Origin of the sequence: Streptomyces albofaciens JCM 4342 (assembly GCF_008634025.1) — a bacterium.
GTDB classification, from domain to species: Bacteria; Actinomycetota; Actinomycetes; order Streptomycetales; family Streptomycetaceae; genus Streptomyces; species Streptomyces albofaciens.
Genome location: NZ_PDCM01000001.1, coordinates 1,059,070 through 1,116,740, shown reverse-complemented (window position 1 = coordinate 1,116,740; position 57,671 = coordinate 1,059,070). Strand labels below are relative to the sequence as shown.

Sequence of the window (57,671 nt, the reverse complement as noted above, 5' to 3'; positions counted from 1 at the left end):
CAGCTGTTGTTGACGCCGTTCTCGGACAGCAGCGGCAGCTTGTCGATGATGTGCGACAGCGCCTGGTCGCCCTGCGACTCGGTCGAGTTCTCGACACACTGCTGGTTCTGGTCCGAGGACAGGATGTCCTGTACGCCGATGTTGATCAGCGCCACGATGTTCTGCACGTTCTGGATCGGGATGCCGAGGCAGGGCTTGTTGAGCGTGCCCTGGATCAGGCTCAGCTGCGGGGACATGTCGCCCTCGGTTTCGGAGTTGCCAAACGCCTGCCCCGCGCCGTTGCCGTTGGCGGTCGATGTGCCGCGTCCGTCGCCGACCGCCATGGCCTGCGGAGCCGCCATGGCCGAGACACCGACGATGGACGCAGCTACGGCCGTGGTGGCCAGGAACTTCTTGATCACGATTCACCCTTCTCGAAGCGGAGTGTCCGTTTCCGGAGCGTCCTGGACAACTCGCGTCCGCAAGTTCAGTTTCGCCGGTTCACCCGAATGCCACGAAACCGTAGACACATATCACCGCACTGCCGGGCGGCCGGCCGGACACCGGTCGAGCGGAAGTTGCGGAAACCGGTCGCGGGCGTTCGGTGTCGCGTGAATGAACGAAACCGCCACCGCCGCACTCGCCGCGCCTTTTCCCGGATCTGCTGTCATAATCCCGCCGCACCGCCACCGCACAGAGAAAGGCCCCGCGCGCCGCGGGGCCTTTCGAGGTCTCAGCGGACCGGCGGCACGCGGTGCCGCCCGTCCCGCCGGAGTCGGTTCACTGCTCGACGTTGCCGATCGCCAGGCCGACCTTGGTGACGTTCTTCTTGTACTTGAACTTGTATGTGTCGTTGTCGCTGTACGTGTACGCCTTGTTGTCGTTGTACTCGTTGTGCTCCTTGTGCACGCGGTCACAGTGGAACTTGCCGTACTTGGCAGCGCAGTTGCTGCCGGAGGTGTGGCGCGGCGCGTCGTCCCAGGACGCTGCGGAGGCCATGCCCGAGAGCGGAACGATGGCAAGGGCGGCGATGGCGACCGAGCCGGCGGTACGACCGATGAACTTGCGCATGCTTTCTCTCCTCGTGCGCAGAAATGTGACACCGGATGTCTACCGCGACCGCTTCCGATCGAACACGCACTGCCATGTGATATATCTGTTCGGGTCCGAAGTGCGACCATTTGCAGCACCAGCGTTTCCCCCGTGGAAATGCTTGCGCTATCCACGGCCGCGCGCATTCGCGGGGTGCGCCGAATGCGGCCGTCCCGCCCGGCTCCGGGCCGGTGCCGACGGCGTCCGGGCGGCCCGGACGGCCTGCCGGAGCGACCCGGCGCCGCGGGCCCGGACAGCCCCGCCCGGCACACTGGGCGGTAACGGGGATTCGCCCCGGGAGCCCGGCCCGGCCGGGCGCACACGTGGAGGAGCGATGTCCCAAGGCAAACGGCGCCTGACGATCACCACGGTCGTCGACGCCGAGGAGTGCGCGGTGCTCCGGGTGGCCGGGGAACTGGATGTGCACGCCGAGCGGCAGTTCCTGGACGAGTCCGGGGCGGTGATCGCCGCCGGGCACCGGTTCCTGGTGCTGGACCTGACCGCGCTGCGGTTCTGCGACTCCCGCGGCCTGAACTGCCTGCTCGCCCTGGAGTGGCTGTGCCGGCGGCTGAACGGGCGGCTGCTGCTCGCCTCCCTGGGCGTCCGCGTCCTGCACGTCCTCCTGGTCACCCGGGCCGTGGACGCGCTGGCCTGCTTCCCCACCGTCGGCCACGCGCTGGCCGCCGTACCGGCCGGGATCCGTCCGGCCTGGCCGCCCGGCAGCGGGATGTCCTCCGAAGGGGCCGCGGGCGACGGGGACGGCCGGTACGCCGGGGCCGACGAGGGCGTCAAGCCGGGGGACGAGGACGCGCACCGCCCGTACGATCGGGAGCAGCCGTAGCGCGAGGCCGGGGCGGGAGCCGGCCGGGACCGGATCCGCGCGGTCCGCTTGCGGACACCTGCCGACGGCGGGACGGTGGCGGGCGGGCGCCGCGGAACGACCGCGCGGCGGGCGGGCCGGTCCACGGCGCCGGCGCCCATGTGCTGTGCCCGGAGCCGGACTTGAACCGGCACGGCCCGAAGGCCAGCGAGGTTTAAGCTCGCCGTGTCTGCATTCCACCATCCGGGCCTGGGATCCCCCATGCCACCTCAAAGGGGGCAGCACGAGCCTAGCCCGCGGTACCGTCTGAACAGGGGGCCGTCTTCCCGAGGTTGTCTTATTTTCTTGGCAACTGAGGGTTCATCAGCGGCTGGTACGGGCCTTCGGCACATGCCTGCGGCCCACCCTCGCCGTTCCGGCGCCCGCCCCGGGCCGGGCCCGGATTGACGGAAACTCGATGCCGTGCGTGCGCCCCCGCGAGCGCCCTCCCCGCCCCCTGCTCCTCGGGGTCGCCGTCATACCCAGGGATGACCGAAGGGCCGTACGGATACCCCGCAGGGCTCCCCCAGGACCGGCTCACGGGCTGACGTTGTCGTACCGAAGCCTCCCCCACGATGGAAAGGGCCGCGTTCCACCGGCCCCGACAGTTCCGACGTGCGACAGGAGTCCCTTCCCGTGACCAGCCCCCACACCGGCGTTCCCACCGCCACCCGCACCACGGTGGCCGCCCGCGCCACGGATCTCACCAAGGTCTACGGACAGGGCGAGACCCAGGTGGTCGCGCTGGACCAGGTCTCGGTCGAGTTCCGGCAGGCCGAGTTCACCGCGATCATGGGCCCGTCCGGCTCCGGGAAGTCCACGCTCATGCACTGCATGGCCGGGCTCGACGCGATCTCCCGCGGCTCGGCCCTGATAGGCGACACCGAGCTGAACGGCCTGAAGGACAAGCACCTGACCCGGCTGCGCCGCGACAAGATCGGCTTCATCTTCCAGGCGTTCAACCTGCTGCCAACCCTGACCGCGCTGGAGAACATCACGCTGCCGATGGACATCGCGGGCCGCAAGCCCGACCGGCAGTGGCTGGACCGGGTCGTGCAGACGGTGGGCCTGTCCGGGCGGCTCAAGCACCGGCCGAGCCAGCTCTCAGGCGGCCAGCAGCAGCGCGTCGCGGTGGCCCGCGCGCTGGCCTCCCGCCCCGAGATCATCTTCGCCGACGAGCCCACCGGCAACCTCGACTCCCGCTCCGGCGCCGAGGTGCTGGGCTTCCTGCGCAACTCCGTACGGGAACTGGGCCAGACCGTGGTGATGGTGACCCACGACCCGGTGGCGGCGGCCTACGCGAACCGCGTCGTCTTCCTCGCCGACGGGCGGATCGTCGACGACATGACCGACCCCACCGCCGACCGGGTGCTGGAGCGCATGAAGGGCTTCGACGCCAGGGGCCGGGTCAGCTGACCCGCGCCCGCAGCCCGTCCACCGCCCTTCTCCCACAGGACTGACGATGTTCCGTACCGCCGTGCGCAACGTGCTCGCGCACAAGGCCCGGCTGCTGATGACCGTCCTCGCCGTCATGCTCGGCGTGGCCTTCGTCTCCGGCACCCTGGTCTTCACCTCCACCCTCTCCGACGCCCAGCAGAAGAGCTCGCAGAAGGGCTTCTCCGGTGTCGACGTGGCCGTCCAGCCGCACCGCTCGGACGCCGCCGACGCCACGCCGGGACCGGCGCCCAAGCTGAGCCGGGCGCTGCTCGACAAGGCGGGCAAGGTCCCGGGCGCCGCCGGCGCCACCGGCACCGTCGAGGGCTTCACCGCCATCGCCGACAAGAGCGGCAAGCTCGTCGGCAGCGGCTTCAGCTCCCGGGGCCGCAACTACTTCCCGGGCCCGGACGGCAAGGACGACCGCTTCCCGATGACGTCGGGGACCGCGCCCCAGGGCGCCGGCCAGGTCGCCCTGGACTCCGGGACCGCCGAGAAGACCGGCTACAAGGTCGGCGACACCGTACGGCTGTCCGTCGACGGGCCGGTCCGCGAGGCGAAGGTCTCCGGCATCTTCACCACCGAGGACGGCGCGGTCGCCGCGGGCGGCAGCCTCGCGCTGTTCGACACCGCCACCGCGCAGCGGCTGTTCGCCATGCCCGGCGGGTTCAGCGAGATCGACGTCAAGGCCGCGCCCGGCACGTCCCAGGAGGCCCTGAAGGCCGCGGTCGACAAGATCCTCCCGGACACCGCCGAGGCCGTCACCGGCAAGAAGCTCGCCGACGACCAGGCCGAGATGATCGCCAGGAGCATGGACAGCATGAAGACCGGCCTGCTGGTCTTCGCGGGCATCGCGCTCTTCGTCGGCATCTTCATCATCGCCAACACCTTCACCATGCTGGTCGCCCAGCGCACCAAGGAGCTGGCCCTGATGCGGGCGGTCGGCGCGAGCCGCCGCCAGGTCACCCGCTCGGTGCTCATCGAGGCGTTCGTGGTCGGCGCGGTCGCCGCCGTCACGGGCCTGCTGGCCGGTATCGGCATCGGCGCCGGGCTGCGCGCGCTGACCGGCGCGCTCGGCACCGTCCCGGACGGCCCGCTGGTCGTGGCCCCGTCCACGGTCGTCGCCTCGCTGCTGGTCGGCATCGTGGTGACGGTGCTCGCCGCCTGGCTGCCGGGCCGCCGCGCCGCGAAGATCCCGCCGGTCGCCGCGATGAACAGCGTGCACGCCGCGGCGACCACCAAGTCCCTGGTCGTACGGAACGCCATCGGCGCGGTGCTGGCCGCCGCGGGCACCGCCTGCGTGCTGGGTGCCACCGCCGTGGGCGCCGACGAGGGCAAGGCGCTGATGGGCCTGGGCGCCGGGCTGCTGCTGATCGGTGTCTTCGTGCTGACGCCGCTGCTGTCCCGCCCGCTGATCGCGGCCGCCGCGCCCGTCCTGCGCGCCTTCGGCATCTCGGGCAAGCTGGCCCGGCAGAACGCGGTGCGCAACCCGCGCCGCACGGCCGCCACGGCCTCCGCCCTGATGATCGGGCTCACCCTGGTCACCGGCCTGACCGTGATCGCGGGCAGCGTCCAGAAGGGCGTCGACAAGATGGCGACCGACGCCCTGAAGGCGGACTACGTCGTCGGCATGGCCAACCGCGGCCCGCTCTCCCCCGACGTGGCGAAGAAGCTGGCGGCCGACCCGAAGGTCACCGCTTCCAGTCCGCTGCGCAACTCCCCCGCCCGGATCGGCGGCGAGACGGAGTACCTGACCGGGGTCGACGGCAAGGCGATCGGTGAGCTGACGAACCTGAAGTTCACCGCGGGCTCCTTCGACGGGCTCGGCGAGGCGAAGGCGAACCGCGCGGTCGTCGACAGCGGCACGGCGAACCGGCACGGCTGGCAGGTCGGCTCGACCTTCGCGGCGACGTTCGAGGACGGCGAGAAGGGCCGCCTCACCGTCTCCGGCGTCTACGAGGGCAACGACATGCTCCAGGGGATCATGCTGGACACCTCCGTGCTGGCCCCGCACCAGAAGCACCCCACCGACATGCAGGTGATGGTCAAGACCAAGGACGGCGCCACCGAGGCCACCAAGGACGCCCTGGTCGAAACCCTCGGCAAGAACCCGGCGATCTCCGTCCAGGACAAGAAGGACGTGTCCGAGGGCATCGCGCAGATGGTCAACCTGATGCTGAACATGCTCTACGGGCTGCTCGCCATGGCCGTGGTCGTCGCGGTGCTCGGCGTGGTCAACACCCTGGCCATGTCGGTCTTCGAGCGGCAGCAGGAGATCGGCATGCTGCGGGCGATCGGCCTGGACCGGGTCGGCATCAAGCGGATGGTGCGGCTGGAGTCGCTGGTGATCGCGCTGTTCGGCGGGGTCCTCGGCATCGGCCTGGGCGTCTTCTTCGGCTGGGCGGCCGGTGAGCTGATCGGCGCCTCGATGGACACCTACGAGCTGGTGCTGCCGTGGGGCCGGATGGGCATCTTCCTGGCGCTCGCCGCGGTGGTCGGCATGCTGGCCGCGCTGTGGCCGGCCCGGCGGGCCGCGAAGCTGAACATGCTGGCGGCGATCAAGGCCGAATAGCCGGCACGACGGAGCCCCGGTGTCCGGCCGCCGCGCGCGGTCCGGACACCGGGGCTCCGTCGTGTTCCCGTTCGGTCAGCCGCGCCACTCGCGGGCGCGCAGCGGCAGCCCCGAGGTGCCGGACTCCGGCGTGCGGACGGCCAGGACCTGGTTGACGCCTATCCGGTTGCGCTCGAAGGACAGCGCGGAGGCGGCCATGTACAGCCGCCACACCCGGGCCCGGCCCGGCGTCGTCAGCCGTACCGCCTCCTTCCAGTGCGCCTCCAGGTTGGCCACCCAGGCGCGCAGCGTCAGCGCGTAGTGCTCGCGGATCGCCTCCACGTCCCGTACCTCGAACCCGGCGTCCTCCAGCTGCCCGACGGTGCGGCCGACCGGGGCCAGCTCGCCGTCCGGGAAGACGTACCGGTCGATGAACTCGTCGACGTGGTAGGAGTCCTCGTCCGCCAGCGGGCGGCGCGCGATCTGGTGGTTGAGCAGCCGTCCGCCGGGCTTGAGCAGCGCGTACAGGTCGGCGGCGTACTCGGCGTAGCGGGCGCGGCCGACGTGCTCGGCCATGCCGATCGAGGAGATCGCGTCGAACGGCTCGTCGTGGACCTCGCGGTAGTCCTGGACACGGATCTCGATACGGTCCGCGAGACCGGCCTCGGCGACGCGCTTGCGGCCGTAGGCGGCCTGTTCCTCGGAGAGGGTGATGCCGACGACCCGTACGCCGTACTCACGGGCCGCGTGCAGCGCCATCGAGCCCCAGCCGCAGCCCACGTCGAGCAGCCGCTGTCCCTCCTCCAGGCGCAGCTTGCGGCAGATCAGGTCCAGCTTGTCGCGCTGGGCCTCTTCCAGGGTGGCGTCCGGGCCCTCCCAGTACGCGCACGAGTAGACCATCGACGGGCCGAGCACCAGCTCGTAGAAGTCGTTGCCCACGTCGTAGTGGTGGCTGATGGCTTCCTTGTCGCGGCGCAGGGTGTGCAGCGGGCCGTGGCTCTTGGGGGCCTCTTCGGCGGGCGGCTTGGGCGGTACGGGGAGGCCCGCCAGGGCCACCAGTTCGCGGGCAGCGGCGCGGATCTCCGGCTTGGCCAGAGCGCGCAGGACGGCGGCACGCTGTGGCTTCTCGGCGGCCGTACCGCGTTCCCAGATCAGCCCCGACAACAGGTCCAGGGCCTTGTACAGATCGCCCTCCACGTCGATGTCACCGGCCACCCAAGCGCGCGCGAGGCCCAACTCGCCCGGTTTGAACAGGAGACGGCGAAGGGCGCGGCGGTTGCGTATCACCAGCACGGGTGCTCCCGGCGGGCCGTACTCGCTGCGGTCCCAGGCGCGGATGCGGACCGGGAGCGGGGCTCCCAGCACCTCCTCGGCGAGCTTGGAGAGCCGTCCAGCGGCGTCGGCCATGTCGCACACCTCCGTGTTGACGGGACGGGTGAAGAAGTTTCACCCACCACGTAAACGCCGTTCGGGAGTCCCGGTAGTCCCGCTCGTTCGTAAGGGAACAGCAAAACGACCACGGTGCGCCACAACGAATACGCCGAAGGGGCGGCCGCACCACGGATGGCAGCCGCCCCTTCGGCGGTGGTGTACGGGGGACGCGCGCCGGGCGGCGTCACCCCAACGGGAAGGTCAGGAAGCCTTGGCCTTCGCCTTGTCGCTGTTGTCGTCGGCCTTCGCCTTGTCGTCGGCCGCGGCGGCGGGCGCCGGGGCCGGCTTGGCGGCCTCGTAGAACTCCTCGCGGGGGTTCTCCATGGCGCCGAGCGAGGTGATCTCGCGCTTGAGGAACATGCCGAGGGTCCAGTCGGCGAAGACGCGGATCTTGCGGTTGAAGGTCGGCATCGCCATGCCGTGGTACGCGCGGTGCATGTACCAGGCCAGCCGGCCCTTCAGCTTGATCTTGGTCTTGCCCAGGACGATCATCGCGACGCCCTTGTGCAGACCCAGGCCCGCGACCGCGCCCTTGTTGGCGTGGCTGTACTCCTTCTGCGGGAAGCCCCGCATACCGGAGATCACGTTGTCGCCGAGGACCTTGGCCTGGCGCAGCGCGTGCTGGGCGTTCGGCGGGCACCAGGCGTTCTCGTTGCCCGCCTTGCGGCCGACCAGGTCCGGGACCTGGGCGTTGTCGCCGGCCGCCCAGATGTAGTCGGTGCCCTGCACCTGGAGGGTGGCCTGGGTGTCCACGTGGCCGCGCGGGCCCAGCGGCAGACCGAAGCGGGAGAGCGCCGGGTTCGGCTTGACGCCGGCGGTCCACACGATGGTGTTGGCGTCGACCTCCAGGTCGTTGCTCAGCACCACGTGGCCGTCGACGCAGGACTTGGTGCTGGTGCCGAGGTAGATCTCGACCCCGCGGCTCTCCAGGTGCTCCTTGCCGTACGCGCCGAGCTTCGGGCCGACCTCGGGCAGGATCTTGTCCGCGACGTCGACCAGAATGAAGCGCATGTCTTCGCGCTTGACGTTCTTGTAGTACTTCGCGGCGTCGCGGGCCATGTCCTCGACCTCGCCGACGGTCTCCGCGCCGGCGAAGCCGCCGCCGACGAAGACGAAGGTCAGCGCCTTGCGGCGGACCTCCTCGTCGGTCGTGGAGTCGGCCTTGTCGAGCTGCTCCAGCACGTGGTTGCGCAGGCCGATGGCCTCCTCGATGCCCTTCATGCCGATGCCGTTCTCGGCGAGGCCGGGGATCGGGAAGGTGCGGGAGACCGCGCCCATGGCGATGACCAGGTAGTCGAAGGGCAGCTCGTACGCCTCGCCGACCAGCGGCGCGATCGTGGCGACCTTGCGGTCCTGGTCGATCGTGGTGACGCGGCCGGTGAGGACCTCCGCCTTCGGGAGCACGCGTCGCAGCGGCACCACGACGTGGCGGGGAGAGATGCTGCCGGCAGCAGCTTCAGGGAGGAAGGGCTGGTACGTCATGTACGAGCGCGGGTCGACGACCGTGACCGTCGCCTCGCCGTACCGCATCTTCTTGAGGATGCGGCGTGCCGCGTACAAACCTACGTACCCACCGCCTACAACGAGGATCCTGGGACGCTCCGTGGTGCTCATGCAATCGAGTATCCACCCCCACTCGGAGCACCCCTCGTGAGCCCCTTCACAAGGTTGCGGGGGGCATCTGCTACACTCCGCGCCTTCGTGATCGACGCCATAGCTCCACGGGGGAACCACCGTACCCTCCGAAGCGTTGGACACCCCCGTTGATCAGGGATTGCGACCTCGGGAACGGGTGGACCAGCCGCCCCGTAAGGATCTCTTTAACACCGCTGAAACCGCACATTTTTGCGGCGTCAGGGGCCTACGGCCTCAGAAGTAGGGCCTGGTGCCCGGTTTGTGCGACCGGTGGGCGGTTTTTTCATGTGAAGAGTTTCACGAAGTTTTTCGCGGAAGGGGGCCTTCAGCGGCCCCGAAGGGGCGGATGGCCCCTGGACGAGGGGCAGTCGAGCACCCTGAATCCGCGGAGCGAAGCCCGTGTACACGGACATGCGTACGCTGCCGCCATGACGGAGAACACCGTGACCGTACGGGACGCCCGCGCGCACCTCGCGGACCACATCAACCGGGCCGAGGAAGGCATTCCGACGGTCATCACGCGTAACGGCGCTCCAGTGGCGGCCGTGGTTCCGATCGCGGACTTCGAAGCGCTGGAGGAAGCGGCCGACATGATGCTGGCGCGCGAAGCGGAAGCAGTCCTGGCCGAAGGCGGCCCCACGGTGACGATGGCGGAACTGCTGGCGGATCTCTTCACCGAGCGCGACCAAGACGCCGCATGAAATACGCGTTCCGCTTCACCGCGGCGGCGCAGCGGCGGCTGCGGGCCATCGACCGGCCTGCCGCGATGCGCATCCTGGCCGCGCTGACCGCGCTCGGCGACGACCCGTACCGGGAAGACGTCGACGTCAAGAAGCTCATCGGTCCGTCCGGTCTCTACCGGCTCCGAGTCGGCAACTACCGGGTCGCCTACCAGGTCGAGGACGGCGAACTCACCATCCTCGTCGTCGAAGTCGGCGACCGGCGCGACGTCTGCCGGAACATCTGACGGCCCGGCCGCCCGGCCGTCGAGCCGGGCGGCCGTCGCTCAGCGCCTACGCGCAGCTCCAGGCGATCCCGTCCAGGATGTCGTGCTCCGAGACCACGACCTCCGCCGCCCCGGTCCGTTCCATGACCGACAGGAGGACGAGGGCGCCCGCGGCGATGACGTCCACGCGGCCCGGGTGCATGGCCGGGATCCGGGCGCGCTCCTCGTGGGTGGTGGTGAGGAGGCGGTGGGTGATCTCGCGGACCCGGTCCAGGGGGATGCGGGAGTGGTGGATGGCGGCGGAGTCGTACTCGCTCAGGCCGAGGGCGATGGCGGCGACGGTGGTGACCGAGCCGGCCAGGCCGACCAGGGTGCGGGCCTCGGGGAGGGGGACGGTTTCCGCCGCCTGGTCCAGGGCCCGGGCGATGTCCGCCTCGATGGCGTTGATCTGCTCCTCGCCGGGCGGGTCGGCGATGATCCGGCCGTCCCGTACGAGGTGGCGTTCGGTCATCCGGACGCAGCCGATGTCCACGGAGCGGGCGGCGCGCACGGCGTCCGAGCCGAGGACGAACTCCGTCGAGCCGCCGCCGATGTCGACGACCAGGTAGGGGACGTCGAGGTCGGTGCGGCCGGTGAGTTCCTTCGTCGCGCCGGTGAAGGAGAACTCGGCCTCCTGGTCGCCGGTGATCACCTCGGGCTCGACACCGAGGATGTCCACCACGCCGCGTACGAAGTCGTCGCGGTTCTCCGCGTCGCGGGAGGCGGAGGTGGCGACGAAGCGGACGGCTTCGGCGCCCAGGTCCTCGATGACGCCGGCGTACTCGCGGCAGGCCGCGAAGGTGCGCTCCAGGGCCTCGGGGGCCAGGCGGCCGGTGCGGTCCACGCCCTGGCCCAGGCGCACGATCGTCATCCGGCGGTCCAGGTCCTTCAGCTCGCCGGTCGCCGGGTCGAGGTCGGCGACGAGCAGGCGGATGGAGTTGGTGCCGCAGTCGACGGCGGCCACGCGCTTCATTCGCCTTCTCCTTCACCGGGCTCCTGGCAGGGGTTCACGCACGGGCCCTTGCGCCACCACTGCGGCAGCATCGCCAGCGCCTCGTCGCCGAGCGGGTTCACGCCGGGGCCCGCCGCCAGCGAGTGGCCGACCAGGACGTGCAGGCACTTGACCCGGTCCGGCATGCCGCCCGCGCTCGGGAATCCCTTGAGCTCCTCGATGGCGTCACGGCGCCGGATGTAGTCCTCGTGGGCGGCGCGGTACTTCGCGGCCAGCTCCGGGTCCCGGCCCAGCCGCTCGGTCATCTCCTTCATCACGCCGTTGGCCTCCAGCGTGCCGATCGCGGAGGCCGCGCGCGGGCAGGTGAGGTAGTAGAGCGTGGGGAAGGGGGTGCCGTCCTCCAGGCGCGGGGCGGTCTCGACGACGTCCGGCTGCCCGCAGGGGCAGCGGTGCGCGATGGCGCGCAGGCCGCGCGGCGGGCGGCCGAGCTGTTCCTTGAAGGCCGCGATGTCCGCCTCGGTCGGTTCGGTGCGCTCGGTCTGCGGCGGGGGCATGCGGTGTTCAGACACGGACATGATGCTTTCGGTTGTGTGGTGGTGCCGGGCAGGAGGGCGGGGCAGCTCAGGTGCCCGGGCCAGGCTACTTGTCGGCGGCGTCCAGGCCGTTCCAGATGTTGTCGTACCAGGGACGTTCCGCGGCGCCCCGGCCCGTGCGCCGCTTTCCGTCGCCGGAGCCGTCCTGGACGATGTAGCCGGTCTCCCCCGGCATGACGTAGTGGAGGTGCAGCCGGGCCTGCTGCCGTACGTATTCGGGGTCCTGCCAGCGGGCCTTCTCGTCGCGCAGCTCGTCGGCGCGCTGCGCGGCCCGCTCGGCCTGGCGGCGCTGGTCGGCGATCTCGGCGCGCTGCGAGATGTACTGCCGGGTGGGGTAGGCCAGGGCGACGACCAGCGAGCACAGGACCAGGGCGAGCAGTGCCGCGCGGCCGGTCAGGCGGCCGCGGCGGCGCGGGCGGGCGCGCTGGACGCGGGCGGCGGCCTGCTCGCCGAGCGCCTTGAGCCGGGTCGCGGTGGAGAACCGTTCCGCGGACACGTCGCCCTCCCTGGGTGAGCGGCCCGGGCCGGTGCGGCCCGGAGCACGTACGTCCCCGGCAACGGTACGGGACCGCCGCCGGGGACGTACGTCATTGACTGCCGCCGGGGCCGCGCGGCCCCGGAAGGATCAGCCGGATCAGCCCTTGCCGTGCTGGTCAGTCCGCGAGGCGGAACCGCGGGAAGGCGGTGCGGCCCGCGTACACGGCCGCGTCGTCGAGGATCTCCTCGATGCGCAGCAGCTGGTTGTACTTGGCGACGCGCTCGGAGCGGGCCGGGGCGCCGGTCTTGATCTGGCCGCAGTTGGTGGCGACGGCCAGGTCGGCGATGGTGACGTCCTCGGTCTCGCCGGAGCGGTGCGACATCATGCACTTGAAGCCGTTGCGCTGGGCCAGCTCGACGGCGTCCAGGGTCTCGGTCAGCGAGCCGATCTGGTTGACCTTGACCAGCAGGGCGTTGGCGGAGCCCTCCTCGATGCCGCGGGCCAGGCGCTCCGGGTTGGTGACGAACAGGTCGTCGCCGACCAGCTGCACCTTGGTGCCCAGGCGGTCGGTGATGACCTTCCAGCCGTCCCAGTCGTCCTCGAACAGCGGGTCCTCGATGGAGACCAGCGGGTAGGCGTCGACCAGCTCCGCGTAGTACGCGGTCATCTCCTCGGCGGTGCGCCGCTGGCCCTCGAACTCGTAGACGCCGTCCTTGTAGAACTCGGAGGCGGCGACGTCCAGCGCGAGCGCGATGTCCTGGCCGGGGGTGTAGCCGGCCTCCTTGATGGCCTCCAGGATGAGGTCCAGGGCCTCGCGGTTGGAGCCGAGGTTCGGGGCGAAGCCGCCCTCGTCGCCCAGGCCGGTGGCCAGGCCCTTGCCCTTGAGCACCTTCTTGAGGGTGTGGTAGACCTCGGCGCCCCAGCGCAGCGCCTCGGAGAAGGACTCCGCGCCGATCGGGGCGATCATGAACTCCTGGATGTCCACGTTGGAGTCGGCGTGCGAGCCGCCGTTCAGGATGTTCATCATCGGGACGGGCAGGACGTGCGCGTTCGGGCCGCCGAGGTAGCGGAACAGCGGCAGGTCGCTGGCCTCGGAGGCGGCGTGCGCGACGGCCAGCGAGACGCCGAGGATGGCGTTGGCGCCGAGCGAGCCCTTGTTGTCGGTGGCGTCCAGGTCGAACATGGCCTGGTCGATCAGGCGCTGCTCGGTGGCGTCGTAGCCGACCAGCTCCGGGCCGATCTGCTCGATGACCGCGAGGACGGCCTTCTCCACGCCCTTGCCCTGGTAGCGGTTCGGGTCCCCGTCCCGCAGCTCGATGGCCTCGAAGGCGCCGGTCGAGGCGCCGGACGGAACGGCGGCACGGCCGGTGCTGCCGTCGTCGAGGCCGACCTCGACCTCGACCGTGGGATTGCCTCGCGAGTCGAGGATCTCGCGAGCTACGACGACGTCGATGGACGGCACGTTGTCTCCTTCATGGGTGTCTGGAGTTCTGCAGCACGAGCCTAACGGCCTCCCGGGGTTCCGCTCGCCGCCAGCCCGGTCCGTGGGACGAATACACCCGCAAAGCCCCTGTTCACGGGACGTATGGGCGCAATGTTCGCTGTACGGGGAAGTGGGCCGGGTGGGGCCCGGACGGGCGGCCCGGGCGGCCCGCCGGGCCCCGGAGCGGCGGCGGGAGGGAACGGAGAAGCCCCGCCGCGGCGCGTGCGGGGGTTCACACGCCGTGGCGGGGCGGTCTCACGGGATGAGCGGATTCCCGGTGCGAGCGGCCCGGCCCCGGGTGGGTGCCGTGCCGTACGCACCGCCGTACGTACGGGGCGACACGGTCACCCGGAGGCCGTCAGGTTTCAGCGGGCTCAGACGGCCAGCTTCTGACCCGGGAAGATCAGGTTGGGGTTACCGCCGATGACGGACTTGTTGTTCTCGTAGACCGACTTCCAGTTGGTGCCGTGGGAAGCAGCGATCTTGGCGAGGGTGTCACCGGACTTGACGGTGTAGTTGCCCTTCGGGTTCGACTTCGGCGCCGACTTGTGGGACGGGGCCGGGGTCTTGCGCGCCAGCTCCTCGCCCTGCTTCCGGGCCTCGGACCGCGAGGAGTGCTGCGGCGCCGAGTAGGAGCGCTTCGACTTGTAGGACTTGTGGGAGCCCTGCGAGGAGCCGCCCTCGGCCGTGGCGTTCGAGTTGCCCTTGCCCAGGTGGCCGCCGGCGCAGGTCCAGGCGCCCGGGCCCTGGATGGCGAGCAGGCGCTCGGCCACGGCGATCTGCTGGCTCTTGGTGGCCTGGTCGGCGCGCGGGGCGTACTTGGTGCCGCCGGCGGCCTTCCAGCTGGAGTTGGTGAACTGCAGGCCACCGTAGTAGCCGTTGCCGGTGTTGATCGACCAGTTGCCGCCGGACTCGCACTGGGCGACGGCGTCCCAGTTGTTCGCGGCGGAGGCAGAGGTGGCGCCCATCAGCGGGACGGCCACAGCAGCACCGGCAACGCCGGCCAGCGTGGCGACGCGGACGGCCTTGGAGGGACGGCGGTGCTTGCCCTTGGTGTTCAGCATGGTTCGTTTCCTCACCGACGCCTACGAGGTGAGCTGTCGGGTTCGGGCTGTGAGTGGCCCGGCCGCGTGAGCTTCCACGCGGCTTCACCCCAAGCCGGCTGTCCCGCTTCCGCGGGCGGGGCCGGCGACTTACCTTGGGTCCCCCGCTCCTGCCTTCGGCGCTGTCGCGACGTATGACCTCCGGCCACCGGCAGGATTCGGCGTGTGGCTGAAGGGCCCGCTTTGGCGAGCGATGAAGACGGTAAACAGGAACGGCCCGCCGGTTCAAACCCCTACATCTGAGGCCAGTTGGCCCTCAGACATCACAGGATCATCACATTTCCGCAGGTCGTCGCAGGTTTGGAAACAACGGACAGGGCGGACGGCGGGCTGCCGAACGAGATCCATGTCTCACTTTCACCAAACCGGTCAATTACTTACGAACCACTCTGATCGGCAGCCAGATCGAGGCGCTGACCAGGGTGGATGAGGTCGGGATCGCCCCCGATGACACCTTTGTTGGCCTTGTACAGCGCCGGCCAGCCTCCGGAGACCCCGCGGTCCTCGGCGATGGCTGACAGGTTGTCACCCGGCCGCACGGTGTAGTCGCCGGGCGACGCCGGGTCCGTGCGGTGCGCGTCGCCGCCGCGCGACGGGTGCCCCCCGCCGGACCGGCCCGCGTCGTCCGTGCCGCCCGCGCCCCCGGCGCCCGTGGCGGGCCCCTCGTCCTCGCTGGGCCTGCCGCGGTGCTTGCCGCCCGCGGACGGCGGCGTGGTGGGCTTCGTGGCCTTGTCGCCGCCGGGGGTGGCCGGGTCGCCCGTACGGCCCGTACCGGACGGGTCCGGCGTACGGGACGCGTCGCCGCCGCCGGACGGGTCGGTCGGCGACGGCTTCGGGTCCGGGGTCCGCGTGCCGCCGGGCTCGGGGGTCCGGGACGGCTCGCCGGAGCCGGAGGAAGGCGTCGGCTCGGCGGGAGTGGAGGGAGTGGGCCTGGAGGAGGGGGCCGACGAGGAGGGCTCCGGCGACGGGGTGGTACCCGGGTCCACGTCCGGTCCGCTGCCGCCCCGCTTGAGTCCCGCGTTCACCGCGCAGCTCGGCCAGGTGTCCGGCCCCTGCGCGGCGAGGATCGACTCGGCGACGGCTATCTGCTGCGAGCGGCTGGCCAGGTCGGGGCGCGAGGCGTACGCGGCGCCGCCGTTCCGGTCCCACATGTCCTGGGTCAGCTGGAGCCCGCCGTAGAACCCGTTGCCGGAGTTGGCGCTCCACACGCCGCCGCTCTCGCACTGCGCGACCCGGTCCCAGGTGGCGGTGTCGGCCGCCTGCGCGTCGGCGGCGGCGAGCAGGGGCATGGCGAGGGCGCCGCCGGCGACTCCCGCCGTGACGAAGATGGCCGGAGCCTGACGGGGGCGACGGTGTCGGCCTGTCCCGGAGCGCATGCGGTTGCCTTTCGAGCGGCGGTTGAGTTGTCGTCGAGAGGCCGGGACCGTGGGCCGTACGGCCCGCCCCGGCCTTTCAAACGGTTGAAAGTAGCGGTGCCGCCCGCTCGTCACAAGCCGGTGTAGCGGAGATCACGCGCAGGTCACGGCCTGACGTGGCGTCACTTCCGTACGCCGCGTCAGCTCGCTTCCGTGCGGGTTCCCACGCCGCGTCAGCCCACTTCCGCACGTGCGGGATGTCACTTCCGTACGGGTGTGAACTCCACGGGCAGGGCCCGCAGACCGCGCATGATGAGCCCGCCGCGCCAGCGCAGATCGTCCGGATCCGCGCCGAGCCGGAGGTCCGGCAGCCGGGTCAGCAGCGTGGCGATCGCGGTCTGGCCTTCGAGGCGGGCCAGCGGCGCGCCCAGGCAGTAGTGGATGCCGTGGCCGTAACCGAGGTGCTGGTTGTCGCGGCGGGACAGGTCCAGTACGTCCGGTTCCGCGAAGCGCCGCGGGTCGCGGTCGGCGGCGGCGAGCACGACCAGGACCGGGTCGCCCTCGGCGATGCGCCGGCCGCCCAGGGTCAGGTCCCGGGTGGCGAAGCGCCAGGTGGCCAGCTCGACCGGGCCGTCGTAGCGCAGCAGCTCCTCCACCCCGGCGGCGAGCAGCTCCGTGTCGCCCGCGGCGGCGGCCTTCTGGAGCAGTTCGCGCTGATCGGGGTGGCGCAGCAGTTGGTACACACCGTTGCCGATGAGGTTGACGGTGGTCTCGAAGCCCGCGAACAGGAGGATGAAGGCCATCGCGGCGGCCTCGTTCTCCGTCAGGTGCTCACCGTGGTCGGAGGCGCGGATGAGACCGGAGATGAGGTCGTCGGCCCCTTTCTCCCCCAGGGCCTCGCGCTTGCGGTGGATCAGCTCGGCGAGGTAGCCGCGCATCTTCTTCACCGACCGGGCGACACCGCCGCGCGGCCCGCCGCCGTGCCGGATCATCATCCCGGCCCAGTCCCGGAAGTCGTCCTGGTCCTCGCGCGGGACGCCCAGCAGGTCGCAGATGGCGTAGATGGGGAGCGGGAAGGCGAACTCGTGGATGAGGTCGGCCGCGCCGCGCTCCGCGAAGGAGTCGATGAGCGCGTCGGTCAGTTCCTGTACGCGCGGCGCGAACCGGGCGATGCGGCGCGGCGTGAACGCCTTGGAGACCAGGCGGCGCAGCCGGGTGTGGTCCGGCGGGTCGATGTTGAGCAGGTGCGTCATCAGGTTGGCGCCGCGCTCGCCGGGGATGCCGACCTTGCCCTTGCCGTGCGCGGCCTCGCTGTGGTGCACCGGGTTCTTCGACAGCCGGGTGTCGGCCAGCGCCTGCCGCGCGTCCGCGTACCGGGTCACCAGCCAGGCTTCGACGCCGCTGGGCAGCCGGGTGCGGTGGACGGGCGCGTGGTCGCGCAGCCAGGCGTACGCCGGGTAGGGGTCGGAGGCGAACTCCCACGTGAACAGTTCCGGGCAGGGCGGGACGGCGGCCGGCCCGTGGCCGGACACGGGGCAGGCGGTGCCGGGCCCGGCGGGGGCCGCGGGCCGTTCGTCGGAGGGGTGTGGGGTCTGCTGGCGCACCCCTCGACGTTAACCGCTGCCGAACGAGCCGCTGTGCCCCTCCTGCCAGCGCTTGCGCTCCCGGTTCTGGTCCTCGCCGTGGCGGGTGGGCGCGTTGCCGTAGTCGGGCAGTTCGTGCGGGGTCAGCCGGTGGTCGCCGTCGCGCGGCACCTCGTTGGGGTCGCGCAGCTCGCTCTCGTACCCGGTCGGGTTCTTGGGCGGTGTCGGCTGGGTCTCCGGCTCGGGCGGGTCGGGTTCACGGTCCCGGCGGCGCCTGCCGTAGACCACGGCGAGGATCAGCCCCAGGACGATGACGATCCCGGCGACCAGCGGACCGGTGCCGACGACCATGTCCCGGGTGAAGTCCACGGCCTGCTGTACGGAGCCGATGTCCTGGGCCGGTGTGGCCGAAACGATCGTTGCTGTCATTCGACCCGGGTACCCGGGTGGGCGGGGACGATGCGCGGGCGGGAGCGGCAGGGGCCGGCGGGCCGGTACGGACGGAGAAGGCACAGGTCGGCGGGGTCTCATCGGGCGAGCCGATCAGCTGCCCCGAGCAACCGGTGCGGCGGCCGGCACCCGGTCCGGGTCCGGGTCCGACGGGTCCACGCCCAGCCCCTCCAGGAAGGCCGCCGCCGCGGGCGAGGGGCCCAGCCGGTTCCAGACGACGCGTTCGACGCGGGCGGGGGCGTTGCGGACGCGGACCACGCTCAGCCCGGTCAGTTCGGTGGCGAACGCCCGCGGCACCATGCCGATGCCCAGCCCGGCGCGGACCAGCTTGGCCAGGAACTCCACGGTGGTCACCTCGAAGGCCACCTCGGTCGTCAGGCCCGCCGCACGGAACGCCTCGTCGCGCTGGCGGCGGGCCGCCGAGCCCGCCGTGAAGTCCACGAAGGTCTCCTCGGCCAGCCGCGGCAGGTCCGTGTGCTCCCGGCCCGCCAGCGGGTGGTCCGGCGGCACGACGGCCACCAGTTCCCCGTGGGCCAGCGCCCGCTCCCGTACGCCCTGGCTGCGGGCGCCCGGCACCAGTCCGACGAAGGCGACGTCCAGCGTGCCCTGCCGGACCTGCTCGATCAGCTGCTCGCTCATCTCCATGCGCAGGCTGATCCGCACCTGTGGATGGCGGGCCCGGTAGTCGCCCAGCTCGCGGGCCAGGTCGACGGCCGCGACGGTGGAGATCGCGCCCACTGCGAGGCGGCCGCGTACCTCGCCGGCCGCCGCCTCCACCTCGGCGCGGGCCCGCTCGGCCGCCTCCAGCGCCTGCCGGGCGACCGGTACGAACGCCTCGCCCGCGGCCGTCAGCCGCACGCTGCGGCTCGTACGGTGGAAGAGCCGGGCGCCGAGCTCCTTCTCCAGGCGGGCGATCTGGTGGCTGAGCGCGGACTGCACCACATGGCAGCGCTCGGCGGCCCGGGTGAAGCCGCCGGTCTCGGCGACCGCGACCACGTACCGCATCTGTTGCAGCTCCATGCGGTGAGCGTAGCCAGCGCTCCCCGCCGGCGATCGATCGCGCTGTGCGATGGATGGGATGACAACCATGTGTTGGACTCATCGGCCGGTGCCGCGGAAGCTGAGGGGCGGAGCGGCACCACCGGGGTGCCGCGTCGAGCGGAAAGGGTTCTGATGCCTTCCCAGGAATCGCAGGAAGGGGGGCGGCCCGGGCTGGGGCGCGGCACGCTGCTGCTGATGTCCGTGGCGACCGGTCTGTCGGTCGCGGGCAACTACTTCGCCCAGCCCCTGCTCGACGTCATAGGCCGCGACCTGCACATGGGGTCCGCCGCCACGGCCCTGGTGGTGACCGTCGCGCAGGTCGGCTACGGCCTGGGGCTGCTGTTCCTCGTGCCGCTCGGCGACCTGCTGGAGCGGCGGCGGCTGGCGGTGTGCCTGTGCGCGGCCACCGCGGTCTTCCTGACCGTGACGGCGAGCGCGCCCAACGGGGCGCTGCTGCTGACCGGCACCGCGCTCACCGGTCTGGCCTCCGTCGCCGCGCAGGTCGTCGTCCCGTACGCGGCCTCCCTGGCGGCGCCCGCCGAGCGCGGCCGTACGGTCGGCACCGTCATGACCGGGCTGCTGCTGGGCATTCTGCTGGCCCGTACGGCGGCCGGGCTGCTGGCCGACCTGGGCGGCTGGCGCACCGTCTACTGGGTCAACGCCGGACTGATGCTGCTGATGGCCGTCCTGCTGCGACTGCGGCTGCCCGCCCTGCACACCGGCGCCGGGCTGCGCTACCCCGCGCTGATCCGCTCCACGCTCGCCCTCTTCGTACAGGAACCGGTGCTGCGGTGGCGGGCCGCGCTGGGCGCGCTGTCCTTCGCCGCGTTCAGTGTGCTGTGGACGGCGATGGCCTTCTTGATGTCCGGTCCCGCCTACGGGTGGCCGGAATCGGCGATCGGGCTGCTGGGCCTGGTGGGCGCGGCCGGTTCGCTGTCCGCCTCGGTCGCCGGGCGGCTGGCCGACCGGGGCCTGGCCCACCGGGTCACCGGCCTCGGCGGGTTCCTGCTGCTCGGCTCCTGGGCGCTGCTGGCGGCCGGCGGCGCGGGCGGCCCCTGGGCGCTGGCCGCCCTGCTGGCCGGGGTGATCGTCCTGGACGCGGCGGTGCAGGCCGTGCACATCAGCAACCAGAATCTGGTCTACGCGGTGCGGCCCGAGGCCCGCAACCGCCTCAACTCCGCCTACATGACGAGCTACTTCGTCGGCGGCGCGGTCGGCTCGGCGCTCACCTCGGCGGTGTGGGGCGCGGCCGGCTGGGGCGGGGTGTGCGCCGTGGGCGCGGCGGTGAGCGCGGCCGTCGCCGCCGTCTGGACGGCCGAGCGGCTGCGGCACCGCGGCGACGGGCGGCCCGGGCCCGCCGGGGCTCAGTCCGCGGCGCCGGAGGCGGCCTCCTCGGCGGACCGGATCGCGTCCCGGTAGGTGCGGGCGGCGGCCCGCAGCGCGGTCTCCGGGTCCGTGCCGGACGCCTCGGCCCGTACGGCGAGGGCCAGCAGCTCGTACCCGACGCCCTCCCCCGGCGGGAGGGCGTCGATGCCGGCCGTACGCGCCCGGGAGGCCAGCTTGCCGGCCAGCGCCAGGGCGGGCTGGCCGAGCGGAATGCCTTCGGTGACCGAGGCGCGCTGCTTCTCGGCCGCTTTCTCCCGCAGCCAGTGCGCCTTCACGTCCTCCGGGGTGTGCGCGGCCTCCTCGCCGAAGATGTGCGGATGGCGGCGGATCAGCTTGTCCACGAGCGTGGCCGCCACATCGTCGACGGAGAACGGCCCGTCCGGGTCGTCCTGGGCGATCCGGGCGTGGAAGACGACCTGGAGGAGCACATCGCCCAGCTCCTCGCGCAGCGCCTCCCGGTCGCCCTCCTCGATGGCCTCGACCAGCTCGTACATCTCCTCGATGCCGTACTTCGCCAGGTCCTCGTGGGTGCGCACGCCGCTCCACGGGCACTGGCGGCGGATCCGGTCCATGACCTGCACGAGGTCGAGCAGGCGGGCGCCCGGCAGGTCGTACGAACCGGGCAGCAGCTCCAGGTCCGGCATCGTCTCCCGGCCCGAGCCGGCCATCCGCGCCAGGCCGTCGGTCAGCTCGGTGTCCCCGTCGGCGGAGGTGATGACGACCGCCGTACGGCCACCGTCACGGCAGAACTCCACCAGCTCGCGGGCGCCGGGCACGGCCCGCTCCACCGCGATGCCCGCCTCGCGCAGATACGGGAGCTGCGGGTGGGCGTCGTCGGCGCACAGCACGCGGTCGGCGGCGCGCAGCGTCTGCCACGCGGGCCAGGACAGCAGGCCGGGCGCGACCCGGTGGCTGGTCGTGAGCAGGACCAGGCGGCCGGGGGCGGTGTCCGGCGCGCCGGGGGCGGCGGTGGCGTCAGCGTTCACCCGACGAACGTAACGCACGGCACCGACAACGCCGCACGGGACCGGGGGCGCGACGGGCCGGCCGGGGCGGTGCTGCGCACGCGGTTCGGGCGGCCGGGGCGCGGGGCCGCACGCACACGGTTCGCGCGGTCGGGCGGGGCCGCACGCGCACGATTCGGGCGGCCGGGGCGAGGCCGCACACGCACGGTTCGGGCGGCCGGGGCGAGGCCGCACACGCACGGTCCGCGCGGCCGGGGCGGGACGGACCGCACGCGCACGGTCCGCCCTCCCCCGGCCCCGCTCAGGTCTGCTGCTGCTCCGCCGCGCCGGACACGTCCTTGACCCACGGCTCCTTGGTCCGGCCGAGGATGACCTGGCCGTCGTCCCACTTGCCGTAGCGCGGGTTGACGTCGATGCCCATCTTGCGGGACGTCCTGGCCAGCTCCGTGGCGAGCCGCTGCTGGCCCTGCGGCTGGCCGCGGTCGGCGCCGATGTGCTTGGCGATACCGTCCAGCAGGAGCTGGTTGCGGACCACGGCGTTGATCTCACCGGGCGCGATGGCCTGCTGGAGCCACATCTGCTTCAGCCGCTCCGCGCCGCCCGCGCTGCGCTCGGCCGCCGCGCGCCACTTCTGCACGTCGTCGCGCGAGACCGTGACCCCGGCGTCCTTCGCGTTCCGCTCCAGGACCCGGTCGAAGATCATGCCGTTCAGGGTGGCGGGCCCCAGCCTGCCGGAGTTCTCCACCAGCTGGGCGGCCTGCGGCGACTTCTCCTGGGCGCTGCGCACGTCCCGGACCCGCGACTGGAGCTGCGCGACGGTGATCCGCTGCCCGTCCACGACGGCCGCGGCACCGGGGTGCGCCTCCGTGCCGCAGGCGGTCAGCAGTGGGGCGGCGGCCAGCAGCGCGGCGGCGGCGGAAACGGGAAGCGCGGTCCTACGGCGGAACATCAAGCCTCCTGGCGGGGTGCAACAACGGTGCGGCGGCGGTGCGGCTTTTCCTGCCTGTCTTCCTGGTCCGGCGTTGATCGATGCCGATGCTAAAGAGTCCGCGTGATCCAGGCCACCGATTCGCACAACGAGTTGCCCGGAAGGCGGTTTCTCTCCTGTTCTCTCCTGAAGGTACGCCGGTGCGTACGGGGTCAGCCGCGGACCTGGCCCAGCCAGTGCAGCGTGCGCCGGACCTCCGCGGGGAAGGCGCCGTGCGGGCCGTGCAGCCGCTCCGCGTCGTACAGGAGGCGGGACAGCGCCTCGTGGGCGGCGCCGCGCTCCCCGAGGGCGAGCAGCAGGTGGCCGATGGAGCGGCGGATCTCCAGGGGCCGCATGGGGTCGTCCGGATAGCGTTCGAAGTGCGGCAGCAGGGCCCGGTACTCGTCCAGCGCCTGTGTCACCTCGCCCAGCTGTTCCAGGCACTGCGCGGCCTCGTAGTGGAACTGGAGCGCCTGGCGCGCCGCCCCCGGCCCGCTGTCGCGCGCGAACTCCTCGGCCAGCGCGCGAAGTTCGGGCAGCGCCCGGCGGTACTGGCCGTCGTCCATGAGCGTGGCCGCGTACTGCTTGCGCAGCGTCCGTACGACCGGGGAGTGCGCGCCGTGCCGGGCGGCGGCGGCCGGCAGGATGCCGCCGAGGATGTCCACGGCGTGGGTGATGCGGCCCTGGTCCAGGAGGCGCTTGACCTCGTCCACGGCGGCGGCGACATCGGGGCCGCCGCCCGTTCCGGAGCTTCGCGGGTCGGCGCCCGCCCCTGGGGTCCGCGGGTCGACACCCGTCCCCGAGGCCCACGGGTCCGCACCCGGCCGCGAGGTCCGCAGGTCGGCGCCGCCCCCGGACACGCGCGGGTCGATGCCCACCCCGGACACGCGCGGGTCGGCGCCCACCCCGGACACGCGCGGATCGGCGCCCGGCGGCGCGAAGGCGGGCGGCGGTGCGAAGGCCGGTGGCGGTACGGCCGGGGCCGCGGCGCGTACCGGCCACGGCGCGTGCGGGTGCAGGAACGGCCGGGTCGGGTCCATCGGCGCGCCCGTACCGGCCCGCCCCTGGGACGCGGTGGGCAGCAGCGGCACCAGCGCCTGGTAGACCTCCTGGGCGTCGGCGGGCCGCTCCTGCGGGTCCTTGCCGAGCAGCCGCAGCACCAGCGCCTCCAGTTGTTCGGGCACGTCGGCGCGGAGCCTGCGCACCGGGACCGGCGGCTCGTACAGATGGCGGTGCAGCACGCCCAGCGCGGTCGAGCCGGCGAACGGCACCTCGCCGCTGAGCAGTTCGTGGAGCAGCACACCGAGTGCGTACAGGTCCGTGTACGGGCCGACGGTGCCGCCCATGGCCTGCTCGGGCGCCATGTAGGCGGGGCTGCCGATGGGCGAGCCGGTGTGGGTCAGGCGGGTGGTGTCGGTGTCCAGGGCGGCGGCGATGCCGAGGTCGAGGACGGTGAGGGTGCCGTCCGGCCTGACCATCACGTTCCGCGGCTTGAGGTCGCGGTGGATGATCGGCACGGCGTGTACGGAGGCCAGCACGGCGCACAGCTGGGCGGCGACGCTGACCGCCCACTGCCACGGGTACGGGTCGTGCTCGGCCAGGTGGTCGGCGAGGTCGGCGCCCTCGACGTACTGCATGACCAGGTACAGGTCGTCGCCGTCGCTGCCCGCGTCGTGGACGGTGACCAGGCCGGGGTGGTCGACCTGCGCGGTGACCCGGCACTCGCGCACGAAGCGGCGGCGCATCTCCTCCGCGTCCGGCGTGCCGGAGACCCGGTCGGGGCGCAGCAGCTTGACGCCGACCCGGCGGTCGAGGCGGCGGTCGTAGGCGATCCAGACCTGGCCCATGCCGCCTTGGCCGAGCAGTGCGGAGAGTTCGTAGCGCTCGGCGACGACGCGGCCGTTCAACGCCCTTCCTCCCTGCGGAGGTAGTCGCTCAGCTCGTCCAGTTCGGCACGCACCTGGTCGATGCGCTGCGGCTGGGCGCCGTACGGGGCGGCGGGCGGGTCGTACGGGGCGGCGGGCTGCGGCTGCGGGGCGGGATGGGCCAGGGGCTGGGGGTGGGGCTGGAAGGAGCCCTGTGTGCGGGTCTGCGCGTAGGGCCAGTCCTGAGGCAGCGGATCGGCGGCCTGCCGTGGCGGCTGGGACGGCGGCTGGACTCCGGTGTACGGGTTCGGGGCGTGCGGCATGGCGGCCGGGACCGGGCCCGCCCCCGGGGGGCCGCCGTACGCCGGGCCCGCGCCGGGCGGCCCGTACGCCTGCCGGCCGGGCGCGACGCGGTACGCGCGCACGTCGACGACGAGGTAGTACGTCACGGCCGCGGCCATCTGGAGGACGACCAGGCCCGCACCGGTGTTGACCTGCCAGGAGTTCTCGTCCCGCCCTCCGGCCAGGACGACCGCGCCGGCGAACAGCGCCAGGTCCGCGCCGAACACCCACCAGCCCAGCGGGCGGCGCTGCACGACGGCAGCGCGCAGCAGCGTCACCCAGGCCAGGAAGCCCAGGCTGAGCACGGCCACCGCCACGAAGACCACCCGCAGCAGGACGACCGTGCTGCGCGAGGCGGGACGGTGCGGCGGTGGGGCCGTAACGGGGCCGTGCATTACTGCTCCTGACGGATCAAGGCCCGGCGCGGTGCGGTGGGTGCGGCGCCGGGAACATACTGCGGTTGCGTGTGATCGAGCGTATATACGACACCGCTGACGCCGCCGGGGTTGTAGGAAATCAGCCGGGCGTGACCAAGCCCTCCGTCAGGCCGTCGTGCAGGCCCTGTACGAGCTGTTCGCCCAGGCGGGCGGCGAGGCGCAGGGTCTCCTCGAAGGCGGCCAGTTCGCGGAAGCGCCGGCCGTAGCGCTGCTGTTCGGCCAGCGGCAGCCGCGGGAGCTGGAGGCGGCGCACGTCCAGGCGGGTGGCGGTGGAGGCGTAGCTGCTGGCCTGCCGGGTGTTGGCGGTGCCGCGCAGGAACCCGGCGAGGAACCACGCGTCGAGGGCGGCCGGGTCGGGCCGCAGGAGGAAGAGGTTGCGGCCGAGGGCGGCCCCCGCGGTGGCCTCGTCCACGACGCGGGCGACGGCGCCGCCACCCAGTACGGGCACCACCACGTCGCCCGCCGCGACGAGCACCGGCTCCTCGGCGGGCCCGGTGGACCCGGCCTGTTCGGGGAGCGAGCCGCTGGGGGCCGTGCCGCCGATGACGTCGTGTTCGGTGAGGACGGTGGGGGCGGCGTCCGGGGCGGCGGTGCCGGGGCCGCCGGCGCGCAGCACGAGGGCACCGGCGCGGGCCAGTTCCCCGACGGTGGTCAGCGGCCAGCGCGCGGGCGGGGACTGCGGGGCCGCGGCCGGGTCGGGGGTCAGCTCGGCCGTACGGGCCAGAGTGCCGGTCAGCCGGTCGCGCACCCGGGCCAGTTCGGCGGGGCCGCCGGCGGCCGGCGGGGGCGGCAGGTGGCGGGCCGGCGCGAGGTCCACGTCGTCGCCGAGGAGGTCGATCGCGGCCAGCGTCCGCCGCACACCGGGCTGTTCCTCGACGCCGCCGTCCCGGTCGAAGGCCTCCCACGCCTCCAGCACGGTGGCCCGTACGGCCTGCCAGTCCACGTTGTCCCGGCCGGGGGCGCCGCCCGTGGTGAGCGCGGCGGTGTCGACGACGAGCAGGTGCGGCGAGGGCTGCGCGACGGCGCCGGGCCTGCGCAGCACCCACAGGTGCAGCGGAATGCCGTACGGGGGCGCGGCGCCCGCGGGCAGGGCGATGACGGCGCGCAGGGCGCCGCGGCGCAGCAGGTCGGCGCGGATGCGGCGGCCGGAACGGCGGGAGGCGGCGGCGGGCGGCATCAGCAGGACGGCGGTGCCGTCCGGGCGCAGCCGGGCCAGCGCGTGCTGCACCCAGGCCAGTTCGGATTCCGTACGGGCCGGGAAGCCGTACTCCCACCGGGGGTCGTAGGCCAGTTCGTCGTGGCCCCAGTTGCGTTCGTTGAACGGCGGGTGGGCGAGGACGGCGTCGGCGGCCAGCTGCGGGAAGGCGTCGGCCCGCAGGGTGTCGGCGGCGTGCACGCGCACCTGGGCGCCGGGGGCGTGCAGTGCCAGCCGGAGCGCGGTGAGCGCGGCCAGGTCGGGGTCGGCCTCCTGGGCGTACAGCTCCTCGGCGCCTTCGGCGGCGTCCAGCAGGCCGCCGGTGCCGCACGCCGGGTCCAGGACGCTGCGGGGCGCGCCGGCCAGCGCGGCCATCAGGCCGGCCGGGCCGGGCGGGGTGAGCGTGTACTGCCGGGGGTTGGCGTCCAGGTGGCGGCCGAGCAGGAACTCGAACGCCGGGACGGCGCCGTTCCCGTCGGCACCGTTCCCGTCGGCGCCGCCGTCGTCGCCTCCCTCGATGGCGAGTCCGGCGGTGGCCCGGACGAGGGCCGCGGAGGGCAGCAGGGCGTCGCGGGTCAGGCCGTGTACGGGGTGGTGGCGGCCGAGGTGCGCGGCGAGGACCGATTCGAGGATGGCGGGCAGCATGCCGGCCAGCTCGACGTCGTTGGCGGCGTGGTCCAGCTGGCGCCAGGCGGAGGGCCGGTCGCGGACGAACAGCAGGACGGCACCGGCGTGCCGCAGGGCGGTGGCGGCGCCGGCCGGGTGCGAGACGACCTGCTGCCAGACCCGTTCGCGCAGCGGCACCTCGGCGAGCTTGCCCTGCTCGCGCAGCCATTGCTCGACCTCGGCGAGGGCGAAGGTGGGGCTGGTCTCCGTACCGCCGACGGGCTTGGGGAAACCGGCGTGCCGGCGGCGCCAGTTGCTGACCGCGGCACGGCCCACCCCGGCCAGCCGCGCGATGCCGGCGGCGGTCACCTCCGTCGCGTGCTCCGCTGCTGCTTGCTCCGCCACCTGGCCGGCTCCCGTCCGCTCGCCCCTGACCCGCTTGCCCTGCTGTGGCGCCGAGCATACCCACGAACGCGGCATCACTGACTTCACGGAGTGAATCGGCTTGAACCTGTGAACCGTGTTGACTCGGTTCACAGCAGATGCTGTTATTGACCCACCGCACCACCGGTTCACGGAGGCGCCGGCTCACTCCGGCGTGCGCGGTGCGCCGCCGCACACGGACGCACCGCCGCACACCGACGCAGACGCTCCACCGCTTCACCGATCCACCGATCCAGCGCCCGGAAGGGGCCGTATCTCCATGTCGCACCAGATGCACCACCCGCACGCGCCGCAGGCTCCGATGGGCATGCCGCCGCAGCAGGCCGCCCGCAACGGGCTGGGGATCGCCGCGCTCGTCCTCGGCCTCATCGGCCTGCTCAGCGGTCTGATCCCGCTGTTCTTCTGGCTGGCCGGCATCCTCGGCCTGCTGGCCCTGATCTTCGGACTGGTGGGGCTCGGCCGGGCCAGGCGGGGACAGGCCACCAACAAGGGCGTGGCCGTCACCGGCACGATCCTCGGCGTCCTGGCGCTGATCGCCTCGGCCGTCGGCCTGGTGATCACGGTCACCGCGGTCGACCAGGCGGTGAAGGAGGTCAACAAGGAGGTCGACAAGGCCCTGGAGGGCGCGGAGGCCAAGCCCAAGGAGGGCGGCGGCACGTCCGCGAAGGACTACAAGGGCGGCGCCACCGCCGTCTACAGCACCGGCCTGAACGTGACCGTCTCCAAGCCGAGCGCGTACCAGGCCGACGAGATCGCGGTGGGCCACGAGAAGGGCAACAAGTCGTACAAGGTCACCGTGCGCCTGGAGAACAAGGGCGGCAAGGAGGTGGCCGGCGACCTGGTGATGGTCGAGGCGCGGGCCGGCAAGGACGGCAAGACCGCCGAGCGGATCTACGACAGCAAGGTCGGCTCCGGCTTCAACGGCACCCTGACGGCCGGCAAGACCGCCACCGCCGACTTCGCCTTCGACGTGCCGGCCGGCGCGAAGACCCTGGACGTGGAGGTCCGGCCCGGCTTCGACCACAAGGGCACCCACTGGCAGCTCACGCTCTGAGGGCGGGGGCCATGCCCCCGGCCGGGCGCCCGCCGCCCGGCACCCCGGGTACGGGCCTCACCCGTACACCGACAGGCCGCCGGCCCGGAACCGCAGCACGCGGAACCGGGCCGGCGGCCTGTCGCGCATCTCCGCCCCCGAAAGGCGGCCTACTTCGCCGCGAACCGCTCCGGCGCCTCCGTAGGAGCGCCGCCCGACGGGAGCTTCAGCGTCGGGCACCCCTTCAGCACGCCCGTCATCGCGTCCTTCTCCGCCTGCGTCACCCACAGCCCGTACTTCTTCTTCACGGCCACCTGGTGCGCCACATAGTCACAGCGGTACGCCTTGTTCGGCGGCAGCCATGTGGCCGCGTCGCCGTCGCCCTTCTGCCGGTTGGCGGAGGCGTCGGCCGCGATCAGGTTCAGCGGGTCGTTGGCGAGCGCGACCCGCTTGCGTCCCGGCCACTGCTGCGCGCCCTTCTGCCACGCGTCCGACAGTGCCACGAGATGGTCTATGTCGACCTTGCTGCGCCCGCGCTCGTACGTCACCGCCCGGCCGGTGTACGGGTCGTCGGCCAGTTTCCCGGACGCCACCTTGCAGTGCCCGTCGGTGAAGCGCACCGCGGTCAGATCGCGCTTGAGGATGTCGTCGCGCGTGCCGCAGTGGTTGCCGTCGGTGTCGGCCCAGGCGGCGCCGAAGCGGTCGCGGGCGTAACCGGTCTTCGGGGCGCGGCCCTTGACGGTGAGGGACGCGACGGCGTTCAGCGCGGTGCCCCCGGCGGCCGGCTCCCCGCCGCCTCCCCCGGTACCGACCCCCTTGCCGCCGCCGGGCGTACAGCCGGTGAGGGCGAGGAGCGCGGCCAGCCCGGCAGCGGCGACGGCGCCATCGCGGGGCCGGGCCCGCGCGAGGGGCCGGGCCCCTGCCCGGGGAAGGTTCCGTACGCGGGACGGAGCCTGCGCACGGGACAGGGCCCGTACGCGGGACCGAATCCGTACGCGGGACAGGTTCCGTACACGAGGCAACGCGGCAGTCCGTATCCGGAGCAAGAGGGACATCCCATCTCAAACAAGGCGGCAATACCGGCCGGTTCGTCGGCCTCGGATATCTTTTCGGAAGTTGAGAGTAAGGACGCGCATGGACACGGCCACAGCAACCGCGGCGGGCGGCAGGGCCCCTGCCCAGCCCGTCGCCGGGGCCGGGCCCGCCCCTGCCGCCGGCCCCGCCCCCGGCCGGCTCCGCACCCGTACCGCCGCCCTGTTCGCCCCGCGGTCCGTCCCGTACTGGACCGCCGGGGCCCTCTTCATCGTCTTCTTCGCCGTCTCCGGCCTGCGCTTTCGCGCGATGGCGACGTCCTCGTGGGATCTCGGGATATTCGAGCAGGCGGTACGGGCCTACGCGCATCTGCGGGCGCCCGTCGCCGACCTCAAGGGGCCGGGCACCAACATCCTCGGCGACCACTTCAGCCCCGTCCTGGCCCTCCTCGCCCCCCTTTACCGCATCTTCCCCGGCCCGCTGACCCTGCTGTGCGCGCAGGCGTTCCTCTTCGCGCTGTCCGCCGTGCCGGTGACCCGGACCGCCGTCCGCTTCCTGGGGCGCGGCCGCGGCCTGGCCGTCGGCGTGGCGTACGGACTGTCCTGGGGCCTGCAGAAGGCCGTCGACTTCGACTTCCACGAGATCGCCTTCGCCGTACCGCTGATCGCCTTCGCGCTGGAAGCGGTGCTGCGCGGGCGCTGGACCGCGGCGGTGTGCTGGGCGGCTCCGCTCGTGCTGGTCAAGGAGGACCTGGGGGTGACGGCGGCCGTCATCGGCGCGCTGATCCTCGTACGCGCGCGGCAGGCCGTGCCGCTCGCCGTCGGGCTGGTCGTCTTCGGGCTGGCGGCCACCGCCGTCACCCTCGGCGTGATCATCCCCGGCTTCAACGGCTCCGGCTCGTACGACTACTGGAACAAGATCGGCGGCGGCGGTGACGGGCCCACCCCGCGCATCCCGTTCGACACCGCCCTGCGCACCCTGCTGTGGATCCTGCTGCCCACCTCCGGGCTGCTCGCGCTGCGCTCCCCCCTGCTGCTGGCCGCGCTGCCCACCCTCGGCTGGCGCTTCATCTCCCACGAGCCGCACTACTGGGGCATCGACTGGCACTACAACGCCGTCCTGATGCCGGTGGTCTTCCTGGCCCTGGCCGACGCCCTGCCGCGCACGCTGGTCTCCGAGCGCCCCTGGGTGCGTTCGTACGCCCACCACCTGCCCGCCGCCGTACTGGCCGCCGCGCTGGCCCTGAGCACCACCCTCCCGCTGGCCCGCCTGACCGAGGCCGGCACCTACCGCAAGCCGCCCACGGCGACGGCCGCGGAACACCTGCTGGAACGTATCCCCGACGGCGCCACGGTCGAGGCCGACATACGGCCCATCTCCCGGCTGACCGACCGCGCCCGGGTCTTCTGGATAGGGGACACCCGGGGCATCGCCCCCGACTACATCGCCGTGGAACTGCACGACGACCGCAAGGCCGAACAGGCCCTGGAGGACGCCCGCAAGCGCCACCCGCGGGCCGTCTACGGCATCGTCGGCACCGCCGGTGACGTGACGGTTCTCCAGCGGATGGGCCGGCTGTGACCACGTGATCCGCCCCCGGTCCGGGCGGCGTGTTCCCAACCGGTCCCGACCTCATGATCCGCCCGCGGCCCCGGCCGCGTAATTACGGAGGACAGGGCCGGGCCCGGCTGCGTACGTTGTCCGGATGACCACCGGCCACCCACGCACCCCCGCCCGCACCCGCACCGACGTCGTCGTCCTGAACGGCGGTTCCAGCTCCGGCACTTCGACCCTCGTCCGGCAGCTCCAGGAGATCCTGCCCCGGCCCTGGCTGACGTTCGGCGTCGACGCCTTCATCGAGTCCCTGCCGCCGTCGCTGGTCACACCGGAGGCGTCCGCCACCGCGCCGGGCCTCGGCCTCGCGCCCGACGGCAGCATCACCGTCGGACCGGTCTTCCGCGCCCTGCAGAGCGACTGGCAGGAGGGCATCGCGGCCACCGCCCGCGCGGGCACCGGCGTCCTCCTGGACGAGGTGTTCCTCGACGGCGGCGCCGGCCAGGAACGCTGGCGCCGCACGCTGAAGGGCCTGTCGGTGCTGTGGGTCGGTGTGCGCTGCGCCCCGGAGACGGCCGCCGCGCGCGAGGCCGCGCGGGGCGACCGGATCACCGGCATGGCGGCGTCCCAGGCCGAACTGGTCCACCGGGGCGTCGCCTACGACGTCGAGGTGGACACCACCGACACCGGCCCGGCCGCCTGCGCCCGGCTGATCGCCGCCCACGTGGTGTGAGGGCGGGCCGGGCCGCGCGGCTCACTGCCAGTGCGGGCGGCCGCTCTCCATCGCGCAGGTGAGGGTGGCGCCGTGCGCGTCCTTCGTGGTCAGGCCGAGGTGGGCCTTCTTGCAGAACTGGCCGCGGCGGTAGTGGTTGCCGGACGGCGCGAGGATCACCCCGCCCGACGCGCTGGAGCCGGAGTCACCCGAACCGGAACCGGAGCCCCCGGAGGACGATCCGCCGGAGCCGGACCCGCCGGAGGACGACCCACCCGAACCGGAGCCACCGGACCCGGAGTCCGAACCCCCGCCGGACCGGTGCGTCTTACGCGTCGGCGCGGGCGGCTCGGCGGCCTCGGGCGTGGGCGCGGCGGACGACGGCGTGGCGCTCGGGCTCGGGCTCGCGCTCTCGGACGGCGAAGGCGTGGCGGAGGCCGAGGCGGAAGCCGTCGCGGACGGGCTCGCCGCGCCGCCCTTGTCCGCACCGCCGTCCGGCGTACAGCCGGAGAGGGCGACCAGGGCCGCGGTGATCAGGGAGGCGGCGGACAGGGCGGCGCGGCGGGGTCTTATCACGGTGGGAACGTCCAGTTCGGTGAGGAATCAGCAGGAGGAAGCGCCCCGCGCGATGCCGGTGAGGCGCACGGGGCATCCCGAAGATAGAGCGATATCTCCCACTGGTCACCACCAAGGTGCCTGAATCGGGCGGAAGGCAGGTCAAACCGCCGCCCGGTGCCCCGTGCCCGGCATCCCGTGCCCCATGCCCGGTGCCCCGTGCCCCATGCCCGGTGCCCCGTGCCCGGTGTCCCGCGTCCGGTGCGCGTCCACCCCGGCGCCGGCGGGGCGGCCGCCGATCCGCCGCCCCGCCCCCGCTCAGCCCAGGACCGACGTGAGGAACTCCCCCACCCAGGACAGCAGTTCCCGCCCGACCAGCGGCTTGCCGCCGATCTTGCCCGTGGTCGGGCGCGGCACCAGGGCCTGGCGGGTGGCCGGCTTGAGGACCGTGCGCGGGTACAGGCGCTTGAGGCGCAGTTCCTGGGACTCGCGCAGTTCGACCGGGGAGAAGCGGACGTTGGAGCCCTGGAGGGTGATGTCCGTGACGCCGCAGGAGCGGGCGAGCATCCGCAGTCCCGCGACCAGCAGAAGGTTCTCGACCGGCTCGGGCAGCTTGCCGTAACGGTCGGTCAGCTCCTCGCGGACCGCCGCGATGTCCTCCTCCGAGGACGCGGCGGCGATCGCGCGGTACGCCTGGAGGCGCAGCCGCTCGCCGGGCGCGTAGTCGTGCGGGACGTGCGCGTCCACCGGCAGCTCGATCTTGACCTCCAGCGGCGGCTCCTCCTCCACGCCGCCCTCCAGGGACGCCCGGTAGTCGGCGACGGCCTCGCCCACCATCCGTACGTACAGGTCGAAGCCGACGCCCGCGATGTGCCCGGACTGTTCGCCGCCGAGGAGGTTTCCGGCGCCGCGGATCTCCAGGTCCTTCATCGCCACGTACATGCCCGCGCCCATCTCCGTGTGCTGCGCGATGGTCGCCAGGCGCTCGTGGGCGGTCTCGGTGAGCGGCTTCTCCGGCGGGTAGAGGAAGTAGGCGTAACCGCGCTCGCGGCCGCGGCCGACCCGGCCGCGCAGCTGGTGCAGCTGGGACAGTCCGAAGTTGTCGCCACGCTCGACGATGAGGGTGTTGGCGTTGGAGATGTCGATGCCGGACTCCACGATCGTCGTGGAGACCAGCACGTCGAACTTCTTCTCCCAGAAGTCGACCACGACCTGCTCCAGCTCCGCCTCGCCCATCTGCCCGTGGGCGGTGCGGATACGGGCCTCCGGCACGATCTCGCGCAGCCGGGCCGCCGCCCGGTCGATGGACTCGACCCGGTTGTGGATGTAGAAGACCTGGCCCTCGCGCAGCAGTTCACGGCGGATGGCGGCGCCGATCTGCTTGTCCTCGTACGGTCCCACGAACGTCAGGACCGGGTGCCGCTCCTCCGGCGGGGTGGTGATCGTGGACATCTCGCGGATGCCCGTGACCGCCATTTCGAGCGTACGGGGAATGGGCGTGGCCGACATCGTCAGCACGTCCACGTTGGCGCGCAGCTTCTTGAGCTGCTCCTTGTGCTCGACGCCGAAGCGCTGCTCCTCGTCGACGATGACCAGGCCCAGGTCCTTGAACTTGGTCTCGGAGGAGAAGAGGCGGTGGGTGCCGATGACCAGGTCGACCGAGCCGTCCCTGAGTCCTTCGAGGACCGCCTTGGCCTCGGTGTCCGTCTGGAAGCGGCTGAGCGCCTTCACGGCGACCGGGAACTGGCCGTACCGCTCGGTGAACGTGCCGAAGTGCTGCTGCACCAGCAGTGTCGTCGGCACCAGCACCGCGACCTGCTTGCCGTCCTGGATCGCCTTGAACGCCGCCCGCACGGCGATCTCGGTCTTGCCGTAGCCGACGTCGCCGCAGATCAGCCGGTCCATCGGGACGGACTTCTGCATGTCCTCCTTGACCTCGGCGATCGTCGTGAGCTGGTCGGGCGTCTCCGCGTACGGGAAGGCGTCCTCCAGCTCGCGCTGCCAGGGGGTGTCCGGGCCGAAGGCGTGGCCCGGTGCCGCCATCCGCGCCGAATACAGCTTGATCAGGTCGGCGGCGATCTCCTTGACGGCCTTCTTGGCGCGCGCCTTGGTCTTCGTCCAGTCGGCGCCGCCGAGGCGGTGCAGCGTCGGCGCCTCGCCACCGACGTACTTGGTGACCTGCTCCAGCTGGTCGGTGGGGATGTAGAGCCGGTCGCCGGGCTGGCCGCGCTTCGCGGGCGCGTACTCCACCAGCAGGTATTCGCGGGTCGCGCCCTGGACCGTGCGCTGCACCATCTCGATGTAGCGGCCGACGCCGTGCTGCTCGTGGACGATGAAGTCGCCCGCCTGGAGGGTGAGCGGGTCGATGGTCTTGCGGCGGCGGGCCGGCATCCGGCCCAGTTCCTTGCTGGCCGCCTTCTGGCCCGTGAGGTCCGTCTCGGTCAGCACCGCCAGCTTCAGGCCGGGGTCGACGAAGCCGGTGTCGACCGAGCCGCAGGAGACGTGGACGACGGACGGCGCCAGCTCGCCCAGCTCCGGGTCCAGGCGGGCCGCGATGCCCTCCTCGCCCAGCACCTCGACCGTACGGGCCGCCGGTCCGTGCCCCTCTGTGACGAACACCGAACGCCAGCCGTCCGCGACCCAGCGCTTGGTGTCGGCCAGCGCGCGCTGCGTGTCGCCGCGGTACGTCTCCGGGGCGTGCATCCCCAGCTTGAGGGTGTCCCCGTCCAGCTCCTCACCGGCGGCGAACGGGCTCACCGTCCACCACATCATGCCCAGCTCGCGCGCCCGGTCCCGGACATCCGCGATGCCCCAGAGAGAAGCCGCGCCGACGTCGATGGGCGCCTCCCCGCCACCGGCGCTCGCCGCCCACGACGCTTGCAGGAACTCCTGCGAGGTGGCCACCAGGTCGGCGGCGCGCGTGCGCACCCGCTCGGGATCGCACACCACCGTCATGCTGCCCTCGGGCAGGACGTCCAGCAGCAGTTCCATCTCGTCGACCAGCACCGGGGCCAGCGACTCCATGCCCTCGACGGCGATCCCCTCGGAGATCTTGCCCAGCAGCTCGCCCAGCTCCGGGTGCCGCTCCGCGAGGTCGGCGGCGCGCGCCCGCACCTGGGCGGTCAGCAGCAGCTCCCGGCACGGCGGTGCCCACAGGCCGTGCTCGGCGACCTCAAGGGAGCGCTGGTCGGCGACCTTGAAGTAGCGGATCTCCTCGACGTCGTCGCCCCAGAACTCGATCCGCAGGGGGTGTTCCTCGGTCGGCGGGAAGACGTCCAGGATGCCGCCGCGCACCGCGAACTCGCCGCGCTTCTCGACCAGTTCGACGCGGGCGTAGGCGGCTGCCGCCAGCCCGTCCACCACCTCTTCCAGGTCCGCCGTCTGCCCGGACCGCAGGCTCACCGGCTCCAGGTCGCCCAGGCCCTTGACCTGCGGCTGGAGTACGGAACGGATGGGCGCCACGACGACCGAGACCGGGCCCGCCGTCGGATCGTCCTGGCTCGGGTGGGCCAGTCGGCGCAGTACGGCCAGGCGGCGGCCGACCGTGTCCGAGCGCGGCGAGAGCCGTTCGTGCGGCAGCGTCTCCCAGGAGGGGTACTCCACGACCGCGTTCTCCTCGCCGGACGGCATCAGCGAGCGCAGCGCGGCGGCCAGGTCCTCGGCCTCGCGGCCGGTGGCGGTCACCGCCAGGACCGTACGGCCGCTGCGGCGGGCGAGCGCGGCGATGGAGAAGGGACGGGCGGCCGGCGGGCCCACCAGGTCCACATGGGGACGGTTGCCGTCGCCCGCGGCCCGCACGGCTTCGGCGAGCGCCGGGTCCTGGACGACGGCGTCGAGCAGACCAGTCAGGCTCATGAGATCTAGGGCTTCCCGTCCTGGTGAGGCGAACAACGCGAGCAGCCCGGCACGTGTGACGGGCCGGGTTTCAACAAGAGTACGACTCCCCACCGACACCCGCGTTCCACTTGCCCCGGCCGCCGGGGGGCGGCCCGCCGCGAAGCCCCGTTCCGGATACCGCGCCCACGTGGAAGGGTGTTACGTACACGGAACAGCCGAGGGGGGCATGGGCACGTGAGCCGCAGCAGAACGGGACAGGACGGCGCGGGACGCGCGGGGCGCGCAGCGCACACGGGGCATGCAGGGCACACGAGGCGCGTGGGACAAACGGGGCACGCGGGGGAGGACGCGGGCGAGGCGGCGGGGAGGGCGGCGGACGGCGCGCCGATATCCGGGGCGGGTGAGCCGCCGTCCGAGGCAGAAGGGCCAGGGGCCGGGGCGGGTGCGCCAGGCGCCCCGGCCCCGGCGTCCGCACCCGACGCCCGCACCCCCGGCGCCCCCGCACCCCCCAACCGCGGCCGGATCGTCGCCGCGCTCATGCTCTGTATGGCGCTGGCCGCCCTCGACTCGACGATCATCGCCACCGCCGTTCCGCAGATCGTCGGTGACCTCGGCGGCTTCGCCGTCTTCTCCTGGCTCTTCTCCGGCTACCTGCTCGCCGTCACCGTCAGCCTGCCCGTCTACGGCAAGCTCTCCGACACCTTCGGCCGCAAGCCCATCCTGGTCACCGGCGTGATCGTCTTCCTCGTCGGGTCGCTGCTGTGCGCGGGCGCCTGGGACATGGGCTCCCTCATCGCCTTCCGGGTCCTCCAGGGCCTCGGCGGCGGCGCCCTCCAGGGGACCGTCCACACCATCGCCGCCGACCTGTACCCGATGAAGGAGCGGCCCAGGATCCAGGCCAGGCTGTCCACCGTGTGGGCGACCTCGGCGGTCGCCGGGCCGGGCCTGGGCGGGCTGCTCGCCGCGTACGCCGACTGGCGGTGGATCTTCCTGGTCAACCTGCCGGTGGGCGTCCTGGCCCTGTGGCTCGTCGTACGGCACTTCCGCGAATCGCTGCCCGCGCGCGAACGCGACCGGCGGCCCCGCGTCGACTGGCCCGGCGCGCTCGCCGTCTTCGCCTGCGGCGGCCTGCTGCTGACCGCGCTCGTCCAGGGCGGCGTCGCCTGGCCCTGGTTCTCCGGGCCCTCGCTGCTGCTGTTCGCCGGCAGCGCCCTGTGCGCCGCCGCCACCGTCGCCATCGAACGCCGCGCCGCCGAGCCGATCATCCCCGGCTGGGTCTGGCGCCGCCGTACGATCTCGGCCGTCAACCTCGCGCTCGGCGCCGTCGGCCTGCTCATGGTCGCGCCGACCGTCTTCCTGCCCACCTACGCCCAGGCCGTACTGGGCCTGGGCCCCATCGCGGCCGGGTTCGTGCTCTCCGCGATGACCCTGAGCTGGCCGGTCTCCTCCGCCCTGAGCAGCCATGTCTACAACCGCATCGGCATCCGCGCCTGCGCCATGACCGGCGTCGGCGCCGCCACGCTGATCCTGCTCGCCTTCCCGCTGCTGCCCTACCCGGGCGCCGCCTGGCAGCCCGCGCTGATCATGCTGGCGCTGGGCGCCGCCCTCGGGATCTTCCAGCTGCCGCTGATCATCGGCGTGCAGTCGTCGGTCGGCTTCGAGGAGCGCGGCACCGCCACCGCCTCCATCCTCTTCTGCCGCCAGGTCGGCCAGTGCGTCGGCGCCGCCCTCTTCGGCGCGGTCGCCAACGCCACGCTCAACGCCCGGCTGGCCGACGCGCCCGCGGACATCCGGCCCGGCCTGCCCGGCGACCTCGACTCCGTCTCGCACGCCCTGGCCCGCGCGGGCGCCCTCACCGACCGCGCCGCGGACTACCTGCGGCGCGCGGTGGACGTCACCGTCGAGCACGTCTACATCGGCGCCGCGGTCGCCGCCGCCCTCGCCTTCCTGATCCTGCTGGTGCTCGCGCCGCGCCGCTTCCCGGTGCACGGGGAAGCGGCGTCCGGTACGGCCGTACAGAACACCCGCGGGAAGGGCCGCGAGGGCTGACGGCCGGGAACGCCGGTCAGGGCGGCCGCCGGAGAAGGACCGGGCGCCCCTCGGCGCCCGCGCCCCTCCCCGCCCGCCCCAGGCCGCGTATCACTGCTGCTCGGGCGGGCGCGGCAGCCGGTTCTCCAGCGTGTCCTCGTTGTCGGGGTCCACCGGCGCCCGCGAGTCGGACGGCGCAGCGGCCTCCTCCGGCACGGCCGCGCCGCCGGACGTTCCGGCTCCGGCGTCCGGCGCGTCCTCCGCCGCACCGCCGGACTTCTCCAGCAGCACCGTGCCGCCTTCCGCGTGCGAGGTGGCCCCCGCGCCCTCCACCGCGCCCGCCTCGTCCGCCGGCTCGTCCTCGTCCGGGGCCTTGCCCGTCAGCGCGGCGAGGGTGTTGCGCACATGCGTCATGTGCTCGCGCACCTTCTCGCGCCGGTCCGCGTGCTCGCGCAGTATCCGCTCCGTGGCCCGCTCGATCCGCTCGACCTCGATACGGGCCTGCGCCAGCAGGTCGGCCGCGCGCGCCTCGGCGTCCTCGTCCCGGTGGCGCGCCGCCTCCTCGGCCTCCGCGCGGAACCGCTCCGCCTCGGCGACCTTGGCCCGGCCCAGCTCCTCCAGCTCCGCCACCCGCTGTTCGAGGTCGGCCTCCTGCGCGGCGAGGTCCCGGCCGAGCGCGTCCCACTGCTCGGTCTGCTCCTCCTCCTGGTCCCGCAGCATCTGCGCCGTGCGCCGCTCCATCTGGCGCAGCGCCTCCGCCGCCTCGGACCGCCACTGCTCGGCGTCCCGGCCCGCCGCCGCCTCGATGGCGTCCGCCTCGGCCCACGCCGCCGCCACCCGGCGCCGCGCCCAGTCCTCGGCCTCGTCACGCAGCTCCTGGGCCGCCCGGTCGGTGGCCTCCGTGATCTGCCGCTCGTACGCCTCGGCCTCCTCGCGCGCCCGCTCGGCCGCCTCCTCGGCGTCCTTGCGCAGCCGCGCCGCCTCGGACTCCGCGGTCGTCAGTATCAGCCGCGCCTGGTCGCCCAGCGACTCGTACGTCTGCGGCGGCAGCTGCCGTACGTACTCCCGCAGCTCCGCCAGCTCGGCCGTCATCTCGTTGGCGAGGACCGTCAGCCGCGCCGCCCGCTCCCAGCAGGAGTCGCGGTCGATGGAGAGGCCCTCCACCCGCCGGTCCACGTCCTCGGGACGGTAGCCACGCCCTCGTACGATCTCGAACCCGTGAGGCGAAACCGATGCACTCATCCCTCAAGCCCCTTCCCGGCGTGCGGCGCGATTGTGCGCACATCTTTCTGGATCGATCCGAAGCGACCGTTACGCGACACTCCGCCCCTCTCAATGCTCCAGGATGCGTTAATTGTTGCCAGAAGTCGGAATCGGGACATCTTCGCGAAGAGCCCAAAAGAGTCGCCGTGCTCCCTGCTCGTCCCACTCCACCACATCTCCGACACCTGCCAGGTCCACCCCGGGACGAGCCACCGGAACGGTGGTAGCCGCGCCCTCGCCGTCCGCGATGTCCTTCATCGACAGGCCCAGGCGCGCCAGGTCCGGCACACCAGCCCGCCGGTCCACCGTCAACGCCGACAGCACCGCGTCCAGCGCCGGCACCAGCGCGAAAGGATTCAGCAGCACCCCCGCCCCGAGCATCTCGTCGCCGAGCGCGCCGATCAGCTGCCGCTGCCGCCGCACCCGGCCCAGGTCGCCCTCCGGGTCCGCATAGCGCGCCCGTACGTACGCCAGTGCCCTTACCCCGTCCATCTCCTGGCACCCGGCCCGGAAGTCCGCCCCCGACTTCTCGTCCTTCAGCGGCTCGTCCAGGCACATCCGTACACCGCCGAGCGCGTCCACCACCCGCACGAAACCCAGGAAGTCGACCTCGGCGTACCGGTCGATCCGCAGCCCGGTCGCCTGCTCGACGGTACGGGTCAGCAGCTTCGGGCCGCCCTCCGCGAACGCCACGTTGATCTTGTTGCGGCCGTGCCCCGGCACCGCCACGTAACTGTCCCGCGGCAGGCTGACCAGGTACGGACCGCTGTCCCCGCGGTGCAGCACCATGATCGTGTCGGTGTTCAGGCCCTCCTCGTTGCCCACGTGCAACCGCTCGCGCTGCTCCGGCGTCAGGCTCCGCCGGCTGTCCGAACCGACCAGCAGCCAGTTCGTGCCCTTGCCGGACGACGGCCGGCCGGAGTAGTCGGCGAGCGCGTCCGTACGGCGCACCTGACCGCCCGCCCACACGTACAGCGCCACCCCGCCCGCCACCACCAGCACCACCAGGACCAACAACACCAGCGCGACCCGCCTGGGCCAGGACACCCGGCGCCGCCCGCGCGGTCGGCGCCCCCGCCGCCCCGCGCGGTACAGCGCCGTCGTCCCCTCTGGCGACGGCGGCGATGACCAGGACGGCTGACCCATATACAGAGGATCATGGTCACCCGGCCGTCCCGCAGGTCGAGCGCCGCCACCGGCGGCACACCGGGTGACCCGCCCCTACAGCAGCCCGTCCCACATCTGTTCGAGCAGCACCGACCACCAGGTCTCCGGCGACCCCAGCGCGGGCGCGTCCAGCGCCACCAGCTGCGCCTGGAAATCCACCGTCCAGCGCCCGGCCTGCTCCGGCGTCAGCCCGTACCGCAGCCGCCACATCCGGCCCAGCATCGCCAGACAGCGCACGAACTCCGGCAGCCCGCTGTTCACGAACTGCGGCACCACGGGCCGGCCGCTCGGACTCGCCTCCAACGGCACCGCCACGATGTGCGCCGTCCCGTACTGCACACACAGCTGACGCCCGAAGTCGTTGCCCATGACCAGGTACGAACCCGCGTCCGCCGCCGGCCGCACCCCGCGCTCCACCGCCAGCTCCGCCAGCGTCGGCACCGGACGGCCCGGCTGCGCCTGCGCCCAGAAGAACGGCCCGAAGTCCACCGGCAGCCCGGCCCACACCAGCGTCTGCGCCACCACGTCCGGCACGCCCTGACGGGACACCGCCCGCTGGTCGAACCGGAAGACACCCTGCGGCCCGAACGACTGCTCCAGCTCCTGCCCGAGGACCTGCGGCGGCACCGGCGGGACCGGCTGCACCTGCGACGGGTGCGGCAACGGCACCCGCACCGGCGCCGGACGCGCCGGACCGTCCGCCACCTGGTGCAACTCCCCCTGGTGCGCCAGGAGATGACGCATGCCCTGCTGCCGCGACGCGTGCTCCGTCCCGTACGGCGCGGTGTGGCTGATCCGCACCTGCGGCCACGTCTCCCGCACCATCCGCGCGCAGTACCCGCCCGGCAGATCGCACGACTCCAGCTCCGTGTGCAGCTCCACCACCTGCTGCGGCGGCACGTTCATACCGCGCAGCTCGTGCAGCAGCTGCCACTCCGGATGCGGCGCGCCCGGCGCGGAACGCCGCACGATCTTCTGCTCCGAACCGTCCGGCGCCCGGTAGCTCAGTACGGCCATGTAACCGGGACCCACCGTCGGCTGCCCGGACGGCGCCTGCGGATAGCCGTACGAGCCCGCGCCCGCGCCCGGCGGCACACCGGGCGCCTGCTGTACGGGCGGCCCCGGAACGGCGGGCGGCGGCATGCCGGGACCCGGCGCGGCCGGACCGCCCGCGCCGTCCGCGAGCATCGTCGCCGCCGCGTGCACACCGCCGCCGGGCGGGGCGGACGGCGGCGGGGGCGGACCACCCGCGTCGGCGGAACCGGACGGCCGGCCGGACGACTGGCCGGCCGGCTTGCCGGACGCGCCGGACGCCTTGGGGGCGCTCGGCGGGGCGGGGGGCGCGGCGGGCGGCGGTACGCCGGGGCCGCCCGCCTCGGGACGGAGGGCGGCGTCACCGGCGAGCATCGTCGCGGCGGCGTGCACACCACCGGAAGGCGGCGCGGGCGGGCCCGGCCGCGGCTGCTGTTCCGGCTTCCGCTCCGGCTGCTGTTCCGGCCGCTGTTCCGGCTTGGGGGACGACGCGTCCGGACCGTCCACCGCGCTGAGGTCCACCTCGTCCGCGTCCAGCTGCGAGACGAGCTGCGTCGGGATGTACCCGCCCGCGGGCGCGGCGGCAGGCGGCTGCGCGCCGCCCTTGGCGCCGGCCCGGGAACCGGCCTCGGAGCCCGGCGCCCCCGCGTCCGTACGGTCGCGGTCCTCGTCGCGGGCACCCGGCACACCGGGAGGCGGCGGCGGACCGCCCGCGTTCCCGGGCAGCGCCGAGCCGTCGGTCAGCATCGTCGCCGCCGCGTGCACCCCGCCGACCGGCGGCCCGGACGGCGGAGGAGGCGGCACGCCGGGACCCTCGGAACCGCCCGGCGCACCGGACCCGCCACCGGGGCCCGCGTACGCGGGTGGCGGCGGCACATCGGCGACCGGCGGCCCGGACGGCGGCGGCAGATCGGCCAGCCCGGCCGTGTCGGCGGGCGGCATCGGCCCGGCGGACGGACCGGGCGGCGACGACGGCATCGGCGGCGGCACCGGCCCGCCGCCCGCCGGCTCCTCGACCGCGGGCGCCAGCATCGTCTTCGGCAACTGACTGCCGCCCGCGAGCAGTTCGGTCTTGGCTTCCGGCCGCGCGCTCGGCGGCGGCGTGTCCTCCTCGTCGAACCCGGCCAGCGGCGGCGCGAAGACGGTCTCCGGCAGCCCCACCGAACGGTCGTCACCACCTTCGTCCGCCCGGACGTCGGTACCGGACCAGGGGGTGGCCCCCTCCGGCACCCGGTCCTGCACGGGCTGCTCGTCCCGTACGGGCTGCTCGTCCCGTACGGGCCGGTCGTCCACGGGCTGCTCGTCCTGTACGGAAGCAGCCCCCGCGGCTCCGGCGGCCCCCGCGGCCGTCTCCCCCGACCGCCGGTCCCCCAGCCCGATCTGGTCCGCCGCCTCCTGCAACCACTCGGGCGGTGTCAGCAGGAAGGACGTCGCCTCCAGGTCGATCCGCTGCGGCGGCGCCTCCGCCGGGGCGGCGTCCGCCACCGCGCCGTACTCCTCCTCGTACCGCCGGATCACCTCGCCCACCGGCAGCCCCGGCCACAGCGTCGTCTCCCCGCTGTCCCGCGCGATCACCAACCGGGACCGGCCACCGTCCGTCCTCGGCCCGCCCTCACGGTCCTCCGCCCAGGCCACGAACCCCAGCTCGAACTCCCGCACCCGTACCTCACGCTGGAACGGACCCGGCACATCACCGTTGACCCACCGCTCCGCGCGCTCCTGCGCCTGCGCGAACGTCACCACCGCGCCTCACCCCTCCACCGGAACGGCACGCGCGAAGCCGCCGTCCACCATCAGGTTCGCCACCGTCTCCAGCTCCGGCGGACTGCCCGCCAACTGCTGGAGGAAGTCGTCGAAATCCGCGCCGCACGGCAGCAGCAGCCGCTCCGACCGCTCCTGCACCGGCCGGCCGTCCCGGTCCCGGGCGTCGTCGTACGCGCAGAACCACACCGACCCCGGCGCGTCCCCCCGCACCTTCACCGCGATCACCCCGCCCTGCACGAACCCCACCCCCAGGTAGTCCTTGGTGAAGTGATCGCGCAGACACTTGTTGACGTACACCAGATCGTTCATCGCGGCCTCGTCGCGCACCGTGAAGAACGGCTGGTCCACCAGCAGCCCCAGATCCGCGTGCAGCCCCACACCCACCGGCGCGCAGCCGCCCGCCGCCTTCAGGAACGCCCGGTACGCACCCGGCAGCCGGTACCCGAGCGACTCCTCGGCCTGCTGCACCTGCTCCTCCGGCACCGACAGCTCCCGGTGCGGCAGCCCGAAATGCACCGGCCGGGTGTCCTGCAACGGCCGCGTACCGCGCCTGCCGTGATCCACCGACGCCGTCGCCAGCCCGCCGTGATGCCGCAGCAGCGCCTTCACGTCGACCGGCACCAGCTCCATCCGCCGCGTACCCGCCACGTGGTGCCACGTCCAGCCGTGCGGCGTCGCCACCGACGGCACGTCCTCCCACAGCTCGTGCCCCTCGGCGTGCAGCGCCACGTTCGCCGACACATAGTCCGTCAGCCGCAGCTCGTCCACGCCGAAGCCCTCCGGCGGCTCCGCGATCTCCGCCGCCGCCCGCGCGTACGACGAGAAGTCCGGGAACCCGCGCCCGTCCACCGGCACCCCCCGCGGATACCGGGCGGCCCGCACCGGATCCGGGAAGTGCACGACCTGCCCGGCATAGGCCGAGTTCGGTGGCGCGGCGTGGCCCGCGGCCTGAGGGCCGGGAGGTGCCCCCAGCCCGTGCCGACCTGACGTCATGGCGGTGCTCCCTGGCTGATTCTGGCTACTGGGCACAGCCTATGCCGTGCCGCAACAGGCTCTCCCGCACACATCGGCCGGCCACCCGCCGCCCCGGCCCCAACCCCCGCGGCAGATCGCCCACTTCACCGCACGCCCCCACCGCGCACCCGTCCGCCGCCCCCCGCCGGACCGGTGCCCGTACCGCGACCGGACCCGGACACAACCGTGACATCACCGACAGCCCACCCGACTTCCCCAAGACCCGGGGCATTTGGCAGGCTGATCTCCCCCTACCCTTGCGGGGGACCTCCGGCGTCCCGGGGATTCGGGGAGGGAAAAGCACTGACCATGCGCACCACGGCACACCAGAAGACCGCCGCCACGGGAGACCCCCGCGTCGGCTGGAGCGGCACCGCGGACGACGACCGTCCGCCTGCCCTCCGCCACCGCCGCGACGGCATCCTCCCCACCGTCGGCGCCGCCCTGTCCGTACGCGGACGCACCCTCACCTGCACCGCGAGCAAGGCCGAACAGCCGCCCACGCTCCACCACCTCGTGCAGGACTTCCTCGACACGCTCGCCACCGCCCAGCGCGAACGCTTCACCGGGCGCTGCCCCGAAGCCGTCCTGCTGAGCCGCCACCTGACCGCCGTCGAGGCCAACCGCGGCAAACGCGCCTCCCGCAAGCCCCTCACCAACGGCGAGGCCCGCCGCTCCCTGAAACACTCCAAGATCACCGCCCGGCACATCCGCGAGGACGGCGACCCCCTGCACGGAAGCTACGCTCCCCCCTGTCGCTCCTGCGACGCCCTCCTCGCCTTCTTCGGCGTCATGCCCATCGGCACGCACGCAGGGAGCTGACCAGCACCATGCCCCCCACCGCACCGTCCGCCGACTCCGCGGCCCCCGTCGCCCCGGTCTACGACCGCTCCCGCAGCGCGGCCACCCGCTTCCCCGTCGCCGTCGACGCGGCCCTCCAGGACGCCGGCTGGCGCCCCGGCCGCTGGGACATGCAACAGGCCGAACTCTGGGCCGACGCCCTGCGCACCCACACCTCCCCCGCCGGCCACCGGCACACCGTCTTCCCCGCCGCCGTCGAGGCGTGGGCCGAGTTCGGCGGCCTGGACATCAACCCCACCGGGCCCGGCCGCCACATCGCCCCCACCCCCTTCACCCTCGACCCGCTGTACGGCCTCCACCTCGCCCGCACCCTCGGCGACCTCGGCCGCGCCCTGGAGACCGACGTCGCCCCGCTCGGCCAGGAAGCCGGCGGCCAGGCCGTCCTCGCCATCGACACCGAAGGCCGCGTCTACAGCCTCGACCACACCGGCGACTGGTACCTCGGCCCGGACATCGACCAGGCCCTGAACACCCTCGTCCTCGGCGTACGGCCGGTACGGCTGAGTGCAGCGGGGGCGGGCTCCGGGTCGGGGCCGGGCTCGGAGTCGCGGACGGGGGCAGCGGGACACTGAGGCGGGCGGGGCCGCGGAAGCCGTACGGGCCGGGGGCCGGCCTCAGCCCCCCTGCCGCCCCGGCAGCACCGCCGACACCCGGAAGCCGCCCGCCTCCGTCGGCCCCGACACGAACACCCCGCCCAGCCCGGTCACCCGCTCCCGCATGCCGACCAGGCCGTTGCCGCCGCTCGGCAGCCCGACATCCACCGCGCCGCCCGCCGACGGGCCGTTCTCCACCTGCACGGCGACCTCACCCTCGCGGTGTGCCAGCCGCACCCGGGCCCGGGCACCCGGCGCGTGCTTGTGCACGTTCGTCAGCGCCTCCTGCACCACCCGGTACACCGTCTGCTCCACCCCCGGCGGATAACCGCTCTCCGCGGCCGCGCCGTCCACCGACAGCTCCACCGCCATCCCGGCCGCCCGCGACTGCCCCACCAGATCACCCAGCTCCGCCAGCGACGGCCCCTCGCCGCCCTCCGGCTCCGCCGTCGCCACCGCGGCACCGCCCCGCACCCGGTCACCGCCACCGGCCTGCGCCGACCGCGACGACACCCCGGACCGCGCTCCGGCGCCTCGCGCGGCACCGGACTCCGCCGGTCCCGCCGCCCCCGCGTCCGTACCCGTGGCTTCTTCCTCGGCCTCCGCCGCCGTCGTCGCCGTCGCCTTGGACGCCACCGCCACCAGACGCTCCGGCTCGCCCGACGCCGACGCCGACGACCGGCCCGACGCCCCTTCCCCGCTCCGCAGCACGCCCAGCATCTCCCGCAGCTCGGTCAGCGCCTGCCGCCCCATGTCCCCCACCAGGGCCGCGTTCCGCGACGCCTTCTCCGGGTCCTTCAGCGCCACCGCCTGCAACGCCGCCGCGTGCACCACCATCAGGCTCACCCGGTGCGCCACCACGTCGTGCATCTCCCGCGCGATCCGGGTCCGCTCCTCGTTACGGGCCCACTCCGCCCGCTCCTCGGCCCGGTCGGCCAGCAGCGACAGCTCCCGCTCCAGCCCGTCCGCCCGCTCCCGCAGGCTCTCCACCAGACGGCGCCGGGCCCCCACGTACAGGCCCCACAGCACCGGCGGAGCCGTCACGATCAGCCCCACCGCGACCGCCATCACCAGCATGAACCACGTCGGCGGCCGGAACCCGGGCTCGTTGAGCAGGTCCTGCCGGAGCGAGAAGAAGCTGCTGACCAGCGTCCCGATCACCGACATCCCGGCCAGCAGCCCGATCACCCGGCGCGGCACGTCCGAGACCGCCAGCGAATACAGGCCCACGATGCTCAGCAGCGCGCCCATCTGCGTCGGCGTCACCGCGATCGAGACCAGCACCACGGCCACCGGCCAGCGGCGGCGCAGCACCAGCACCGGGCCCACGACCAGCCCGAGGAGCAGCCCCGTCCACAACGGCAGCCCGGAGTCCCCGGCGAAGTCCATCCCCTCGAACACGGTCTCCAGCGTCGAGACGACGGCCAGCGACACGTCCAGGACAGCGCTCCGCCGCCGTGGCCACCACCACGGCCCGGCGGGCGCGTCCCTCGCACCCGTTGCTTCGATTGCCCCCGTTGCGGTCATACCGACCAGCCTACGGGCGCCCGCACGCGTTTTTCCGTCGAGCGCTCTGCACGCGAGTGCACCGTTACGGACGGGTACCGACTCGTATTCCCTCGAACTGTTGAATCGCCCACATTTTCGACACCTCTGTACACCGCCCGGCCCGAAGCTGAGCGCATGCACCACCACACACGAGCGGACTTCGAGTCCCTGCGCGACCAGGCCGTCACCCTCCGCCGCGCGGGCCTGAGCCGCCGCCAGATCCGCGACCGCCTCCACATCCACAACAACGACATCCTCAACCGCCTCCTGGAAGGCGAACCCCCTCCCGACTGGACCCGCCGCCCGAACGCGAAGGACGACCTCCGGGCGAAGGCGCGGGAGCTGCGGGGACGGGGGATGACGTACGACGAGATCCAGGTCGAGCTGGGCTGCTCGAAGAGCTCGATCTCCCTGTGGGTCCGCGACCTGCCCAAGCCGCCACCTCGGCGGACGCTCGCGGAGCAGGCGAAACTCGCGAACCGCAAACGCTGGGAGCACGAACTGGAGGTGCGCGACAGGGCGCGGCAACAGACGAAGTCCTCGGCGATGGCAGAGATCGGCACGCTTTCCGACCGTGAACTGATGTTGGTGGGTGTCGGGCTCTACTGGTCCGAGGGGTCGAAGAGCAAGCCGTACCGCATGTCGGAGACCGTCACCTTCATCAACAGCGACCCGACCATGATCCAGGTCTATCTGGCCTGGCTGAACCTGCTGGCCATCGGGCCCGACCAGCTGCGGTTCCGCGTGATGATCCACGAATCCGCCGACGTGGCCGCGTCCGAGCGCTACTGGGCGGATCTGGTCGGCGTCGACGTCGCCACCTTCGGCAAGACGACACTGAAGAAGCACAACCCGAAAACCGTCCGCAAGAACGTCGGCGAGGAATATCACGGCTGCCTGGTCGTCCGTGTCCTCCAAGGAGCTGAGTTGTACCGCCGTATCGAGGGCTGGTGGCAGGGCATCACGGCCGCCGCCCGGGGCCCCAAGACCGGCGGCCTCTCAGGTATGGTCTGAAGCAGTGATCCGCCGTGGGGTAGCGGCATCCCGCAGGCCTTTGGAGCCTTGAGACGCTGGTTCGAATCCAGCCGGCGGAGCCACTGTTCGGGTCCTGACCGCCAGGTCGGGACCCGCCCGCGTTTCGCCCGCAAACCGCACCGGTATCCTTCGGGTGTCCACCACCCGAAGAAGCCGAAGGGCATCCCGTGAGCGCCAACCGCCCGGCCGCCGTCGTCGTTCTCGCAGCGGGTGAGGGCACCCGCATGAAGTCGTCGACCCCCAAGGTTCTGCACGCGATCTGCGGTCGCTCCCTCGTGGGGCATGTCGTCGCCGCCTCCCGAGAGCTGGACCCCGAGCACCTCGTCGTGGTCGTCGGTCACGCCCGTGAGCAGGTCGGCGGGCATCTCGCCGAGATCGACCCGGATGTGCGCACCGCGGTCCAGCACGAGCAGAACGGCACCGGCCACGCCGTCCGCATGGGCCTGGAGGAGCTGGGCAACAGCGGTGTCACCCTCGACGGCACCGTGATCGTCGTGTGCGGCGACACCCCGCTGCTGACCGGGGAGACCCTCAAGAAGCTCGGTGACACCCACGCCGCGGACGGCAACGCCGTCACGGTGCTGTCGGCCGAGGTCCCGGACTCGACGGGGTACGGCCGGATCGTGCGCGACGAGAACACCGGCGCGGTCACCGAGATCGTGGAGCACAAGGACGCGACGGACGCGCAGCGCGCGATCCGGGAGATCAACTCCGGGGTGTTCGCGTTCGACGCGCAGCTGCTGACCGACGCGCTGGGGAAGGTGCGTACGGACAACAGCCAGGGTGAGGAGTACCTCACCGATGTGCTGGGGATCCTGCGGGAGGCCGGGCACCGGGTGGGTGCCGCGGTGGCGGACGACCACCGGGAGATCCTGGGGATCAACAACCGGGTGCAGCTCGCGGAGGCGCGCCGGCTGCTCAACGAGCGGCTGCTGCACCGCGCGATGCTGGACGGCGTGACGGTCGTGGACCCGGCGACGACCTGGGTGGACGTGTCGGTGACGTTCGAGGCGGACGCCACGGTGCACCCGGGTACGCAGCTGCTGGGCACCACGCACGTCGCGGCGCACGCGGAGGTGGGTCCGCAGTCGCGGCTGAAGGACACGTCGGTCGGTGAGGGCGCGTCGGTGTCCTTCACGGTCGCGGACGGCGCGAAGGTCGGTCCGGGCGCGAGTGTGGGTCCGTACGCGTATCTGCGTCCGGGTACGGATCTGGGCCCGAAGTCGAAGGCCGGTACGTACGTGGAGATGAAGAACGCGACGATCGGTGAGGGCACGAAGGTGCCGCATCTGTCGTATGTGGGTGACGCGACGATCGGTGAGTTCACCAACATCGGTGCGGCCAGCGTGTTCGTGAACTACGACGGCGAGGCGAAGCACCACACGACGGTCGGGTCGCACTGCAAGACCGGCTCGGACAACATGTTTGTGGCTCCTGTCACGGTCGGGGACGGCGCGTACACCGCTGCCGGCTCGGTCATCACCAAGGATGTGCCCCCGGGTTCGCTGGCGGTCGCGCGCGGCCAGCAGCGGAATATCGAGGGCTGGGTCGCCCGTAAGCGTCCCGGAAGCGCCGCCGCGCAGGCTGCGTCTGCTGCTGGCCAGGAGTCCGACGGCGAGCAGTGATCGTGCTCGGGTGCGCCGTGCGGGGCGTACCGTGATAAGTGCACGCAAACAGGATTCGAGGAGATTTGCTGTGACCGGGATCAAGACGACCGGCGAGAAGAAGCTGATGCTCTTCTCCGGCCGCGCCCACCCCGAGCTGGCTGAGGAGGTCGCCCACCAGCTGGGTGTCGGGCTGGTCCCGACCAAGGCGTTCGACTTCGCCAACGGAGAGATCTACGTCCGTTACCAGGAGTCGGCGCGTGGTGCGGACTGCTTCTTGATGCAGAGCCACACGGCTCCCATCAACAAGTGGATCATGGAACAGTTGATCATGATCGATGCGCTGAAGCGGGCCTCGGCCCGCAGCATCACCGTGGTCATCCCGTCGTACGGCTACGCCCGTCAGGACAAGAAGCACCGCGGCCGCGAGCCGATCTCGGCCCGGCTGATCGCGGACCTGCTGAAGTGCGCGGGCGCGGACCGTATCGTCACGGTCGACCTGCACACGGACCAGATCCAGGGCTTCTTCGACGGCCCGGTGGACCACCTGTTCGCGCTGCCGGTCCTGGCGGACTACGTGGGCGCGAAGGTGGACCGCGAGAAGCTGACGGTGGTCTCGCCGGACGCGGGCCGGGTGCGGGTCGCGGACCGCTGGTGCGACCGGCTGGACGCGCCGCTGGCGATCGTCCACAAGCGCCGGGACAAGGACGTGGCGAACCAGGTCACCGTCCACGAGGTCGTCGGTGACGTGAAGGACCGGGTCTGCGTCCTGGTGGACGACATGATCGACACCGGTGGCACGATCTGCGCGGCGGCGGAGGCGCTGTTCGCGAACGGCGCGGCGGACGTCATCGTGACGGCCACCCACGGCATCCTGTCCGGTCCGGCGGCGGACCGGCTGAAGAACTCGAAGGTCAGCGAGTTCGTCTTCACCAACACCCTGCCCACCCCGTCCGAGCTGGAGCTGGACAAGATCACGGTGCTGTCGATGGCGCCGACGATCGCCCGGGCGATCCGTGAGGTGTTCGAGGACGGCTCGGTGACCAGCCTCTTCGAGGAGCAGTGAGCCGGATTCCGTAGGCCCGGAGGGGTCGCGGAGATCGACTTTGGGGGCGGCCTCCCCGCCGGGTAGACTCGTGGAGTTGCTCGGCGAGGGAGGCCGCACTTTTCTGTGGTGCGGCGGTCCGTTATCGACGCGCTCTTCGTAGCAGGTCTGTCGTGGGCCGGGTGACGCCCCACAGATCCGTCCGGTCGTCCGTCGACCGTGCCGACTACGAGGAGTGCCACATGGCCGAGGTCAAGCTCGAAGCCAAGATCCGTACCGACTTCGGTAAGGGTGCCGCCCGCCGTTCCCGCCGCGAGAACATGGTTCCCGGCGTGATCTACGGTCACGGTGACGCCCCGAAGCACGTCGCCATCTACAACCACGCGCTGATGATGGCCCTGAAGACCCCGAACGCGCTGATCCGTCTGGAGATGGACGGCGAGAGCATGCTGGTCATCCCCAAGGCCGTGCAGCGTGAGGCCATCCGTGGCTTCCTGGTCCACGTGGACTTCCTGGCCGTGCGCAAGGGCGAGAAGGTCACCGTCGAGGTGCCGATCCACACCGAGGGCGACCTGGCGCCGGGTGCGAACCTGCTGGAGCACCTGCTGAACACCCTGCCGCTGGAGGCCGAGGCCACCCACATCCCGGAGTCGGTGACCGTCTCCATCGCGGGTCTGGACGCCGGTGACTCGGTGCACGCCAAGGACGTCAAGCTGCCGTCGGGTTCGGCGCTGGCGATCGACGAGGAGACCGTGCTGCTGCAGGTCGTCGCGGCGCAGGCCGAGGCGCCGGCGGAGGCCGAGGGCGACGAGGCCGCCGAGGCCTGATCGACTCGGTAGCACGCGTCGACACGGGTTACTGTCAACCGCCGCTCCGCACCGTGTGTGCGGGGCGGCGGTTGAGCCGTTTCACGGGGCCGGCCGGTTCGGTTGCTGCAAGGAGACATGAGGATGACGACGGACGCTGAGGGTCCCTGGCTGATCGCGGGGCTGGGCAACCCGGGCCCGGAGTACGCGGCCAACCGCCACAACGTGGGGTTCATGGTGGCGGATCTGCTGGCGGAGCGGATGCGCGGGCGGTTCAAGGCGCACAAGGCGCGGGCGCAGGTCGTGGAGGGCCGGATCGGTCCGCCGGGGCCGGGCAGCCGCCGGGTGGTGATCGCCAAGCCGATGACGTACATGAATCTGTCGGGCGGTCCGGTGACGGCGCTGCGGGACTTCTACAAGGTGCCGGTCGGCAACATCGTGGCGGTGCACGACGAGCTGGACATCGATTACGGGGCGCTGCGGCTGAAGCTGGGCGGTGGTGACAACGGGCACAACGGTCTGAAGTCGATCACGAAGTCGCTGGGTGCGGAGTATCACCGGGTGCGGTTCGGCATCGGGCGTCCGCCGGGCCGTATGCAGGTGGCGGATTTCGTCCTGAAGGATTTCTCCGGCGCGGAGCGCAAGGAGCTGGACTATTTCGTGGACCGGGCGGCGGACGCGGTGGAGGCGCTGATCGTGGACGGTCTGGAGCGGGCGCAGAGCACGTACAACTCCTGACGGCGGGGTGGTGCGGTGCGTGCTGTACGCCGTCCGAGCTTGACCGCGCACAGTCACATACTCAAGGATCGCCGCCATGCCCAAGAGCAGTCCGAGTACGAAGACGCGCGGCCGTGGCGGCCGTACGGTCAAGAAGCGCAGTCGCTCCCGTCGGCTGGCGGAGAGCGCCTACGGGCTGCTGCTGGTCGCCCGTACCGGGCTGATGGCGGCGCTGGCGTTGCTGCTGTTGGTGGCGGGCGTGTGGACGTCGTGGAACACGGCGCAGTACGCGATGTTCGTGAAGGGGCGCGAGCGCGGCACGATGACGGTGGCGGACTGCCGTGACGACCGGTGTTCGGGCCCGTACACCGCGACGGGGGGCGACGGCCGGCGCCGGGCTCGGGTGTCGTTGGCGGCCGCGGCCGCGCCCGGTGAGGGCGGGCAGGTCGAGGTGGTCCTCAAGCCCGGCACGGACCGCGCCGTCCGGACCGGTCCGGGCGGCATCCTGCACGCGTGGGTGCCGTTCGCGGGTTCGCTGCTGCTGGCGGCGCTGGTGGTGGCGGGCGGGATGAAGTTGCGGCGTACGGCGTGGGTGATGGGGGCGCTGGGGGCGGTGTTGCTGGGGGCCACGTTCGTGGCGTTGTAGACGTGCACGCCCTTGGACGGGTCTCAGCGCCGCTGCCGCAGTTCCCACATGCCGAGTTCCTGGTCGTGGGCGCGCAGCCGGGTGACGGCTTCGGTGAGGGTGCGCTGCTCGGTGAGCTCGTAGAACAGGAACAGCGGGGCGAAGACGCTGGCGTAGCCGAACGGGGCGCCGCTCGGTGCGATGTACGTGCTCGCTCCGGCGTCGAGGAAGGCGTCGGCCAGGCGGGGGTCGCCGGTGTCGCAGCCGGTGCTGATGACGACGCTGCCCGGCAGGCGGAGGTGTGCCCGGACTTCTTCGGGGCCGGCGGAGCCGTTGAACGGCTGGTGGGCGGCGATTTCCGGGGCGAGTTCGTCCAGCAGGACGCGGCCTTCGTCGCCGTGGCAGCACAGGATGACGTACGGCGCGACGGTGCGGCTGCCGTCGAGGGCGGCCACGAAGTGGCGGGGCTGTCCGATGGGCAGGTAGGTCACCTGCACGCCGAAGCACTCCAGTGCGTCCCGCAGCGGCCGCCCGTCCCCGCCCTCCAGGTCCAGCACGTCCACGGAGGTCCAGGACAGCCGTCCCGCCTGGACTTCCCGTATGCGTGACGGCCGCTGTACGGCCGGCCAGGCTTCTTCGTCCACGCCCGCCCCTCATGGATACGGGCCGGCCGGGGCGCGTGCCCCGGCCGGCCCCTGGGTTCACCCCGTGTTGCGCAGCCCCGCCGCCACGCCGTTGACGGTGAGCAGCAGCGCCCGCGCCAGCACCGGGTCCGCCTCTTCGCCCCGCTCCGCCGCGGCGCGCTGCCGGTGGAGCAGCGAGACCTGGAGGTAGGAGATCGGGTCCAGGTAGGCGTCGCGGATGCGGAACGTCTGCTTCAGCACCGGGTTGGAGTCGAGGAGTTCGTCCTCCCCCGTGATGCGCAGGACTTCCTGGACGGTCAGTTCGTGTTCGGCCCTGATCGTGTCGAAGACGTGCTTGAGCTCGTCCGGTACGAGGGTGTCGACGTAGTGCCGGGCGATCCGCAGGTCGGTCTTGGCCAGCGTCATCTCGACGTTGGACAGGAAGTTGCGGAAGAAGTGCCAGTGCTCGTGCATCTCGTCGAGGACGACGTCGAGTCCGGCCTCGCGGGCGGCCTTCAGGCCGGTGCCGACGCCGTACCAGCCGGGGACGATCTGGCGGGACTGGGTCCAGCCGAAGACCCACGGGATGGCGCGCAGGCCGTCGAGGCCGGCGCCGGAGTCGGGGCGGCGGGAGGGCCGGGAGCCGAGGTGGAGGTCGGCGAGCTGGTCGACCGGGGTGGACGCGAAGAAGTACGCGGGCAGGTCCGGGTCCTCGACCAGCTTGCGGTAGGCGCCGTGGGCGGCGTCGGAGACGGTCTCCATGGCGGCGTCCCAGCGGGCGAGCGCCTCGTCGGACTGGCGGGGCGCGGTGTGCAGCGCGGACGCCTGGAGGGTGGCGGCGACGGTCAGTTCCAGGTTCTCCCGGGCGAGGGAGGGGACCAGGTACTTGTCGGAGATGACCTCGCCCTGTTCGGTGACCTTGATCTCGCCTTCGAGGGTGCCGTAGGGCTGGGCGAGGATCGCGTCGTGGGAGGGGCCGCCGCCGCGGCCGACGGTGCCGCCGCGGCCGTGGAAGAGGCGCAGGCGTACGCCGTGCCGGTGGGCGACGTCGCGCAGCAGGCGCTGGGCGCGGTGGATCTCCCACTGGCTGGTGGTGATGCCGCCGAACTTGGAGGAGTCGGAGTAGCCGAGCATGACCTCCTGGACGTCGCCGCGCAGGGCGACCAGGCGCCGGTAGGAGGGGTCGGCGAGCATTTCGTCCAGCAGCTGGTCGGCGATCTTCAGCTCGTCGGTGGTCTCCAGCAGCGGCACGATGCCGATCTCGGCCCAGCCGGCGTGCAGGTCGATCAGGCCGGCCTCGCGGGCCAGGACGGTGGCGGCGAAGACGTCGTCGGAGCCCTGGCACATGGAGATGATGTAGGACTCGACGACCTCGGGGCCGAAAGTGTCCTTGGCCTTGCGGATGGTCTCGAAGACGCCGAGGGTCTTGGCGCCGGCCTCGTCCAGGGGGGCGGGGCTGGGGGCCAGGGGGCGGCGCGAGCGCAGTTCCTTGGCCAGGAGCTTGCGGCGGTAGTCGCGCGGCATGTCGGTGTAGCGCCAGGACTCCTCGCCGAGCCGGTCGAAGAGCTGGCCGAGGGCGTGGTGGTGGGCGTCGGCGTGTTCGCGGACGTCCATGGTGGCGAGCTGGAGGCCGAAGGCGGAGATGGTGCGGATGGTCCGCTCCAGGCGGCCGTCGGCGACGAGGCCGCCGCGGTGTTCGCGCAGCGAGGTCTGGATGAGGGTGAGGTCCTCGATGAGGCCGACGGTGCCGAGGTAGTCGCGGCCGGGGACGTGCGGGGTGTCGTTGGCCAGGCGCTCGCGGGTGTTGATGAGCTTCTGGCGGATGCAGGTGGCCTTGAGGCGGTAGGGCTCCTCGGCGTTCAGCCGCTTGTAGCGGGGGCTGATCTCGGGGAGCGCGTCGAGGTCCTGCCGGAGGGAGGCGAGGAGTTCCTCGGTGGCGCCGCAGTTGCGGATGGAGTTGGACAGGGCGCCGCGCAGCTCGTCGATGTGTTCGAGGGCGTCGGTGATGCCGTGTTCGTGCTGGAGGATCAGCACGTCCCAGGTGACCTGGGGGGTGACGTTGGGGTTGCCGTCGCGGTCGCCGCCGATCCAGGTGCCGAAGGTCAGCGGGCGGGTGCCGGGGGGCAGCTCGGTGCCGGCGCGTTCCAGTTCGGCGGCGAGGTCCTCCAGGACGTCGCCGACGGCGCCGCGGCCGAGTTCGTCGAGGTAGTAGATGGCGTTGCGGGCCTCGTCGGTGGGCTCCGGGCGGGCGACGCGCAGTTCGTCGGTCTGCCAGATGAGGTCGATGTTCTCGGCGAGGCGGAGGTCGACGCGGCGGCGCTCGGTGGCGTCCGTGCGGTCGAGGAGTTCGGCGACCTTGCGGAGCTTGGTGAGGACGGAGCGGCGCGCGGCCTCGGTGGGGTGGGCGGTGAAGACGGGGCGGACGCCGAGGTTGGCGGCGGTGGCGCGCAGGTGCTCGGGGTCGGCTTCCTTGAGCATGTCGGCGGTGCGGGCGAGGATGCCGCCTTCGGCGGCGCGCTTGGCGCGCAGTTCGCGGCCGCGGTGGACCTGCTCGGTGACGTTGGCGAGGTGGAAGTAGGTGGAGAAGGCGCGGACCAGCTTGGCGGCGGTGGCCAGGTCGGTCTCGCCGAGGAGCCGGGCGGCGGCCTCGCCGTCGGAGCGGGTCAGGGCGCGCACCTGTTCGACGAGGTCCAGCAGCTCCTGGCCTTCCTGGCGGACGAGGGTCTCGCCGAGGAGGTCGCCGAGGCGGCGGATGTCGGCGCGCAGGGGGCCGTTGTCGCGGGCGTCGGCGGCGGCCGGGGTGCCGGTGCGCTCGTCGTTCGCGGCGGGGGTGATGTCGGCACTGCTCACAGGTGCGGCTCCTTGCAGTGATCTTCGTGATCTGAGCACGTCCGGGCTTGCAGGGGGTACTCCCTGCCGGTGGGGGCGGGGAGGGTCGCGGACCGCGCTGTCCGACGTTCCCCAGGATAGGTCTCCGCGCGGTCGGCGGATCACCCTGTCCGTTCTGTGGGACCTACCTGCCGCGGGCGGCGCTCACACCTGCGCGTTGACCGGATGTGACGGAACTTGCACGGCTCGACCGGCTTGTTCTGCCGCATTTCGGTCACTCGTTACCGACCTGTCGGACCCTTGCCCGCATCGGCGGCACTGCCATACTTACGAGACCGTAGGTTACGGTCCCGTAGCCGTAGCCGTGCCCCCGAGCCCCCGACGAGGGACACCACATGACCGCTAGCCCCGAAGTCATCGAAGAGACTCCCAAACCGGCCGAAACCGCAACCCCGCTGCCGTCCGCCACGCTCGGCGGCGACAGCAAACGCTCGGTCGAACAGATCACCCTGCTGCTGTTCATCACCGTGCCCTTCCTGGCGCTGGTGGCCGCGGTGCCGCTGGCCTGGGGCTGGGGGGTGAGCTGGCTCGATCTGGGGCTGCTGGCGGCGATGTACTTCATCGGCTGCCACGGCATCACGATCGGCTTCCACCGGTACTTCACCCACGGCGCCTTCAAGGCGAAGCGCCCGCTGCGCGTCGCCCTGGCGATCATGGGGTCGCTGGCGGTGGAGGGGCCGCTGGTGCGCTGGGTGGCGGACCACCGCAAGCACCACAAGTTCTCCGACGCGCAGGGCGACCCGCACTCGCCCTGGCGGTACGGCGAGACGGTGCCGGCGCTCATGAAGGGCCTGTGGTGGGCGCACGTCGGGTGGATGTTCGACGAGGAGCAGACGCCGCAGCACAAGTACGCGCCCGACCTGATCAAGGACGACGCGATCCGCCGGGTCTCCCGCCAGTTCGTCCTGTGGACGGTCGTCTCGCTGCTCACCCCGCCCCTGATCGGCGGCCTGGTCACGATGTCCTGGCAGGGCGCGCTCACCGCGTTCTTCTGGGGCTCGCTGGTGCGCGTCGCCCTGCTCCACCACGTCACCTGGTCGATCAACTCCATCTGTCACGCGGTCGGCAAGCGGCCCTTCAAGTCCCGGGACCGGTCCGGCAACGTCTGGTGGCTGGCGGTGCT

At 72.7% G+C, this 57,671-nt stretch carries 47 protein-coding genes, 2 tRNA genes and 1 riboswitch (2 of these 50 only partly in view); of the genes, 20 read left to right on the top strand and 29 right to left on the bottom strand.

All coding sequences use genetic code 11. The annotated features are described in order from the left end of the window. Window positions 1-401, bottom strand: partial view of a rodlin gene (locus tag CP973_RS05235; protein WP_060728591.1) — the 5' portion only. The gene continues 1 nt to the left of window position 1, outside the view; 401 of the gene's 402 nt are visible here — the first part of the coding sequence; its start codon is at window positions 399-401; the stop codon is cut by the window's left edge — 2 of its three bases fall inside, at window positions 1-2. 358 nt (window positions 402-759) lie between these two features. Continuing rightward, window positions 760-1,050: a hypothetical protein gene (locus tag CP973_RS05230; RefSeq protein ID WP_150237975.1), complete on the bottom strand. Its 291-nt coding sequence runs from the start codon at window positions 1,048-1,050 to the stop codon at window positions 760-762. Window positions 1,051-1,405: 355 nt separating this feature from the next. Here CP973_RS05230 and CP973_RS05225 point away from each other — a divergent pair, with 355 nt between their 5' ends. Next, a complete protein-coding gene (locus CP973_RS05225; RefSeq protein WP_150237973.1) occupies window positions 1,406-1,912 on the top strand; it encodes an STAS domain-containing protein in 507 nt (168 codons plus the stop codon). A 146-nt stretch (window positions 1,913-2,058) separates the two neighbouring features. On the opposite strand, the gene CP973_RS05220 is transcribed toward CP973_RS05225, so the two are convergent. Continuing rightward, window positions 2,059-2,140, bottom strand: a tRNA-Leu gene (locus CP973_RS05220). Window positions 2,141-2,566: 426 nt separating this feature from the next. On the opposite strand from CP973_RS05220, the gene CP973_RS05215 reads away from it, so the two are divergent. Together CP973_RS05215 and CP973_RS05210 are read left to right on the top strand one after the other, a co-directional pair. Then, window positions 2,567-3,346: an ABC transporter ATP-binding protein gene (locus CP973_RS05215; RefSeq protein ID WP_150237971.1), complete on the top strand. Its 780-nt coding sequence runs from the start codon at window positions 2,567-2,569 to the stop codon at window positions 3,344-3,346. 46 nt (window positions 3,347-3,392) lie between these two features. Next, entirely contained in the window at window positions 3,393-5,936 is a 2,544-nt protein-coding gene (locus CP973_RS05210) for an ABC transporter permease (protein ID WP_150237969.1), read from the top strand. 75 nt (window positions 5,937-6,011) lie between these two features. On the opposite strand, the gene CP973_RS05205 is transcribed toward CP973_RS05210, so the two are convergent. Continuing rightward, window positions 6,012-7,322 (bottom strand): SAM-dependent methyltransferase, encoded by a 1,311-nt coding sequence (locus CP973_RS05205; RefSeq protein ID WP_150237967.1) that lies wholly within the window; start codon window positions 7,320-7,322, stop codon window positions 6,012-6,014. Between the two features lie 225 nt (window positions 7,323-7,547). Beyond that, window positions 7,548-8,960 (bottom strand): NAD(P)/FAD-dependent oxidoreductase, encoded by a 1,413-nt coding sequence (locus CP973_RS05200; RefSeq protein WP_150237966.1) that lies wholly within the window; start codon window positions 8,958-8,960, stop codon window positions 7,548-7,550. Window positions 8,961-9,409: 449 nt separating this feature from the next. Here CP973_RS05200 and CP973_RS05195 point away from each other — a divergent pair, with 449 nt between their 5' ends. Both CP973_RS05195 and CP973_RS05190 read left to right on the top strand, forming a co-directional pair. Then, a complete protein-coding gene (locus CP973_RS05195; RefSeq protein ID WP_150237964.1) occupies window positions 9,410-9,682 on the top strand; it encodes a type II toxin-antitoxin system Phd/YefM family antitoxin in 273 nt (90 codons plus the stop codon). Then, window positions 9,679-9,948 carry a type II toxin-antitoxin system RelE family toxin gene (locus CP973_RS05190; RefSeq protein ID WP_150237962.1) on the top strand — a complete coding sequence of 90 codons (270 nt, stop codon included), beginning with the start codon at window positions 9,679-9,681 and terminating at the stop codon, window positions 9,946-9,948. The genes CP973_RS05195 and CP973_RS05190 overlap by 4 nt, the downstream gene beginning before the upstream one ends. A gap of 46 nt (window positions 9,949-9,994) precedes the next feature. Here CP973_RS05190 and CP973_RS05185 read toward each other — a convergent pair whose 3' ends face one another. From CP973_RS05185 to CP973_RS05145, 9 genes are all read right to left on the bottom strand, one after another. Then, the gene (locus CP973_RS05185) at window positions 9,995-10,939 is read right to left on the bottom strand and encodes a Ppx/GppA phosphatase family protein (protein ID WP_150237960.1); all 945 of its coding nucleotides are present in this window, start codon (window positions 10,937-10,939) and stop codon (window positions 9,995-9,997) included. Continuing rightward, window positions 10,936-11,472, bottom strand: coding sequence for a DUF501 domain-containing protein (locus CP973_RS05180; protein WP_150243169.1), 537 nt, complete (start codon window positions 11,470-11,472; stop codon window positions 10,936-10,938). The genes CP973_RS05185 and CP973_RS05180 overlap by 4 nt, the downstream gene beginning before the upstream one ends. A gap of 85 nt (window positions 11,473-11,557) precedes the next feature. Continuing rightward, the gene (locus CP973_RS05175) at window positions 11,558-12,007 is read right to left on the bottom strand and encodes an FtsB family cell division protein (protein WP_150237958.1); all 450 of its coding nucleotides are present in this window, start codon (window positions 12,005-12,007) and stop codon (window positions 11,558-11,560) included. A gap of 157 nt (window positions 12,008-12,164) precedes the next feature. After that, window positions 12,165-13,451, bottom strand: coding sequence for a phosphopyruvate hydratase (eno, locus tag CP973_RS05170; RefSeq protein ID WP_150237956.1), 1,287 nt, complete (start codon window positions 13,449-13,451; stop codon window positions 12,165-12,167). 395 nt (window positions 13,452-13,846) lie between these two features. Next, window positions 13,847-14,536, bottom strand: a complete 690-nt coding sequence (locus CP973_RS05165; protein WP_150237954.1) for a LysM peptidoglycan-binding domain-containing protein — start codon at window positions 14,534-14,536, stop codon at window positions 13,847-13,849. 3 nt (window positions 14,537-14,539) lie between these two features. Continuing rightward, window positions 14,540-14,707: riboswitch (cyclic di-AMP (ydaO/yuaA leader) on the bottom strand. Between the two features lie 245 nt (window positions 14,708-14,952). Further along, window positions 14,953-15,951: a LysM peptidoglycan-binding domain-containing protein gene (locus CP973_RS05160; RefSeq protein ID WP_150237952.1), complete on the bottom strand. Its 999-nt coding sequence runs from the start codon at window positions 15,949-15,951 to the stop codon at window positions 14,953-14,955. 239 nt (window positions 15,952-16,190) lie between these two features. Beyond that, window positions 16,191-17,462, bottom strand: a complete 1,272-nt coding sequence (locus CP973_RS05155; RefSeq protein WP_208853231.1) for a cytochrome P450 family protein — start codon at window positions 17,460-17,462, stop codon at window positions 16,191-16,193. An 81-nt stretch (window positions 17,463-17,543) separates the two neighbouring features. Continuing rightward, window positions 17,544-17,942: a DUF6479 family protein gene (locus CP973_RS05150; protein ID WP_244409286.1), complete on the bottom strand. Its 399-nt coding sequence runs from the start codon at window positions 17,940-17,942 to the stop codon at window positions 17,544-17,546. A gap of 114 nt (window positions 17,943-18,056) precedes the next feature. Then, on the bottom strand, window positions 18,057-18,983 hold the full coding sequence (locus tag CP973_RS05145) for a LysR family transcriptional regulator (protein WP_150237948.1): 927 nt from the start codon (window positions 18,981-18,983) through the stop codon (window positions 18,057-18,059). A 153-nt stretch (window positions 18,984-19,136) separates the two neighbouring features. Between CP973_RS05145 and CP973_RS05140 the strand changes: the two genes are divergently transcribed. Beyond that, window positions 19,137-20,423 (top strand): MFS transporter, encoded by a 1,287-nt coding sequence (locus CP973_RS05140; RefSeq protein WP_150237946.1) that lies wholly within the window; start codon window positions 19,137-19,139, stop codon window positions 20,421-20,423. Here CP973_RS05140 and CP973_RS05135 read toward each other — a convergent pair. The 5 genes from CP973_RS05135 to CP973_RS05115 form a co-directional block, all read right to left on the bottom strand. Further along, window positions 20,369-21,376 (bottom strand): nucleoside triphosphate pyrophosphohydrolase, encoded by a 1,008-nt coding sequence (locus CP973_RS05135; RefSeq protein ID WP_150237944.1) that lies wholly within the window; start codon window positions 21,374-21,376, stop codon window positions 20,369-20,371. The genes CP973_RS05140 and CP973_RS05135 overlap by 55 nt on opposite strands. 280 nt (window positions 21,377-21,656) lie before the next feature. After that, entirely contained in the window at window positions 21,657-22,304 is a 648-nt protein-coding gene (locus CP973_RS05130) for a SurA N-terminal domain-containing protein (protein WP_150237942.1), read from the bottom strand. 191 nt (window positions 22,305-22,495) lie between these two features. Then, window positions 22,496-24,229 carry a serine/threonine-protein kinase gene (locus CP973_RS05125; protein WP_150237940.1) on the bottom strand — a complete coding sequence of 578 codons (1,734 nt, stop codon included), beginning with the start codon at window positions 24,227-24,229 and terminating at the stop codon, window positions 22,496-22,498. Further along, on the bottom strand, window positions 24,226-24,924 hold the full coding sequence (locus tag CP973_RS05120) for a DMT family transporter (RefSeq protein WP_150237938.1): 699 nt from the start codon (window positions 24,922-24,924) through the stop codon (window positions 24,226-24,228). Before CP973_RS05120 ends, CP973_RS05125 begins: the two co-directional genes overlap by 4 nt. Window positions 24,925-25,045: 121 nt before the next feature. Then, entirely contained in the window at window positions 25,046-27,136 is a 2,091-nt protein-coding gene (locus CP973_RS05115) for an N-6 DNA methylase (protein ID WP_150243165.1), read from the bottom strand. Window positions 27,137-27,470: 334 nt separating this feature from the next. Between CP973_RS05115 and CP973_RS05110 the strand changes: the two genes are divergently transcribed. Then, complete coding sequence (locus CP973_RS05110) at window positions 27,471-28,265, top strand: DUF4190 domain-containing protein (RefSeq protein ID WP_150237936.1); 795 nt, start codon at window positions 27,471-27,473, stop codon at window positions 28,263-28,265. Window positions 28,266-28,414: 149 nt separating this feature from the next. Here CP973_RS05110 and CP973_RS05105 read toward each other — a convergent pair whose 3' ends face one another. Next, window positions 28,415-29,107, bottom strand: a complete 693-nt coding sequence (locus CP973_RS05105) for an HNH endonuclease family protein (protein ID WP_244409741.1) — start codon at window positions 29,105-29,107, stop codon at window positions 28,415-28,417. A 271-nt stretch (window positions 29,108-29,378) separates the two neighbouring features. Here CP973_RS05105 and CP973_RS05100 point away from each other — a divergent pair, with 271 nt between their 5' ends. Next, the gene (locus tag CP973_RS05100) at window positions 29,379-30,857 is read left to right on the top strand and encodes a DUF2079 domain-containing protein (protein WP_150237932.1); all 1,479 of its coding nucleotides are present in this window, start codon (window positions 29,379-29,381) and stop codon (window positions 30,855-30,857) included. Between the two features lie 124 nt (window positions 30,858-30,981). Continuing rightward, window positions 30,982-31,563 (top strand): chloramphenicol phosphotransferase CPT family protein, encoded by a 582-nt coding sequence (locus tag CP973_RS05095; protein WP_150237930.1) that lies wholly within the window; start codon window positions 30,982-30,984, stop codon window positions 31,561-31,563. A gap of 21 nt (window positions 31,564-31,584) precedes the next feature. Here CP973_RS05095 and CP973_RS05090 read toward each other — a convergent pair whose 3' ends face one another. After that, complete coding sequence (locus CP973_RS05090; protein ID WP_150237928.1) at window positions 31,585-32,118, bottom strand: hypothetical protein; 534 nt, start codon at window positions 32,116-32,118, stop codon at window positions 31,585-31,587. A 297-nt stretch (window positions 32,119-32,415) separates the two neighbouring features. After that, window positions 32,416-35,952, bottom strand: coding sequence for a transcription-repair coupling factor (gene mfd, locus CP973_RS05085; protein WP_150237926.1), 3,537 nt, complete (start codon window positions 35,950-35,952; stop codon window positions 32,416-32,418). A gap of 369 nt (window positions 35,953-36,321) precedes the next feature. Here mfd and CP973_RS05080 point away from each other — a divergent pair, with 369 nt between their 5' ends. Then, entirely contained in the window at window positions 36,322-37,983 is a 1,662-nt protein-coding gene (locus CP973_RS05080) for an MFS transporter (RefSeq protein ID WP_150243163.1), read from the top strand. 90 nt (window positions 37,984-38,073) lie between these two features. On the opposite strand, the gene CP973_RS05075 is transcribed toward CP973_RS05080, so the two are convergent. The 4 genes from CP973_RS05075 to CP973_RS05060 all read right to left on the bottom strand — a co-directional run bounded on the left by CP973_RS05075 (window position 38,074) and on the right by CP973_RS05060 (window position 44,181). Then, the gene (locus tag CP973_RS05075; RefSeq protein WP_244409284.1) at window positions 38,074-39,204 is read right to left on the bottom strand and encodes a coiled-coil domain-containing protein; all 1,131 of its coding nucleotides are present in this window, start codon (window positions 39,202-39,204) and stop codon (window positions 38,074-38,076) included. A gap of 108 nt (window positions 39,205-39,312) precedes the next feature. Then, window positions 39,313-40,272 (bottom strand): LCP family protein, encoded by a 960-nt coding sequence (locus CP973_RS05070; RefSeq protein ID WP_150237924.1) that lies wholly within the window; start codon window positions 40,270-40,272, stop codon window positions 39,313-39,315. 174 nt (window positions 40,273-40,446) lie between these two features. Next, window positions 40,447-43,167 (bottom strand): SUKH-4 family immunity protein, encoded by a 2,721-nt coding sequence (locus CP973_RS05065; protein ID WP_150237923.1) that lies wholly within the window; start codon window positions 43,165-43,167, stop codon window positions 40,447-40,449. A 6-nt stretch (window positions 43,168-43,173) separates the two neighbouring features. Next, a complete protein-coding gene (locus CP973_RS05060; protein WP_150237922.1) occupies window positions 43,174-44,181 on the bottom strand; it encodes an SMI1/KNR4 family protein in 1,008 nt (335 codons plus the stop codon). A 330-nt stretch (window positions 44,182-44,511) separates the two neighbouring features. On the opposite strand from CP973_RS05060, the gene CP973_RS05055 reads away from it, so the two are divergent. Then, entirely contained in the window at window positions 44,512-45,024 is a 513-nt protein-coding gene (locus tag CP973_RS05055) for a YwqJ-related putative deaminase (RefSeq protein WP_150237920.1), read from the top strand. 8 nt (window positions 45,025-45,032) lie between these two features. Further along, window positions 45,033-45,635, top strand: coding sequence for an SUKH-3 domain-containing protein (locus tag CP973_RS05050; protein ID WP_150237918.1), 603 nt, complete (start codon window positions 45,033-45,035; stop codon window positions 45,633-45,635). Between the two features lie 42 nt (window positions 45,636-45,677). On the opposite strand, the gene CP973_RS05045 is transcribed toward CP973_RS05050, so the two are convergent. Further along, complete coding sequence (locus CP973_RS05045; protein ID WP_244409283.1) at window positions 45,678-47,183, bottom strand: sensor histidine kinase; 1,506 nt, start codon at window positions 47,181-47,183, stop codon at window positions 45,678-45,680. Window positions 47,184-47,339: 156 nt separating this feature from the next. Here CP973_RS05045 and CP973_RS05040 point away from each other — a divergent pair, with 156 nt between their 5' ends. The 7 genes from CP973_RS05040 to CP973_RS05010 all read left to right on the top strand — a co-directional run bounded on the left by CP973_RS05040 (window position 47,340) and on the right by CP973_RS05010 (window position 53,057). Continuing rightward, window positions 47,340-48,218, top strand: coding sequence for a hypothetical protein (locus CP973_RS05040; RefSeq protein WP_150237916.1), 879 nt, complete (start codon window positions 47,340-47,342; stop codon window positions 48,216-48,218). Between the two features lie 8 nt (window positions 48,219-48,226). Next, window positions 48,227-48,301, top strand: a tRNA-Gln gene (locus CP973_RS05035). A 105-nt stretch (window positions 48,302-48,406) separates the two neighbouring features. Beyond that, window positions 48,407-49,864: a bifunctional UDP-N-acetylglucosamine diphosphorylase/glucosamine-1-phosphate N-acetyltransferase GlmU gene (gene glmU / locus CP973_RS05030; RefSeq protein ID WP_150237914.1), complete on the top strand. Its 1,458-nt coding sequence runs from the start codon at window positions 48,407-48,409 to the stop codon at window positions 49,862-49,864. 70 nt (window positions 49,865-49,934) lie between these two features. Then, on the top strand, window positions 49,935-50,909 hold the full coding sequence (locus CP973_RS05025; protein ID WP_030374403.1) for a ribose-phosphate diphosphokinase: 975 nt from the start codon (window positions 49,935-49,937) through the stop codon (window positions 50,907-50,909). 221 nt (window positions 50,910-51,130) lie between these two features. After that, entirely contained in the window at window positions 51,131-51,715 is a 585-nt protein-coding gene (locus tag CP973_RS05020) for a 50S ribosomal protein L25/general stress protein Ctc (RefSeq protein WP_150237911.1), read from the top strand. A 123-nt stretch (window positions 51,716-51,838) separates the two neighbouring features. Further along, the gene (gene pth, locus CP973_RS05015) at window positions 51,839-52,432 is read left to right on the top strand and encodes an aminoacyl-tRNA hydrolase (RefSeq protein WP_167538265.1); all 594 of its coding nucleotides are present in this window, start codon (window positions 51,839-51,841) and stop codon (window positions 52,430-52,432) included. A gap of 76 nt (window positions 52,433-52,508) precedes the next feature. Next, window positions 52,509-53,057 (top strand): hypothetical protein, encoded by a 549-nt coding sequence (locus CP973_RS05010; RefSeq protein WP_150237907.1) that lies wholly within the window; start codon window positions 52,509-52,511, stop codon window positions 53,055-53,057. A gap of 23 nt (window positions 53,058-53,080) precedes the next feature. Here the strand turns inward: CP973_RS05010 and CP973_RS05005 are convergent, their stop codons facing one another. Then, window positions 53,081-53,680 (bottom strand): hypothetical protein, encoded by a 600-nt coding sequence (locus CP973_RS05005; protein WP_150237905.1) that lies wholly within the window; start codon window positions 53,678-53,680, stop codon window positions 53,081-53,083. A 57-nt stretch (window positions 53,681-53,737) separates the two neighbouring features. Continuing rightward, complete coding sequence (gene ppc / locus CP973_RS05000) at window positions 53,738-56,509, bottom strand: phosphoenolpyruvate carboxylase (protein WP_208853132.1); 2,772 nt, start codon at window positions 56,507-56,509, stop codon at window positions 53,738-53,740. A gap of 374 nt (window positions 56,510-56,883) precedes the next feature. Here ppc and CP973_RS04995 point away from each other — a divergent pair, with 374 nt between their 5' ends. Beyond that, window positions 56,884-57,671: the 5' portion of an acyl-CoA desaturase gene (locus tag CP973_RS04995; protein WP_150237903.1), read on the top strand. The gene runs 211 nt beyond the window's last position; the window shows 788 of its 999 coding nt (coding positions 1-788); the start codon lies at window positions 56,884-56,886; its stop codon lies off the right edge, out of view.

Bases quoted from the DNA above. Each gene is read 5' to 3' on its own strand.
- CP973_RS05050 (WP_150237918.1), top strand. From the start codon at position 45,033: ATGCCCCCCACCGCACCGTCCGCCGACTCCGCGGCCCCCGTCGCCCCG.
- CP973_RS05095 (WP_150237930.1), top strand. From the start codon at position 30,982: ATGACCACCGGCCACCCACGCACCCCCGCCCGCACCCGCACCGACGTC.
- CP973_RS05205 (WP_150237967.1), bottom strand. From the start codon at position 7,322: ATGGCCGACGCCGCTGGACGGCTCTCCAAGCTCGCCGAGGAGGTGCTG.
- CP973_RS05120 (WP_150237938.1), bottom strand. From the start codon at position 24,924: ATGCACGGCCCCGTTACGGCCCCACCGCCGCACCGTCCCGCCTCGCGC.
- CP973_RS05230 (WP_150237975.1), bottom strand. From the start codon at position 1,050: ATGCGCAAGTTCATCGGTCGTACCGCCGGCTCGGTCGCCATCGCCGCC.
- CP973_RS05145 (WP_150237948.1), bottom strand. From the start codon at position 18,983: ATGGAGCTGCAACAGATGCGGTACGTGGTCGCGGTCGCCGAGACCGGC.
- CP973_RS05045 (WP_244409283.1), bottom strand. From the start codon at position 47,183: ATGACCGCAACGGGGGCAATCGAAGCAACGGGTGCGAGGGACGCGCCC.
- CP973_RS05225 (WP_150237973.1), top strand. From the start codon at position 1,406: ATGTCCCAAGGCAAACGGCGCCTGACGATCACCACGGTCGTCGACGCC.
- CP973_RS05130 (WP_150237942.1), bottom strand. From the start codon at position 22,304: ATGTTCCGCCGTAGGACCGCGCTTCCCGTTTCCGCCGCCGCCGCGCTG.
- CP973_RS05190 (WP_150237962.1), top strand. From the start codon at position 9,679: ATGAAATACGCGTTCCGCTTCACCGCGGCGGCGCAGCGGCGGCTGCGG.
- CP973_RS05185 (WP_150237960.1), bottom strand. From the start codon at position 10,939: ATGAAGCGCGTGGCCGCCGTCGACTGCGGCACCAACTCCATCCGCCTG.
- CP973_RS05110 (WP_150237936.1), top strand. From the start codon at position 27,471: ATGTCGCACCAGATGCACCACCCGCACGCGCCGCAGGCTCCGATGGGC.
- CP973_RS05195 (WP_150237964.1), top strand. From the start codon at position 9,410: ATGACGGAGAACACCGTGACCGTACGGGACGCCCGCGCGCACCTCGCG.
- mfd (WP_150237926.1), bottom strand. From the start codon at position 35,952: ATGAGCCTGACTGGTCTGCTCGACGCCGTCGTCCAGGACCCGGCGCTC.
- CP973_RS05165 (WP_150237954.1), bottom strand. From the start codon at position 14,536: ATGCTGAACACCAAGGGCAAGCACCGCCGTCCCTCCAAGGCCGTCCGC.
- CP973_RS05180 (WP_150243169.1), bottom strand. From the start codon at position 11,472: ATGCCCCCGCCGCAGACCGAGCGCACCGAACCGACCGAGGCGGACATC.
- CP973_RS05140 (WP_150237946.1), top strand. From the start codon at position 19,137: ATGCCTTCCCAGGAATCGCAGGAAGGGGGGCGGCCCGGGCTGGGGCGC.
- CP973_RS05020 (WP_150237911.1), top strand. From the start codon at position 51,131: ATGGCCGAGGTCAAGCTCGAAGCCAAGATCCGTACCGACTTCGGTAAG.
- CP973_RS05210 (WP_150237969.1), top strand. From the start codon at position 3,393: ATGTTCCGTACCGCCGTGCGCAACGTGCTCGCGCACAAGGCCCGGCTG.
- CP973_RS05010 (WP_150237907.1), top strand. From the start codon at position 52,509: ATGCCCAAGAGCAGTCCGAGTACGAAGACGCGCGGCCGTGGCGGCCGT.
- CP973_RS05160 (WP_150237952.1), bottom strand. From the start codon at position 15,951: ATGCGCTCCGGGACAGGCCGACACCGTCGCCCCCGTCAGGCTCCGGCC.
- CP973_RS05055 (WP_150237920.1), top strand. From the start codon at position 44,512: ATGCGCACCACGGCACACCAGAAGACCGCCGCCACGGGAGACCCCCGC.
- CP973_RS05100 (WP_150237932.1), top strand. From the start codon at position 29,379: ATGGACACGGCCACAGCAACCGCGGCGGGCGGCAGGGCCCCTGCCCAG.
- pth (WP_167538265.1), top strand. From the start codon at position 51,839: ATGACGACGGACGCTGAGGGTCCCTGGCTGATCGCGGGGCTGGGCAAC.
- CP973_RS05150 (WP_244409286.1), bottom strand. From the start codon at position 17,942: ATGACAGCAACGATCGTTTCGGCCACACCGGCCCAGGACATCGGCTCC.
- CP973_RS05200 (WP_150237966.1), bottom strand. From the start codon at position 8,960: ATGAGCACCACGGAGCGTCCCAGGATCCTCGTTGTAGGCGGTGGGTAC.
- CP973_RS05075 (WP_244409284.1), bottom strand. From the start codon at position 39,204: ATGAGTGCATCGGTTTCGCCTCACGGGTTCGAGATCGTACGAGGGCGT.
- CP973_RS05060 (WP_150237922.1), bottom strand. From the start codon at position 44,181: ATGACGTCAGGTCGGCACGGGCTGGGGGCACCTCCCGGCCCTCAGGCC.
- CP973_RS05040 (WP_150237916.1), top strand. From the start codon at position 47,340: ATGCACCACCACACACGAGCGGACTTCGAGTCCCTGCGCGACCAGGCC.